The organism is Micromonospora sp. LOL_024 (genome assembly GCF_048060415.1).
Lineage (GTDB): Bacteria > Actinomycetota > Actinomycetes > Mycobacteriales > Micromonosporaceae > Micromonospora.
In genome coordinates, this window is the sequence record NZ_JBHMIS010000011.1 from 1 (window position 1) to 57,671 (window position 57,671).

At 69.3% G+C, this 57,671-nt stretch carries 48 protein-coding genes, 2 tRNA genes and 2 pseudogenes (1 of these 52 running past the window's edge); 23 read left to right on the forward strand and 29 right to left on the reverse strand.

Going from position 1 to position 57,671, the window contains the following annotated elements; genetic code table 11:
• Positions 1-194: 194 nt before the first annotated feature.
• Positions 195-851, forward strand: a pseudogene (locus ACFHWY_RS14090) (recombinase family protein); the annotation flags it as partial.
• 9 nt (positions 852-860) lie between these two features.
• On the opposite strand, the gene ACFHWY_RS14095 reads toward ACFHWY_RS14090, so the two are convergent.
• The 7 genes from ACFHWY_RS14095 to gyrB form a co-directional block, all read right to left on the reverse strand.
• On the reverse strand, positions 861-1,184 hold the full coding sequence (locus tag ACFHWY_RS14095; RefSeq protein ID WP_416580637.1) for a hypothetical protein: 324 nt from the start codon (positions 1,182-1,184) through the stop codon (positions 861-863).
• A gap of 193 nt (positions 1,185-1,377) precedes the next feature.
• Positions 1,378-1,450, reverse strand: a tRNA-Ala gene (locus ACFHWY_RS14100).
• A gap of 36 nt (positions 1,451-1,486) precedes the next feature.
• Positions 1,487-1,615, reverse strand: a complete 129-nt coding sequence (locus ACFHWY_RS14105) for a DLW-39 family protein (RefSeq protein WP_416580638.1) — start codon at positions 1,613-1,615, stop codon at positions 1,487-1,489.
• A 44-nt stretch (positions 1,616-1,659) separates the two neighbouring features.
• Positions 1,660-1,733: transfer RNA gene (locus ACFHWY_RS14110), tRNA-Ile, on the reverse strand.
• Between the two features lie 183 nt (positions 1,734-1,916).
• Entirely contained in the window at positions 1,917-2,837 is a 921-nt protein-coding gene (locus ACFHWY_RS14115; protein ID WP_416580639.1) for a DUF3566 domain-containing protein, read from the reverse strand.
• A 4-nt stretch (positions 2,838-2,841) separates the two neighbouring features.
• Entirely contained in the window at positions 2,842-6,618 is a 3,777-nt protein-coding gene (gene gyrA, locus ACFHWY_RS14120; RefSeq protein WP_416580640.1) for an intein-containing DNA gyrase subunit A, read from the reverse strand.
• 129 nt (positions 6,619-6,747) lie between these two features.
• Positions 6,748-8,694 (reverse strand): DNA topoisomerase (ATP-hydrolyzing) subunit B, encoded by a 1,947-nt coding sequence (gyrB, locus tag ACFHWY_RS14125; RefSeq protein ID WP_416580641.1) that lies wholly within the window; start codon positions 8,692-8,694, stop codon positions 6,748-6,750.
• 539 nt (positions 8,695-9,233) lie between these two features.
• Between gyrB and ACFHWY_RS14130 the strand changes: the two genes are divergently transcribed.
• Complete coding sequence (locus tag ACFHWY_RS14130; protein ID WP_416580642.1) at positions 9,234-9,815, forward strand: hypothetical protein; 582 nt, start codon at positions 9,234-9,236, stop codon at positions 9,813-9,815.
• An 18-nt stretch (positions 9,816-9,833) separates the two neighbouring features.
• On the opposite strand, the gene ACFHWY_RS14135 is transcribed toward ACFHWY_RS14130, so the two are convergent.
• From ACFHWY_RS14135 to dnaA, 5 genes are all read right to left on the reverse strand, one after another.
• The gene (locus tag ACFHWY_RS14135) at positions 9,834-10,433 is read right to left on the reverse strand and encodes a DUF721 domain-containing protein (RefSeq protein ID WP_416580643.1); all 600 of its coding nucleotides are present in this window, start codon (positions 10,431-10,433) and stop codon (positions 9,834-9,836) included.
• A complete protein-coding gene (gene recF, locus ACFHWY_RS14140; RefSeq protein ID WP_416580644.1) occupies positions 10,423-11,556 on the reverse strand; it encodes a DNA replication/repair protein RecF in 1,134 nt (377 codons plus the stop codon). The genes ACFHWY_RS14135 and recF overlap by 11 nt, the downstream gene beginning before the upstream one ends.
• Before the next feature lie 16 nt (positions 11,557-11,572).
• Positions 11,573-12,445: a phosphogluconate dehydrogenase (NAD(+)-dependent, decarboxylating) gene (gene gnd / locus ACFHWY_RS14145; protein WP_416580645.1), complete on the reverse strand. Its 873-nt coding sequence runs from the start codon at positions 12,443-12,445 to the stop codon at positions 11,573-11,575.
• A 41-nt stretch (positions 12,446-12,486) separates the two neighbouring features.
• Positions 12,487-13,620 carry a DNA polymerase III subunit beta gene (gene dnaN, locus ACFHWY_RS14150; RefSeq protein ID WP_416580646.1) on the reverse strand — a complete coding sequence of 378 codons (1,134 nt, stop codon included), beginning with the start codon at positions 13,618-13,620 and terminating at the stop codon, positions 12,487-12,489.
• Between the two features lie 778 nt (positions 13,621-14,398).
• Positions 14,399-16,228, reverse strand: a complete 1,830-nt coding sequence (dnaA, locus tag ACFHWY_RS14155) for a chromosomal replication initiator protein DnaA (RefSeq protein ID WP_416580647.1) — start codon at positions 16,226-16,228, stop codon at positions 14,399-14,401.
• Between the two features lie 615 nt (positions 16,229-16,843).
• On the opposite strand from dnaA, the gene rpmH reads away from it, so the two are divergent.
• From rpmH to ACFHWY_RS14200, 9 genes and pseudogenes are all read left to right on the forward strand, one after another.
• A complete protein-coding gene (gene rpmH / locus ACFHWY_RS14160; RefSeq protein WP_067300964.1) occupies positions 16,844-16,981 on the forward strand; it encodes a 50S ribosomal protein L34 in 138 nt (45 codons plus the stop codon).
• Between the two features lie 35 nt (positions 16,982-17,016).
• Positions 17,017-17,430 carry a ribonuclease P protein component gene (gene rnpA / locus ACFHWY_RS14165; protein WP_416580648.1) on the forward strand — a complete coding sequence of 138 codons (414 nt, stop codon included), beginning with the start codon at positions 17,017-17,019 and terminating at the stop codon, positions 17,428-17,430.
• Entirely contained in the window at positions 17,427-17,714 is a 288-nt protein-coding gene (gene yidD / locus ACFHWY_RS14170; RefSeq protein ID WP_416580649.1) for a membrane protein insertion efficiency factor YidD, read from the forward strand. The genes rnpA and yidD overlap by 4 nt, the downstream gene beginning before the upstream one ends.
• A 3-nt stretch (positions 17,715-17,717) precedes the next feature.
• Positions 17,718-18,707 carry a membrane protein insertase YidC gene (yidC, locus tag ACFHWY_RS14175; RefSeq protein WP_416580650.1) on the forward strand — a complete coding sequence of 330 codons (990 nt, stop codon included), beginning with the start codon at positions 17,718-17,720 and terminating at the stop codon, positions 18,705-18,707.
• Between the two features lie 218 nt (positions 18,708-18,925).
• Positions 18,926-19,513 (forward strand): protein jag, encoded by a 588-nt coding sequence (locus ACFHWY_RS14180; RefSeq protein WP_416580651.1) that lies wholly within the window; start codon positions 18,926-18,928, stop codon positions 19,511-19,513.
• 22 nt (positions 19,514-19,535) lie between these two features.
• Positions 19,536-20,318, forward strand: a complete 783-nt coding sequence (gene rsmG / locus ACFHWY_RS14185) for a 16S rRNA (guanine(527)-N(7))-methyltransferase RsmG (RefSeq protein WP_416580652.1) — start codon at positions 19,536-19,538, stop codon at positions 20,316-20,318.
• Positions 20,319-20,606: 288 nt separating this feature from the next.
• Positions 20,607-21,896, forward strand: a complete 1,290-nt coding sequence (locus tag ACFHWY_RS14190; RefSeq protein ID WP_416580653.1) for a ParA family protein — start codon at positions 20,607-20,609, stop codon at positions 21,894-21,896.
• Between the two features lie 222 nt (positions 21,897-22,118).
• Positions 22,119-22,952 (forward strand): annotated as a pseudogene (locus tag ACFHWY_RS14195) (ParB/RepB/Spo0J family partition protein); the annotation flags it as partial.
• Positions 22,953-23,536: 584 nt separating this feature from the next.
• On the forward strand, positions 23,537-24,643 hold the full coding sequence (locus ACFHWY_RS14200) for a hypothetical protein (protein WP_416580654.1): 1,107 nt from the start codon (positions 23,537-23,539) through the stop codon (positions 24,641-24,643).
• 133 nt (positions 24,644-24,776) lie between these two features.
• Here the strand turns inward: ACFHWY_RS14200 and ACFHWY_RS14205 are convergent, their stop codons facing one another.
• Positions 24,777-25,766, reverse strand: coding sequence for a D-alanine--D-alanine ligase family protein (locus ACFHWY_RS14205; RefSeq protein WP_416580655.1), 990 nt, complete (start codon positions 25,764-25,766; stop codon positions 24,777-24,779).
• A gap of 8 nt (positions 25,767-25,774) precedes the next feature.
• Complete coding sequence (locus tag ACFHWY_RS14210) at positions 25,775-27,088, reverse strand: PLP-dependent aminotransferase family protein (protein ID WP_416580656.1); 1,314 nt, start codon at positions 27,086-27,088, stop codon at positions 25,775-25,777.
• Between the two features lie 309 nt (positions 27,089-27,397).
• On the opposite strand from ACFHWY_RS14210, the gene ACFHWY_RS14215 reads away from it, so the two are divergent.
• On the forward strand, positions 27,398-28,063 hold the full coding sequence (locus ACFHWY_RS14215; protein ID WP_416580657.1) for a GNAT family N-acetyltransferase: 666 nt from the start codon (positions 27,398-27,400) through the stop codon (positions 28,061-28,063).
• A gap of 15 nt (positions 28,064-28,078) precedes the next feature.
• On the opposite strand, the gene ACFHWY_RS14220 is transcribed toward ACFHWY_RS14215, so the two are convergent.
• The 7 genes from ACFHWY_RS14220 to murJ all read right to left on the reverse strand — a co-directional run bounded on the left by ACFHWY_RS14220 (position 28,079) and on the right by murJ (position 36,621).
• Positions 28,079-29,245 carry an N-acetylmuramoyl-L-alanine amidase gene (locus tag ACFHWY_RS14220; RefSeq protein WP_416580658.1) on the reverse strand — a complete coding sequence of 389 codons (1,167 nt, stop codon included), beginning with the start codon at positions 29,243-29,245 and terminating at the stop codon, positions 28,079-28,081.
• Positions 29,246-29,454: 209 nt separating this feature from the next.
• Positions 29,455-29,778 (reverse strand): thioredoxin, encoded by a 324-nt coding sequence (gene trxA, locus ACFHWY_RS14225; protein ID WP_164448776.1) that lies wholly within the window; start codon positions 29,776-29,778, stop codon positions 29,455-29,457.
• A 29-nt stretch (positions 29,779-29,807) separates the two neighbouring features.
• On the reverse strand, positions 29,808-30,758 hold the full coding sequence (gene trxB, locus ACFHWY_RS14230) for a thioredoxin-disulfide reductase (protein WP_416580765.1): 951 nt from the start codon (positions 30,756-30,758) through the stop codon (positions 29,808-29,810).
• Positions 30,759-30,931: 173 nt separating this feature from the next.
• Positions 30,932-32,035: a hypothetical protein gene (locus ACFHWY_RS14235; RefSeq protein WP_416580659.1), complete on the reverse strand. Its 1,104-nt coding sequence runs from the start codon at positions 32,033-32,035 to the stop codon at positions 30,932-30,934.
• Entirely contained in the window at positions 32,032-32,799 is a 768-nt protein-coding gene (sigM, locus tag ACFHWY_RS14240; protein WP_416580660.1) for an RNA polymerase sigma factor SigM, read from the reverse strand. Before sigM ends, ACFHWY_RS14235 begins: the two co-directional genes overlap by 4 nt.
• Positions 32,800-32,833: 34 nt before the next feature.
• The gene (locus ACFHWY_RS14245; RefSeq protein WP_416580661.1) at positions 32,834-34,426 is read right to left on the reverse strand and encodes a protein kinase family protein; all 1,593 of its coding nucleotides are present in this window, start codon (positions 34,424-34,426) and stop codon (positions 32,834-32,836) included.
• 443 nt (positions 34,427-34,869) lie between these two features.
• Complete coding sequence (murJ, locus tag ACFHWY_RS14250) at positions 34,870-36,621, reverse strand: murein biosynthesis integral membrane protein MurJ (protein ID WP_416580662.1); 1,752 nt, start codon at positions 36,619-36,621, stop codon at positions 34,870-34,872.
• 125 nt (positions 36,622-36,746) lie between these two features.
• On the opposite strand from murJ, the gene ACFHWY_RS14255 reads away from it, so the two are divergent.
• The 3 genes from ACFHWY_RS14255 (at position 36,747) to ACFHWY_RS14265 (ending at position 39,222) form a co-directional block, all read left to right on the forward strand.
• Positions 36,747-38,207 carry a CCA tRNA nucleotidyltransferase gene (locus tag ACFHWY_RS14255; protein WP_416580663.1) on the forward strand — a complete coding sequence of 487 codons (1,461 nt, stop codon included), beginning with the start codon at positions 36,747-36,749 and terminating at the stop codon, positions 38,205-38,207.
• Complete coding sequence (locus ACFHWY_RS14260; protein ID WP_416580664.1) at positions 38,174-38,617, forward strand: S8 family serine peptidase; 444 nt, start codon at positions 38,174-38,176, stop codon at positions 38,615-38,617. The genes ACFHWY_RS14255 and ACFHWY_RS14260 overlap by 34 nt, the downstream gene beginning before the upstream one ends.
• Before the next feature lie 125 nt (positions 38,618-38,742).
• Positions 38,743-39,222, forward strand: a complete 480-nt coding sequence (locus ACFHWY_RS14265) for a methylated-DNA--[protein]-cysteine S-methyltransferase (RefSeq protein ID WP_416580665.1) — start codon at positions 38,743-38,745, stop codon at positions 39,220-39,222.
• A gap of 155 nt (positions 39,223-39,377) precedes the next feature.
• Here the strand turns inward: ACFHWY_RS14265 and ACFHWY_RS14270 are convergent, their stop codons facing one another.
• Positions 39,378-40,457 (reverse strand): inositol-3-phosphate synthase, encoded by a 1,080-nt coding sequence (locus tag ACFHWY_RS14270; RefSeq protein ID WP_416580766.1) that lies wholly within the window; start codon positions 40,455-40,457, stop codon positions 39,378-39,380.
• Positions 40,458-40,480: 23 nt separating this feature from the next.
• On the reverse strand, positions 40,481-41,119 hold the full coding sequence (locus tag ACFHWY_RS14275) for a PadR family transcriptional regulator (protein ID WP_416580666.1): 639 nt from the start codon (positions 41,117-41,119) through the stop codon (positions 40,481-40,483).
• A 174-nt stretch (positions 41,120-41,293) separates the two neighbouring features.
• Between ACFHWY_RS14275 and ACFHWY_RS14280 the strand changes: the two genes are divergently transcribed.
• From ACFHWY_RS14280 to ACFHWY_RS14290, 3 genes are all read left to right on the forward strand, one after another.
• Positions 41,294-41,755, forward strand: coding sequence for a DUF5318 domain-containing protein (locus ACFHWY_RS14280; RefSeq protein ID WP_416580667.1), 462 nt, complete (start codon positions 41,294-41,296; stop codon positions 41,753-41,755).
• 196 nt (positions 41,756-41,951) lie between these two features.
• Entirely contained in the window at positions 41,952-44,777 is a 2,826-nt protein-coding gene (locus ACFHWY_RS14285) for a transglycosylase domain-containing protein (protein ID WP_416580668.1), read from the forward strand.
• A gap of 220 nt (positions 44,778-44,997) precedes the next feature.
• Positions 44,998-46,551, forward strand: a complete 1,554-nt coding sequence (locus tag ACFHWY_RS14290) for a glycosyltransferase family 87 protein (RefSeq protein WP_416580669.1) — start codon at positions 44,998-45,000, stop codon at positions 46,549-46,551.
• Positions 46,552-46,590: 39 nt separating this feature from the next.
• Here ACFHWY_RS14290 and ACFHWY_RS14295 read toward each other — a convergent pair whose 3' ends face one another.
• Together ACFHWY_RS14295 and ACFHWY_RS14300 are read right to left on the reverse strand one after the other, a co-directional pair.
• Positions 46,591-48,690: a hypothetical protein gene (locus tag ACFHWY_RS14295; protein ID WP_416580670.1), complete on the reverse strand. Its 2,100-nt coding sequence runs from the start codon at positions 48,688-48,690 to the stop codon at positions 46,591-46,593.
• Complete coding sequence (locus ACFHWY_RS14300) at positions 48,687-49,478, reverse strand: deoxyribonuclease IV (RefSeq protein ID WP_416580671.1); 792 nt, start codon at positions 49,476-49,478, stop codon at positions 48,687-48,689. The genes ACFHWY_RS14295 and ACFHWY_RS14300 overlap by 4 nt, the downstream gene beginning before the upstream one ends.
• A gap of 509 nt (positions 49,479-49,987) precedes the next feature.
• Between ACFHWY_RS14300 and rpsF the strand changes: the two genes are divergently transcribed.
• The 4 genes from rpsF to rplI all read left to right on the forward strand — a co-directional run bounded on the left by rpsF (position 49,988) and on the right by rplI (position 51,630).
• On the forward strand, positions 49,988-50,278 hold the full coding sequence (gene rpsF, locus ACFHWY_RS14305) for a 30S ribosomal protein S6 (RefSeq protein WP_092381323.1): 291 nt from the start codon (positions 49,988-49,990) through the stop codon (positions 50,276-50,278).
• Positions 50,279-50,357: 79 nt separating this feature from the next.
• Entirely contained in the window at positions 50,358-50,888 is a 531-nt protein-coding gene (locus ACFHWY_RS14310; RefSeq protein WP_416580672.1) for a single-stranded DNA-binding protein, read from the forward strand.
• Positions 50,889-50,929: 41 nt separating this feature from the next.
• Positions 50,930-51,169: a 30S ribosomal protein S18 gene (rpsR, locus tag ACFHWY_RS14315; RefSeq protein WP_007073789.1), complete on the forward strand. Its 240-nt coding sequence runs from the start codon at positions 50,930-50,932 to the stop codon at positions 51,167-51,169.
• Between the two features lie 14 nt (positions 51,170-51,183).
• Positions 51,184-51,630, forward strand: a complete 447-nt coding sequence (gene rplI, locus ACFHWY_RS14320) for a 50S ribosomal protein L9 (RefSeq protein ID WP_416580673.1) — start codon at positions 51,184-51,186, stop codon at positions 51,628-51,630.
• A gap of 95 nt (positions 51,631-51,725) precedes the next feature.
• Here rplI and ACFHWY_RS14325 read toward each other — a convergent pair whose 3' ends face one another.
• Positions 51,726-53,402 (reverse strand): hypothetical protein, encoded by a 1,677-nt coding sequence (locus ACFHWY_RS14325; RefSeq protein ID WP_416580674.1) that lies wholly within the window; start codon positions 53,400-53,402, stop codon positions 51,726-51,728.
• A gap of 398 nt (positions 53,403-53,800) precedes the next feature.
• Between ACFHWY_RS14325 and dnaB the strand changes: the two genes are divergently transcribed.
• Entirely contained in the window at positions 53,801-55,204 is a 1,404-nt protein-coding gene (gene dnaB / locus ACFHWY_RS14330; protein WP_416580675.1) for a replicative DNA helicase, read from the forward strand.
• A gap of 144 nt (positions 55,205-55,348) precedes the next feature.
• On the opposite strand, the gene ACFHWY_RS14335 is transcribed toward dnaB, so the two are convergent.
• The 3 genes in view from ACFHWY_RS14335 to ACFHWY_RS14345 are tightly spaced (at most 19 nt apart) and all read right to left on the reverse strand, a layout consistent with a single transcriptional unit that may run on beyond the window.
• Positions 55,349-55,726, reverse strand: coding sequence for a zf-TFIIB domain-containing protein (locus tag ACFHWY_RS14335; RefSeq protein ID WP_416580676.1), 378 nt, complete (start codon positions 55,724-55,726; stop codon positions 55,349-55,351).
• 19 nt (positions 55,727-55,745) lie between these two features.
• On the reverse strand, positions 55,746-56,378 hold the full coding sequence (locus tag ACFHWY_RS14340) for a phosphoribosyltransferase (RefSeq protein ID WP_416580677.1): 633 nt from the start codon (positions 56,376-56,378) through the stop codon (positions 55,746-55,748).
• Positions 56,375-57,671, reverse strand: the 3' portion of a protein-coding gene (locus ACFHWY_RS14345; RefSeq protein ID WP_416580678.1) for a glycosyltransferase 87 family protein. Its footprint extends 29 nt past the window's final position; the window shows 1,297 of its 1,326 coding nt (coding positions 30-1,326); the start codon falls outside the window, past its right edge; the stop codon is at positions 56,375-56,377. Before ACFHWY_RS14345 ends, ACFHWY_RS14340 begins: the two co-directional genes overlap by 4 nt.

The window sequence follows — 57,671 nt, forward strand, 5'->3', positions numbered from 1 at the left end:
GGCCCTTCCCAGGATCACGAAGTTCTCGACAAACCTCATGATCACCGAAGGGGCCACACCCGTCCTCAGTCGACCCCAATCGACACGTCAGCCCAGCTCACAGCCCCGCACATCGACAACGCAAAGACCCTGCCCTCGACGCCGCCAACGTCCGAGTCGCCTCCGCCACCGAACCCGTCGACACCGGCGGCGCAGTCGGCCGCATGATGCTGCAATTCCTCGCCGTCTTCGCCGAATACGAACGCAACATGATCATCGACCGGGTGAAAAGCGGCATGACCGCGAAAGCCAGCAAAGGCCAATGGGCCGGAGGCAACCGCCCCTACGGCTACCTCGTCAACCGCGACACCCAACGCCTCGTCCCCCACCCCGACGAGGCACCCATCGTGCGGGACATCTTCCGCCTCTACACCCGCGACCGACTCGGCACCCGCGCTATCGCCAGCGACCTCAACGAGCGTGGTATCCCCAACCGGACCGGGAAGAAGTGGTCCGGACACACCATCAACCGGATCCTGGACAACCCCGCCTACACCGGGGACATCGCCTACCGCGACGTCTACGTCCCCGACGCCCACGAGCCGCTCATCGACCGGGACACGTTCCGCCGTGCCCAGGACATCGCCTCCGCGCGAGGCGATGCCCAAACCCAGCGGGCCATGTCCGACTCGGACTACTACCTCACCGGCCTACTGACATGTCCGCGGTGCGGACAGCGCTACATCGGCACGTCCGCCAAAGGCCGCACCCGCCGCTACCGCTACTACACCTGCTTCACCCGCACCCGCTACGGCAAACACGCCACCTGCACCGCACCCCGCCTCCCCGCCGACGACCTCGACCAGATGATCCTCAAAGCCCTACTCGACTTCTACACCACCGCCGAACCCGTCCTCGCCGCCATGATCGACCGCGCCCACGCCCAACACGACACCACCAGCGACGACCGACGGGCCGAACTCACCGCCGTCGCCCACCAGATCACCAGCACCGAGAACGCGATCGACCGGTATCACACGGCGTTCGAGAACGGCACCATGGACGACGCCACCGCCGGCCCACGCATCCGGGAACTCCGCCAACGGCTGGCTCAACTTCAAGCCCGGCACACCGAACTCGACGCCGGCCTGACGGTCCAGCCCGAGCCCCCGCCGCCCGGCACCGTCGCCCGCATCCGCGACCACCTCAGCACCATCATGACCAGCGGCACCGCCACCGAACGCAAAGCCGCCATCGAGACCCTCATCGCCGAAGTCCAAATCACCGACCAGGGAGTCGTCCCCGTGTTCAAGATCCCCACCGACACGACGATGCCCCCGCCCGAAACGGACGGGGGCACTTCAGGAGTACCACCGGTTCGCACAATGGTGCGGTCGGTGGAGCCCAGGGGACTCGAACCCCTAACCCCTGCCTTGCAAAGGCAGTGCTCTGCCAGTTGAGCTAGGGCCCCGTTGGGCAGCAAAACCGCCCGATGCGAAGCAGACTGTCAGCGAAGGTCCGGCGGGGTGGTCGCCTCATGCCAGAGGGCACGCTCGTCGTTCGTTTCCTTGATTTTCTTCGCCACCACGGCGGCCACACCGACGACGCCGGCCAGGATCAACAGCTTCTTGAACATCGGTGCTGCCCCTTACGCTCGACGCCTCGTCGGACAATGTGCGGTGGGGCTAGCTGGAATCGAACCAGCGACCTCAGAGTTATCAGCTCTGCGCTCTAACCGACTGAGCTATAGCCCCGCGTAGCGACGAGCAAGGTTAACCCATCCGCCCAGGTGCCCCCAAATCGGGGAGGGGTGTCGCCCACAGGTCGTCGCCCCTCAAACCTAGCGGAGGACCGGCGGTGGCGCCCATCGGATTAGGCCCGACACGTTCAGGCTCGGCCGCCCCGCGGGAGCGAGCCGGCCGAGCCTGCTCGTCAGGTCAGTCGCGCTCGGCGAGGGTCAGCTCGATGCCGCCCACCAGGTCGGCGCAGACGTTGTAGACGAACGCCCCCAATGTGGCGAGAGCGGTGAACAGCACGACGTTGACCAGCCCGATCAACGCCGATGAGAAGATCACACCACGCGCGGTGATCTGGAACCCGCTGGTGCTCTGCCCGCCGCCCGCGTTGACCAGGTCACCCAGGCTGTCGTTCACGCTGGCGAACACACCCATCGCGTCCAACGCCAGGTAGAGCACCGATGTCGCGACGACGATGACGATGAACAGCACGACCGACACGGCGAACGCGAACTTCATCACGGACCAGGGGTCGATCCGCTTGAGGTTCAGCCGGGCCCGTCGCGGCCCCCGTGAGGCGGCCGAACTGACCGAGGTACGCGCGGCACGCACCGCCTCACCCACCCGGGCGGCACCGACCGCCGGGGTTCCGACTCCCGGCGGCAGCCCGCCGCCATTCGCCGGCCGACCGAAACCGAGTGGGCGGGTGGCATCCGGCCGCACGCCGGCACCGGTCACCCGGGGTTGGGTGCCGGTCGTCCCGGTGCTGGCGCTCGGTAGGAGGCCGGTGGCAGCGACTGAGGACTGGCCGGAACGGGCAGCGGCAGGCTGGGGAGCCGTCGGCTTGCCGGCGGTGAGGTCCGGCGTGGCGTCCGGGATGTTGGGGGCCTCGGCACCGGTTCCCTCATCCCCGGCCTCGGCTGTCTGTCCTTCTGTCGGCTTGTCCGGGGGTGGGGTCATGCCGGGAGCCCGGGTGAATTTCGGGGCAGGCGCGTCGGCGGGGACGGTGGCCCGGCCCACGGCCGCGCGGCCGGTCGGTGGTGTGCCGCTCTTCGCGGCCTCCTCGTCGACCGGGTTGGCCGAGGTCCCCGCGTTCCCCGACTTCGCCTGTGTCTCCGTCATTCAACTAGTCCTGTTCGTCAGGCTCGTCGGCATTGCGAGCAATCGCCACGATAGTCACGCCATCCGGGAGGTCCATCAGCTTGACCCCCATTGTGTTCCGGTCACGCGTGCGGCGTACAGGCTTCACCGGAGTCCGGATGACGCCACCGTTGCTGGTGATGGCAAACAGCTCATCGTCCGGGTCGATCACCACCGCACCCACCAGACCACCCCGCCGCTCGGTGATCTTCGCAGTCAGCACACCCTTACCTCCCCGGCCCTGGACCGGGTATTCCTCGATCGGGGTGCGTTTCGCGTATCCCCCGTTCGTGGCCACCAGAACGTCCAGACCCTCGCGGACGACCTCCATGGCCAGCAGCACGTCCTCCTCGCCGAAGCGCATGCCGATCACGCCCGAAGTCGCCCGGCCCATCGGCCGCAACGCCTCGTCGCTGGCATTGAACCGGATCGCCTGAGCATTCTTGGAGACCAGCAGCAGGTCGTCGGCGGGGCCGGCGAGGGCAGCACCGACCAGCTCGTCCTCATCGCGCAGGTTGATCGCGATGATGCCGCCGGATCGGTTGGAGTCGAACTCCTCAAGCCGCGTCTTCTTCACCAGGCCGTTCTTCGTCGCCAGGACCAGGTAGGGGGCCACCTGGTAATTCGGGATCTCGATGATCTGTGCGATCTGCTCGTCCGGTTGGAAGGCAAGCAGATTGGCCACGTGTTGGCCCTTGGCCACCCTACTGGCCTCCGGAAGCTCGTACGCCTTGGCCCGGTACACCCGCCCCTTGTTCGTGAAGAACAGCATCCAGTCGTGCGTCGAGCAGACGAAGAAGTGGCTGACGATGTCGTCCTGCCGCAGCGTGGCGCCACTGACCCCCTTGCCGCCGCGTCGCTGCGAGCGGTAGAGGTCGACTTTCGTGCGCTTCGCGTACCCGGTGCGGGTGATCGTGACGACCACGTCCTCCCGGGCGATGAGGTCCTCCATCGAGACCTCACCGTCGAATGGAATAATCTTCGTACGCCGTTCGTCGCCCCACTTGGCCACGATCTCGCCGAGTTCCTCGGACACGATCCGACGCTGCCGCTCCGGCTTGGCGAGGATGTCCTTCAGATCGGCGATCTCCACCTCCAACTTGGCCAGGTCGTCGAGGATCCGCTGCCGCTCCAGCGCGGCGAGCCGGCGCAACTGCATGTCCAGGATCGCGGTGGCCTGAATCTCGTCGATGTCCAGCAGCCGGATCAGACCCTGGCGCGCGTCCTCGACGGTGGGCGAGCGCCGGATCAGGGCGATCACCTCGTCCAGCGCGTCCAACGCCTTGGACAGGCCGCGCAGGATGTGCGCCCGCTCCTCCGCCTTCCGCAGCCGGAACGCCGTCCGCCGTCGAATCACCTCGATCTGGTGCTCGACGTAGTAGCGGATGAACTGCGCCAGGTTCAACGTGCGCGGCACTCCGTCGACCAGGGCCAGCATGTTGGCACCGAAGGTCTCCTGGAGTTGGGTGTGCTTGTAGAGGTTGTTCAGCACCACCTTCGCGACCGCGTCGCGCTTGAGCACCAACACGATTCGCATGCCGGTACGCCCGGAGGACTCGTCGCGGATGTCGGCGATGCCGGCGAGCTTGCCCTCCTTGATCAACTCGGCGATCCGCTCGGCCAGGTTGTCCGGGTTCACCTGGTAGGGCAGTTCGCTGACGACCAGTGCCGGCCGACCCCGCTTGTCCTCCTCGACCTCCACCACGGCGCGCATCCGGATCGAGCCGCGTCCGGTGCGGTACGCGTCCTGGATGGCCTGCTGACCCACGATCAGGCCGTAGGTGGGGAAGTCCGGACCCCTGACGATCTCCAGCAGCGCCTCCAGCGTGCTGGCCTCGTCCGCCTCCGGGCGCTCCAGGCACCACTGCACCGCCGCCCCGATCTCGCGCAGGTTGTGCGGTGGGATCTTGGTGGCCATGCCGACCGCGATGCCCTCGGAGCCGTTGATCAGCAGGTTGGGGATTCGGGACGGCAGGATGGTGGGTTCCTTGGCCCGCCCGTCGTAGTTGTCCTGCAGGTCGACGGTGTCCTCGTCGATGTCCCGCAGCATCTCCATGGCCAGCGGGTCGAGCTTGCATTCTGTGTTGTGGCTGACGAAGCCGTCGGAGACGAACGAATGGTCGTCGGTGTCGACCCGGATGCTGTAGACCGGCTGGACGCCCGCGTCCGCGACCTCGGCCACCTCGGCGTAGTAGAAGCGCCCGTCGACCAGAGGCTCGACCACGTCGAGCACCCCGGCGTTGGTGATCCGGGCCGCGATCTCTTCCCGGTGCCGCTCCCAACGCTCGACCCGGTCCACGTTGTGTCGGCGCAGCCAGTCCCGCTCGGTCCAACGGCTCGCGCCGTGCTCGCGGATGAAGTCAGCGACCAGCGGCACGTGGTCGCTGGAAAGCGCGGTGCTACTTGCCGGCACCGACTCCAGCTCCGACTCCAGCTTGGCCTGCTTGCGGCCGAGGAAGCCGACGTGGGCGGCGAAGATCCGCACGTCCCTGCGGTTGGTGATGACGACCTTGATCTCGCCGCTGTCGTACCGGCACTGCCGGCTGATCACGCCGAACTCCAGCAGCAGCTGCTGCACCTCGCGGGCGAGCCGCTCGCTGCTGCTGGAGTACGAGATCTGGATGGTGCTGCGCGGCAGCAGCGACGAGGAGCCGTCCCCCTCGAAGAGGGCCTGGACGAAGGCTCGCTTGATGGCCGCCGGCCCCTGCCAGACGAACTCGGGCACGGAATTCGCCGCACTCCGCGCACCGACCAACTCACCGAGAGCCGTAGTCGCAAGCTGCCGACTACTGACGCGAATACGGTGCAGGGTCTTGCCCGAGGGCATGACCTCCTCGCCGAACCAGCGCCTGCCGCCGACGGCTAGGTCGAAGGCAGCCACGACGCGGGTGAAGAACTGTCGGTCGGTGTTGGTGAACTCGACCCACTCATGCGAGATCCGGCCCCCGCTCACCAGGGCACCGGCGAGAACGGCGGCCTCGACGTGCTCCAGCATCGGGTAGCCGATCTCGTCCGGCACACTGCGCTGGAGCACCACCCGGTCGCCGGGGGAGATCTCGGCGAGCAGCTTCCAGAGCAGGGTCGGCACACCGGCCACGTCCACCAGGCAGAGCACCGGGTGGTTGTGGGTGCCGGTCAGCTCGTATCCCTCGCGGGTGCGCAGCCGCAGCGTCGGGTGCTCGCCGGAGTGGAAGAACTTCGAGGCGCGGACCAGGTCGCCGTTGCGGTCGCGGACCTTCAGGTCGACGTCGGTCTCGCTGCTCGGCGCCGCACCCAGCACCACGTCGCCGATCCGCACGCTTCCCACAGCGGTACGAATCCGGCTGTCAGGTGACAGACAGTAACGCATCGCCGCAGCCGGATCATTTCCGGGTGAACCGAAGTTGCCGTTGCCGTCGACCAGTGGGTAGCGCAGCGACCAGGGTTGCGCCATCCGGACCAGCGCGTCGTAGATGGCCGAGTCGCCGTGCGGGTGGAACTGGCCCATCACGTCACCGACAACCCGGGAGCACTTCACGTAGCCGCGGTCCGGCCGGTAGCCCGAGTCGAACATCGCGTAGAGGATCTTGCGGTGGACCGGCTTGAGCCCGTCCCGGACGTCCGGCAGCGCCCGCCCGACGATGACGCTCATCGCGTAGTCGAGGTAGGAGCGCTGCATCTCCACCTCGAGCCCGACCGGCTCGATCCGGTCGTGCGAGACGACGGCGGCCAGCGCCTCGGGGATCTCGGGCTCGTTGGGTGTGGACTCGGGGGAATCGGTCACTGTTAACCCTTATCAGACTGAAGGTCGTTTTTGCGCTGTGGATAACACCTGTGGATACCGGCCAAGCTGTGGATAACTCTGTGGACCGGCGGACCGGACCGGAGCGGTCTCCGGCCCGGCACCGGTCCATCAGATGTCCAGGAAGCGGACGTCCTTGGCATTGCGCTGGATGAACGAACGGCGGGCCTCGACGTCCTCACCCATCAGAACGCTGAACAGCTCGTCGGCGGTTGCCGCATCGTCCAGGGTGACCTGACGAAGTGTCCGGGTGGCCGGGTTCATCGTGGTCTCCCACAGCTCCGGGTAGTTCATCTCGCCGAGACCCTTGAACCGCTGGATGTCGTCCGGCCTGGCGTTCGGCTTCTTCTGCTGCCGCAGCGCGATCAGCCCGTCGCGCTCCCGGTCGGAGTACGCGTACTGCGCGTCGTCGCCCTTCTTGTTCCACTTGATCTTGTAGAGCGGCGGTGCGGCCAGGTAGACGTGGCCCAGCTCGACCAGGGGGCGCATGAAGCGGAACAGCAGGGTGAGCAGCAACGTCTGGATGTGCTGGCCGTCGACGTCGGCGTCGGCCATCAGCACCACCTTGTGGTAGCGCAGCTTCTCCATGTCGAAGTCGTCGTGGATGCCGGTGCCCAGCGCGGTGATGAGCGCCTGCACCTCGTTGTTCTTCAGCACCCGGTCGATCCGGGCCTTCTCCACGTTCAGGATCTTGCCCCGGATCGGCAGGATCGCCTGGGTACGCGGGTCACGCCCCTGCTTGGCCGAACCGCCCGCCGAGTCGCCCTCGACGATGAACACCTCGGACTCGCGCGGGTCGGTGGACTGGCAGTCGGCCAGCTTGCCCGGCATCGAGCCGGACTCCAGCAGCGACTTGCGCCGGGCCAACTTGCGGGCCTGCTGGGCGGCGATCCGGGCGCGGGCGGCCTGGGACGCCTTGGTGATGATGATCTTCGCCTCGGCCGGGTTACGGTCCATCCAGTCGATGAGCCACTCGTTGCAGACCCGCTGCACGAAGCTCTTCACCGGCGTGTTGCCCAGCTTGGTCTTGGTCTGGCCCTCGAACTGCGGGTTGGTCAGCTTGACCGAGATGATCGAGGCAAGGCCCTCGCGGATGTCCTCGCCGGAGAGTTTCTCGTCGCCCTTGAGGAACTTTTTGTCGGCTCCGTACCGGTTGACCACGCCGGTCAGCGCGGCCCGGAAGCCCTCCTCGTGGGTGCCGCCCTCGTGGGTGTTGATCGTGTTGGCGAAGGTGTAGACCGACTCGCCGTATGACTCGTTCCACTGCATGGCGATCTCGACCGACATGCCCTCCTCCTCGGCGCCGAACTCGACCACCGTCTTGTGGATCGGGTTCTTCGAGGCGTTGAGATGCCGGACGAAGTCGGCAATGCCGCCCTGGTAGCAGAAGGTGACCTCGCGTGGCTTGCCCTCCTCGCCCTCCCGGACCCGCTCGTCGAGCAGGTGGATGGTGAGGCCACGGTTGAGGAAGGCGTACTCCTGGATGCGCCGGTAGATGGTCTGGAAGTCGAAGTCGACGGTCTCGAAGACATCCGGGTCGGGCCAGAAGGCGACCGCCGAGCCCGTCCGGTCCGTCGACTCGCCCTTCTCCAGCGGGGTCGGCTTCGAGTTGTGGTACTGCTGCCGCCAGACGAAGCCGTCCTTGTGGATCTCCACCTCCATCTTCGTGGAGAGGGCGTTCACCACGCTGACGCCGACGCCGTGTAGGCCGCCGGAGACCGCGTACGCCTTGCCGTCGAACTTGCCGCCCGCGTGCAGCACGGTCAGCGCCACCTCGACGCCCGGCTTCTTGAGCTTGGGATGCAGGTCGACCGGGAAGCCCCGGCCGTTGTCGGTGACCCGGACGCCGCCGTCGGCGAGCAGCACCACGTCGATCGTGTCGCAGTGACCGGCCAACGCCTCATCCACGGCGTTGTCGACGACCTCCCACACCAGGTGGTGCAGGCCCCGTTCGCCGGTCGACCCGATGTACATGCCGGGCCGCTTGCGGACCGCCTCCAGCCCTTCGAGGACAGTGATCGATTCTGCGCCGTACTGCTGATTGTCCTGCGCTGCCACCCTCGGCCACTTTCTCGCGCCGACCGCGCCGTAGGGCACGGCCGGGCGCGGGTTCGGCGGGACAGGACGCGACGTCGGCACGCAGACCGGCACCGGTGACAATTCCGGGGTACGGGTCGAACGCGCCGGTCGCCGCGGTTGCCCGCGAATCGCGATCGGCTCGACCCGAGTCGGACAATGGTCGTGGGCCCGCACCGGACCCGCGACCCCGCCACTCCGCACCGGGTCTTCGTCTCACGCCAATCTTACTGTGCGCGGGCGACAGAACCACCACTCGGCACCCCTTCGCGGCGGCTCAGATCTACGTAGCGGGCCGAATCGCGCTGTCCACTACTCCCCCTACACAACATGGCATGATCATCAGGTTCGCCGCACGACAGCGTGGCCGACCCAAGGTCCGCCAGCGGGTGTACCGGCCGGTGCCGCACGGGCGTACCGTTCCGCGAGGGTCAGGTTGCCCGCCGGCCTTGATCTTTCACGGTCGGAACCGGACGATCGATCCGATCAACCGCCTGTGTTCGTTGAAAGGGTGACATGAGATGGGGCTGGACAACGTCGCGGTCCAGTGGCCGCGGACCGGCCGCTTCTACGATCCGGCCGCACCGGCCGAGTTCGTCGACTTCGGCGACATCGCCGATGTGCAGGGAATTTCGGCGCCTACCGCCGCGCTCGCCGAACTGATCGCGAAGACGGGCACAATCCGGGCCACCGCCTACACGGAGATCGTGGATCTTGTCCTCGGGCTCGACGGTGTGCTCTACGCCACTGACGCGGCGGCCGAGGACGAGGATCCAGTCATCGATCCCGACGGCTGCGCCTGGATCGCGGCCGGCGTCGAACGCTTCGTCGCCGCGCACCGGCCGCAGGGCGAGGCTGTCACCTTCGAGTCCGTCGGTGCGGTACTACGTTCGTTGCTGTCTGACGGGCGGCTGGCCGAGCAGCAGCTGCGCTGGCTGGACAGCCGGCTCGACGCGCTGCGCGACGACAGCGGAGCCGCGCCGCAGTGGAACTTCACCTGCGCGGAGCTGAGCGTGCTGGCCGCCTTCTACCGGCGCTGCGCCGACCACGGATTCGCCGTGTACGCCGAGTCTGCGGCCCCGCGCCGGGTCGCCCAGCCGTAGCCACCACGCCCGGCCGGGTCAGCCGTAGGTGTCGCGGGGTCCCCGGCCACGTACCCGGCGCGGACCCCGCGACCAGGACGGCGCGGCCGGGCCGTGGATGTGTAGCCTGCGGACCACGTTGTGGCCGACCTCCCGGCCGATCTGCTGCAACAGCGAGCCGGCGAGCAGCCGCAGTTGCGTCGCCCACGCGGTGGAGCGCGCCTCGACGGTCAGCTCCCCGTTCTCCAACTTCACCGGGCGGCTGTGCTGAGCCACCTCTTCACCGACCACCCGCTCCCAGGCACCGAAGACCCTCGCCTCCGCGGCCGGCTGCTGCCAGCCGCGGGCCTTCACCAACCGGTTGAGCACGACACTGAGGGGCTGCGGATCGCGCGGATCCGGACCCGGACCCGAGTAGCCGCGCAGACGACGTTCGCCGCCGGTCCCGCCGGTCGCGCCACGGGACCGGTTCCGTCCGGCCGTCTCCCTTCGGACCTTCGCCGCGTCCAGCACCGCACGCGCCAACTGTGGCCCGGCCACACCCTCGTCGGCCGTCGGGCGCTCGACGCCGTCGCTGCCCGGCTTCCCGCCCGGGCCCGCCTGGGGTCGCTGATCCGCGTGCTGTGGGTCACTCGGCACGACGCACCGTCCCCTCCGCCACCTCGTACCGTACGCCGCGCAGGACGGCCGGCACGTCGTCGGCGACCGCGCAGGTCACCAGCAGCTGACTGGCCCCGCCCACCAGGTCCGCCAGCCGGTCGCGCCGGCCGACATCCAGTTCGGCGAAGACGTCGTCGAGCACCAGCACCGGTTCGATGCCGTCGCTGCGAAGCAGGTCGTACCCGGCCAGCCGGAGCGCCAGCGCATACGACCAAGACTCGCCATGGCTGGCGTACCCTTTGACCGGCAGTGGCCCCAGACTGAGCGTGAGGTCGTCGCGGTGCGGACCGACCAGGGTGGTACCCCGCTCGATCTCGGCGGATCGCAACTCCTCAAGCGCGCCGGCAAGCACCGTGGCGAGGGCCTCCCGGTCGGTGGTGGGCTCGGCCAGCTCCACCGACGGTCGGTAGGCGATCCCCGCCGCACCCCGCCCGGCGGCCACCGCGTCGTACGCCTTGGCCACGTGTGGGGTCAGCGCGGCGACCAGCTCCAGCCGGCCGGCGAGCAGCTCGGCGCCGTTGCGGGCCAGATGGGTGTCCCAGACGGCCAGGGTGCTGAGGTCCCCGCCCCGCGAGCCGCCGGTCTTGCGGGCCAGATATGCGGTACGCAACAGCGCGTTACGTTGTTTGACCACCCGTTCGTAGTCGGCGCGCACGCCGGCGTACCGGGGTTGGCGCAGCACCAGCAGGTCGTCGAGGTAGCGGCGGCGCTCGGCCGGGTCGCCCCGGACCAGTTCGAGATCCTCCGGGGCGAAGAGCACCAGGCGTAGTGCGCCCAGAACGTCGCGGGCCCGACGGGCCGGAGAGCGGCCGAGTCGGGCGCGGTTGGCCCTGCCCGGGACGATTTCCAGCTCGATCAGAAGTTCCCGTCCGTCGTGCACGACCGCGCAGCGGATGACCGCGGCGGAGGCGCCCATCCGCACCAGCGGTGCGTCCGTGGCGACCCGGTGTGAGTCCAGCGTCGCCACGTAACCCAGTGCCTCGACCAGGTTGGTCTTACCGACGCCGTTGGCGCCGATCAGGACGTTCGGCCCCGCCTCGAGGTCGACGTCGACGCGCTCGTACGAGCGGAAGTCGACCAGTTCGAGCCGGCGGACGTACACGGATTCGCGGTGCCGGTCAGCGCTTGCGGACGGCGTGCCCGCCGAACTGCTGGCGCAGCGCGGAGACGGCCTTCAGCGCCGGAGAGTCGTCCTGCCGGGAGCCGAACCGAGCGAACAGCGAGGCGGTGATGACGTTGAGTGGCACAGCGAGCCGGACCGCCTCGTCCACCGTCCACCGCCCCTCGCCGGTGTCCTCGGTGTAGTCGCTGAGCTGGTTCAGCTGCGGATCCTCCTCCAGCGCCCGGTCGAGCAGGTCCAGCAGCCAGGAGCGGACAACGGTGCCCTCGCGCCACGACTTGATCACGCCTGGCACGTTCGTCACCAGTTCCGAGGCGGCCATCAGCTCGTAGCCCTCGGCGTAGGCGTGCATGAGGCCGTACTCGATGCCGTTGTGCACCATCTTGGCGTAGTGGCCGGCACCGACCGGGCCGGCGTGAACGAAGCCGAACTCGCCCTCGGGCTTGAGCGCGTTGAAGATCGGCATGAGGCGTTCGACGTGTTCCTGGGCTCCACCGGCCATCAGGCCGTAGCCGTTCTGCCGCCCCCACACCCCGCCGGACACGCCCACGTCGATGTAGCCGATGCCCCGTTCGTCGAGCCGTTCGGCCCGAAGGGCGTCGTCACTGAATCGCGAGTTGCCACCGTCGATGATGAGGTCTCCCTCGTCGAGCACGGCGGCCAGTTCGTTGATGGTGGTATCGGTGACGGCGGCGGGCACCATCACCCAGACCGCCCGTGGTGCGTCCAGCTTTTCGGCCAGCTCAGCCAGGCTGGCGACGTCACTCAGCTCCGCGTTGTGGTCGAGACCAACCACCTCGTGACCGGCGGTGCGCAACCGCTCGCGCATGTTGCCGCCCATCCGGCCGAGTCCTACCAGGCCGAGCTGCATCTTGGTGACTACCTTTCGTGGGTACGGGTGTGCTCTGCCGATCAGCGGGACACGCGGATCGGCATGATGAGGTACCGGTACCCACCGATGAGCTCGCCATCCTCCCCGGCCGGGGAAATCACCGCGGGTTTGAAGGCGTCGACGAAGTGCAGCACCGCGAACTGGGTGCCGAGATTGGCCAGCCCGTCGATGAGGTACTGGGGGTTGAACCCGATGGTGACCGGCTCCCCGCTGAAGGTCGCCTCCATGGCCTCGCTGGCCCGGGCCTCCTCGGTGCCGCCGGCCTCGACCACCAGGCCGTCGGCGCTGAAGCTGAGCAGCACCGGGGTGGCCCGCTCGGCGACCAGGGCGACCCGCTTGACGACCTCGATGAGGGTGCTGACGGGTACCCGCGCCTCGGCGTTGTGGGTGGCCGGGAAGAGTGACCGCACCGGGGGGTAGTTGGCGCCGTCGAGCAAGCGGCTCGTGGTGCGCCGGGTGCCGCCGGAGAAACCGATCATGCCTTCGCCAGCGGAGCCCTGGGAGAGCGCCAGCACGACCTGGCCGCCCAGCGGGCCGAGGGCCTTGGCGGTGTCGTTGAGCGTGCGGGCCGGCACCAGCGCGTTGAGGCTGATCTTCGGGTCGTCCGGGGTCCACTCCATTTCGCGCAGCGCCAGCCGGTAGCGGTCGGTGGCGAGCATGGCCAGGCTGTTGCCGGAGATCTCGACGCGCACGCCGGTCATCATCGGCAGTGTCTCGTCCCGGCTGGCGGCGATCGCGACCTGGGCTACTGCGGCGGCGAAGGCGGCGGCGTCGATCGTGCCGGCGCTGGCTGGCATCTCGGGCAGCGTGGGGTAGTCCTCCACCGGCATTGTGGGCAGGGTGAACCGGGCGCTGCCGCAGACCAGCTCGAGGTGCGCGCCCACGGCGGCGATGTCCACCGGTTTGGCGGGCAGCGCCTTGGTGATCTCGGCGAGCAGCCGCCCGGATACCAGCGCGGCACCGTCGGCATCGCCCTGCACCTCGACGGCGACCTGGCTGGAGACCTCGTAGTCGAAGCCGGACACCTGCAGGCTGCCGTCGGTGACGCGGAGCATCACACCGGCCAGCACCGGCACAGAAGGCCGGTTGGGCAGGCTCTTCGCGGTCCAGGCCACGGCTTCGGCGAGCGCGTCGCGCTCTACTCGGAATTTCATCAATGCCTCCGCGTCGACGTCGTCAACTCTCTCATGCCGGACGCTGCCCACCGACCCGCCTGGCGTGCCGGTGCCCATCGAACCTTAGGGCGCGATGGTATCGGCTGTGTGCCCGACCCCATGGATCGTGTCGCTCTGGCGGGTCTGCCCAGCGGCAGCGACACGATCCACAGAAAGCCCAACGGTGATGATTGGTTTTTCGTTCTTTTAGAAGAGATAACCCATCGTCTTCATCGCACCTGTGCAAACTGTGGAAAACCCCTGTCTGGGCAGGTCACAGGGTTATCCACCGGTGGGTTGACTGTGGAGAAGTAGGGGTACAACCCGGCCCGTGGTCCACAGGCGGCTCTCGTGGACGACGTTGTCCACCGTTGTCCACCGGTTGTCCACCGGTAATCCACCGACTTTCTCCCCAGTCCTGTGGATCGTCGCGGGCGTCTCGGACGCCGTCATCCCCAGAACCTTCAACAGGTTGTCCACAGGTGGGTCGTCGACGGTGGACAGGGCGACCGGTTGTCCCCAGCCGTCCCCAGCCGTCCACAACGTTGTCCCCAGGGTTTCTCCACAGGCTGTGGGTAACTGGATGTTGACGGCGAGTGGCTTATCCACAGGAGGTGGACAACGAGCTGTGGACAACGAGCGGAAGCCGGAGCGGACATGCCTCCGATGGTGTCGTCTACACCTCGTCGAGTGTCAACAGGTGGACACGAAGAAGGTCCGGCCGACTTCCGGCCGGACCTCGGTGACGACGCAGGTGGCGTCGGACGAGACGTACGCCTCAGGTGTTCTGTTTGATCCGGTTGGTCAACTCGGCGATCTGGTTGTAGAGCGAGCGCCGCTCGGCCATCTGTTGGCGGATCTTACGGTCGGCGTGCATGACGGTGGTGTGGTCCCGTCCACCGAATGCCTGACCGATCCGGGGCAGTGACAGGTCGGTCAGTTCCCGACACAGGTACATGGCGACCTGGCGGGCGTTGACCAGGACCCGCGAGCGGGAGTGCCCGCGCAGATCCTCCAGGCTGACCCCGAAGTAGTCGGCGGTGGAGACCATGATCTGGTCGGCGGTGATCTCCGGCCCGGTGCCGTCGGGGATGAAGTCCCGCAGCACCTCCTCGGCCAGTGACAGCTCCACGTTCGAGCGGGTGAGGCTGGCGAAGGCGGTGACCCGGATCAGCGCACCTTCCAGTTCCCGAATCGAGTTCGACACCCGGGAGGCGATGAACTCGAGTACGTCCGGCGGGGCGTACAGGCGCTCCTGGGCGGCCTTCTTCTGCAGGATCGCGATGCGGGTCTCCAGGTCCGGCGGCTGGATGTCGGCGAGCAGGCCCCACTCGAAGCGGGTCCGCAGCCGGTCCTCCAGCGTCGCCAGCTGCTTGGGCGACCGGTCGGAGGTGATCACGATCTGCTTGTTGGCGTTGTGCAGGGTGTTGAAGGTGTGGAAGAACTCCTCCTGGGTCCGCTCGCGGTTCTCCAGGAACTGGATGTCGTCGATGAGAAGGATGTCGACGTCGCGGTAGCGGCGCTGGAACGCGCTGGTCTTGTCGTCCCGCAGCGAGTTGATGAAGTCGTTGGTGAACTCCTCGGTCGAGACGTACCGGACCGAGCGGGCGTTGCCCAGCGTCGTGGCGTAATGCCCGATGGCGTGCAGCAGGTGGGTCTTACCCAGCCCGGAGCTGCCGTAGATGAACAGGGGGTTGTACGCCTTCGCCGGCGACTCGGCCACGGCGACCGAGGCTGCGTGCGCGAACCGGTTGGACGAGCCGATGACGAACGTCTCGAACATGTACTTGGGGTTGAGCCGGTTCCCGCCGCTGTCCGCGCCAGCCGGCAGCCGCCGGTCGTCCCGCCCGACCGGGCGGTGGTCGCTGCCACTACGGCCGGGGCCGCTGTCGGTGCCCCCGTCGTTGGGCAGGCCCCGGATCACGTGCTGGTCGCGGGGGGAGCCGCCGGGCTCCTCGCCGTACCGGGCGCCGAATCCCCGTGGGCCGTGAGCCGGGGGCTCCGGGCGCCCGGACTGTTCGGTGAAGCCGTGCTGTTCCACTGTTCGTCGGTTGGCGTCGGCCGGTCGCGGCGGTGGCGCGCCGAACGCGGAGCCGAAGAGGGGTTCCTGGCCGTCGGTCATGCCGGGGCCGGTACGGGGCCCACCGTCGATCGGCGGCATGTTCGGCGCCGGCCGGTCGAACCGGTCCGGGTGCGACTGCTCGGGGATGAGCGGGAGTTGCCGGCCGGCGTCGGATCCCGGGCCGAGGTCCGCGGCGTGGCCGTCGAAGCCCCGCGGCCCGCCGTCCTGGTCGGCGGGGTTCGCCTCCGGCGCGCTGCGGTAGACCGTGCCCGTGGCCTGGCCGCCTTCCGGCGCCCGGACGGTCACCGCGACCTGGATCGGCCGGCCCAGCCGGCGGGTGAGCGCCTCGGTGATCGCCGGCCGCAGCCGGGACTCGATCACGTCCCGGGTGAAGGCGTCCGGCACGGACAGCAGGGCGGTGTCGTCGACGATCGCCCGTAACCGGGTCAGCCGAAGATACGCTCGCTGCTGCGCGGAGATGATCTCGTCGGCGAGTTCGTCAGTCGTCGCCGTCCACACCGCGGCAAGGTCGGTCGTACCGGCCACCGTCGTGCCACCCCCTCGCCTCTGCTCCCGGACGCCGCCGTCCCCTTGGCCGTCCGGAGGCCTTGTGCCCGAGCGGACGTGACCTCGTCACCAACCCGGACGCCGCACCGGTCGTCCTCCACAAGTTATCCACAGCCTGTGTACCGACCGATTGTGGCCGCCCGCCGGGCGCGGGTCGGACCTGCCCCCTGCCGTGGCCGGGCACTGAAGCGGGTTCACCGTGCCGAACGATTCACCACCGTGTCCGGTCTTGCCTGCCGGCGACATCGGCGGAACTCCGACGCTGACCGCAATCGGGCACGGTAACAGCGTTGTCGCCGCATCATCAACCGTCGACGCGCCCGCCCCCTGTCGGCATCAGTGAAAACGGCCCCTTCGATCGCCCTCCGGCGCAGGTGGGAGGTTTGACGGTGATTGCCCCCCGACCTAGGCTGGAGGGGCTGCTCTCCCGCCCTCTGCTAGGGTGATGGGTGCTCGCTGCCCACGGTCGCTACCCGCATCGGCGAGGTAACGCACCACCCGGGCAGCGCCGATCGGGGCCACCACAGTGGCGGCCTGGACCACCACGACCCGGCGATCCCCTCGCCCGGGGCGTCCGACAACGGAGATCCTGACGTGAGCAAGCGCACCTACCAGCCGAACAACCGCCGGCGCGCGAAGACCCACGGCTTCCGGCTGCGCATGCGCACCCGGGCCGGTCGCGCCATCCTCTCGACCCGTCGCGCCAAGGGCCGCACCCGCCTGTCGGCCTGAGGCCGACCGGGTCCGTTCCGGAAGGAAGTGGCGTCGTGCTGGCGGCCGCGCAAAGACTGCGGCGCAGCAGTGAATTCGCCGCAGCGGTTCGTGGTGGCCGTCGAGCCGGCCGGGGCAACCTGGTCGTCCATCTGACCCTGCCGGAGACAACCGGGTCCGAAGACATAGCGCCGAAGCCGGCGCGGGACGGTGCGGAAGCAGAAAGCGCGCCGGTGTCCCGTGCCGGCTTCGTCGTTTCCAAGGCCGTCGGGCCCGCGGTGGTCCGGAACAAGGTCCGTCGCCGGTTGCGGCACCTGACCCGGGAACGGCTCGCCGGCCTGCCGACGGGAAGCAGCCTGGTGGTACGCGCGCTGCCGGCCGCCGCTACCAGCACCTACCAGCGGCTCGGCGTGGACCTGGACGCGGCGCTCGCCGCCGCCCGGTCTGGCCGGGGGCGGCGGCATCGATGAGCAGAGAGCCGACGCCGTCCCGCCCGAATACAGCGGGTGCCCGGGTGCTGACCCTACCTATAGTCGCGTACCGTCGGTGGATAAGTCCGGCCCTGCCGGCCCGCTGTCGGTTCTACCCGTCGTGCAGTGCGTACGCCTTGGATGCAGTTGCCCGGCACGGCGCGCTCCGGGGAGCCGGTCTGACGGTCCGGCGGCTGTCACGCTGCCACCCATTCCATCCTGGTGGATACGATCCGGTGCCGGAGCCGGGCGGCCGCCGATCTGCCGACGTGACTGGAGCCTGAGAATTGAGTCTCGACTGGATCTACTACGCGATCTCGTGGATCCTGCTGGCCTGGCATTCGGCCTGGGAGGCCATCGGGATTCCGGACGCCGCAGTCCTCGGCACCAACTGGGCGTGGATCCTCGCGATCGTCTTCCTGGTGGTCACCGTTCGGGTGATCCTGTTTCCGGTCTTCGTCAAGCAGATTAAGTCGCAGCGGGCGATGCAGGCGCTCCAACCGCAGGTGAAGGCCCTGCAGGAGAAGCACAAGGGTGACCGGGAGACGCTCCAGAAAGAGACGATGGAGCTCTACCGGAAGGAGAAGGCCAACCCGCTCATGGGTTGCCTTCCGATGTTCCTCCAGATCCCGGTCTTCCTCGGCCTCTTCCACGTGCTGCGTCGCCTCAACCCGGATCCGGCCAAGACCAACAAGGACATCTACGGCTGGACCCTCGACCAGTTCGACAGCGCGTCCGACGCGACCCTCTTCACCGCACCGATCGCCAGCAAGTTCGGCTCCACCGCCGCGGAGTTGGCCCAGCTCGGCGCCAACGGCACCGTCGTCAAGATCATGGCTGGCGTCCTGGTGCTGGTGATGATGGGTACCACGTACCTCACCAGTCGTCAGATGATCCTCAAGACCGGCTGGGCGGAGGACCCGCAGCAGCGCATGATCCAGCGCTTGATGCTCTACGGCATCCCCGCGTCGCTGCTGGTCTCCGGCGCGATCTTCCCGATCGGTGTGATCATTTACTGGGTGACCAACAACCTCTTCACCCTCGGCCAGCAGCAGTGGGTGCTGCGTAAGTTTCCGCCGCCGGTCACCGCGACCAGCAGCAAGGCGACCCCTGCGGGACGCAACGGGACGCAGCCGGCCAAGGCCGGTGGCCTGTTCGGCCGGAGCAAGCCCGCTGCCGTGCCGCCGCCCCCGGCCGCGCCCAAGGTCGCCGGTCCGAAGCCCGGCGCGAAGCCGGCCAACCCGAAGAAGGGCCGCCCCGCCAAGCGGCAGGGCTGAGTACGTCCGGGCCGCAGCCGTTTCTCCCGGCTGCGGCCCGCTGCGCGCCGTGCAGCCGCCGGGAGGCTGGCGCCGGTACGCAAAGCGCCGCGCGTGACGCGGCGGTCGGGCGAGACTGCCCTACAGACGTGCCCGCGGGCACCGGCGACGTCCCGCCGGCCGCGCGGGAAACCAGAGCGGACCCAGTGGTCCGGCCGAGCGAGTACGGAGATGACACCGTGACCGACACCAGCACCCCCCGCGCCGAACAGCCCCTGGACGACGAGGCGCCGACCGAGGCGGCTCCGGTCGAGGGCGAGCGGGAGGAGAACGGCGCCGAGGCGCCGCCGAGTAAGGCCGCAGGCGAGGGCGACCTGTTTCGGCAGAGTGAGATCGCGGCAGACTACGTCGAGGGGCTGCTCGACATCCTCGACTACGACGGCGACATCGATGAACTGGTGTCAGGTGGCCGGCCGGTGGTAGAGGTGGTCGGCAGCCGGCTGCAGAGCCTCGTCGGTCAGCGCGGTGCCACCCTCGAAGCGCTCCAGGAACTGGCCCGCCTCGCCGTCTTCCGGCAGACCGGCTCGCCCAGCCGGTTGCTGCTCGACGTGGGCGGCTACCGAGCCAACCGTCGCAAGGAACTGGCGGCGGTCGCCCGCAACGCTGTCGAGAAGGTCAAGGAACACGGTGACCTGGTACGCCTGGAGCCGATGTCCGCCTTCGAGCGCAAGTGCGTCCACGACGTGGTCAACGCGATCGACGGCGTCGAGAGCGAGTCCGAGGGTGTCGAGCCCAACCGTCGCATCGCCGTCCGCCCGGCGGACTGATCGGGTGACACCAGACGACGCCGTGAGCGTTGCTTCCGCCGGCCCGGGTGTCACGCCGCCCGGGCCGGCGGCTGTCCCGCCCGGCACCCCGAATCCCGCCGCAGCCTCGCTGCGGCCCGACCTGGCCGGGGCCGCCCGCCGGCTCTTCGGCGACCGCCTCGACCTCGCCGCCGCTTACGCCGAGTTACTGGCGACCGACGGCGTCGTGCGGGGCCTGCTCGGCCCGCGCGAGGCGCCCCGAATCTGGGACCGTCACCTGCTGAACTGTGCGGCGGTCGCCGAGCTGATCCCGCCCGGTGTGACCGTTCTGGACGTGGGTTCTGGAGCGGGACTTCCCGGACTGGTGCTGGCCATCGCCCGCCCGGACATTGCGGTAACGCTGGTTGAGCCACTCGCCCGCCGTACCGCTTTTCTCGAAGAGGCGGTGGATGAACTCATGCTCACCGAATCGGTGCGGGTGTTCCATGGTCGAGCGGAGGAGGCAGTTGCCGGACCGGACCCGCTGCGCGGTGAGGTGGTCACCGCCCGGGCGGTCGCGCCACTGGACCGGCTCGCCGGCTGGTGCCTGCCGCTGACCGGAACCGGCGGGCGGCTACTCGCCCTGAAGGGCGCGTCGGCCGCCGTGGAGGTCACCGAGCATGCCCAGGCGGTGCATCGCCTCGGCGGCGGCACGCCGATTCTGCACAGATGCGGTGCCGGGATCGTGGATCCGCCGGCCACCGTCGTCGAGATCGTCAGTGAGCGGACGATCGGTCCGGTCCGCCGCCGGTCGTCATCGAAGCAGTCCCGCTCGCGGCGGCGGTGAGTCAGGCCACGTCGGCGGGCCTGATCGACCTGCGCGTGGCCAACCTGCGCTGGAGTGCGGCCCGGCTGTCGGGTCGCGCGATTGGGCCCGGCGGGTTGCGAACCCGACGTGGACCGGTAGCGCCCGTGCGCCGTAGGCTGACCGCGCGTCGATAGTGTGGAGCGGGCGGCGGTGGATCTCCCTCCGGGACCCGGCCGCTCCCGCCGGGCGGTACCTCTGCGGACAGTGCGCGCGAGTGGCCCGGTTGACAGGTGCGGACCGACCATCCGAAGCGGGCAGGGATGACAGGTGCATGACGACGGCAGGTACGACGATTCGCACGCGAGCGGGTCAGCAGGTGACCCTGTTTCACGTGAAACCGACCATCCGAACTGGCGGCCGTCCGAGGAGCCGCAGAGGCCGCTGAAACCCGGCCGGAATGCGCCGACGTCGGGTGCACCCTGGTCGCCCACCTCGGAAGGGGTGGAAGCGGCCGGCCGGCCGGCCAACGCCTCGCCCGAAGCTCGGGTGATCCCGTTTCGGCGGAACACGTCCGCCTCGGCACGGTTCGAAGCGGCACCGCCGGAGCCACCGACACCGGCGGCCGGTACGGTGCCGGATCCCCGGACGGCGTCCGACACGCCCGTCCCACCGGCGGGCTCCTACCCGCCGGCCACTACTGAGGCCGCGTACGTTTCACGTGAAACCTCAACGCACGAAGAGGATGACCCACCGTTGGCAATGGAGGCGATGCGCGCCGTGCAGATCCTGAATCCAAGTGGCGAGGTGACTATGCCTCGGCCGGAGCGGACCCGGGTCATGTGCGTCGCGAACCAGAAGGGCGGCGTGGGTAAGACCACGACCACCGTGAACCTGGCGGTGGCGCTGGCGTTGCACGGCAACCGGGTGCTGGTGGTCGATCTGGACCCGCAGGGCAATGCTTCTACCGGGCTGAACGTCCCGCACCATACGGGCGTGCCGGACGTCTACGACTGTCTGATCAACAGCGTTCCCCTGGAGGACGTGACTCAGGCGGTGGAGGGCATCCCGAACCTGTGGTGCGTGCCGGCCACCATCGACCTGGCAGGCGCGGAGATTGAACTGGTTTCCGTGGTGGCCCGGGAATCGCGGTTGGAACGGGCCATCACCGCCTACCCCGGGCACTTCGACTACGTCTTCATCGATTGCCCGCCGTCACTCGGCCTGCTGACCGTCAATGCGTTGGTGGCGGCGCAGGAGGTGCTGATCCCCATTCAGTGTGAGTACTACGCCCTCGAGGGGCTCAACCAGCTCATCAGCAACATCAACCTGGTCCGCCAGCATCTCAACCCGCGGCTCGACGTCTCCACCATCTTGCTCACCATGTACGACCGGCGTACGCGGCTCGCTGACGCGGTCGAGCAGGACGTCCGGAACCACTTTGGAGACAAGGTGCTCCAGGCGGTGATTCCGCGCAACGTGCGGGTCTCGGAGGCGCCCAGCTACGGCCAGTCGGTGATGACCTACGATCCCGGTTCGAGGGGGGCTACGAGCTACTTCGAGGCCGCCCAGGAGATCGCCGAGCGGGGCGTCAAGGAGCCGGTGAGCCGGAATGCGTAATGCGGAAGAGGCGCTGGGAGGCGTGGCATGAAGAACCGTCCTCGGGGCGGTCTGGGACGGGGTCTGGGCGCGCTGATCCCTACCGGACCGGTGCAGGTTGCCGGCGCTGGCGACACGGCGGTAGCGGATGAGATGGCGGCGGCGGGCGAGCTGGGCGGAACGCCGCTTGCCGCCGGACCGCCGGCAGTGACGGTATCGGCCTCGATGACTGAGACTGATCCGGTTCTCAGCCCGGTGCCCGGCGCGCGTTTCGCGGAGATTCCGGTCGACTCGATCGTGCCGAATCCGAAGCAGCCCCGGCAGGTCTTCGACGATGAAGCCCTGGAGGAGCTGAAGACCTCCATCCAGGAGGTGGGGTTTCTCCAGCCGATCGTGGTGCGGCAGCTCGACGACGAGAAGTTCGAACTCGTTATGGGCGAGCGGCGGTGGCGAGCCGCGCAGGCGGTCGGCCGGGAGAGTATCCCGGCGATTGTCCGCGACACCCGTGACGACGCCATGCTGCGGGACGCCCTGTTGGAGAACATCCACCGGGCGAACCTGAACCCCCTGGAGGAGGCCGCCGCCTACCAGCAGCTGCTGGAGGAGTTCGGGGCCACCCACGAGGAGTTGGCCCGGCGGATCGGCCGCAGCCGGCCGCAGATCTCCAACACCATCAGGCTGCTGAACCTACCGGCGCAGGTGCAGCGGCGGGTGGCGGCCGGGGTGCTCTCCGCCGGACATGCCCGGGCGCTGCTGAGTCTGGAGGAGCCGGAGACCCAGGATCAGCTTGCCCTGCGGATCGTCGCCGAGGGCCTGTCGGTGCGGGCGACCGAAGAGATCGTCGCGCTCGCCCTGAGCGAGGGACCGAGTAAAAAAGAGTCCGCGAAGCGTCGCCCGAAGCCGCACGCGCCGGCACTGAACGACTTGGCCGACCGGCTCGCGGACCGGTTCGACACCCGGGTGAAGGTTGACATCGGACGGAGCAAGGGCAAGATCACTATCGAGTTCGCTACGGTCGACGACCTGGAGCGGATCGTGGGCATCATCGGTGTCGAGAACGAGGAACAGCAGGACTGACACGCCGAGGACAGACGGCCGTCCCATCGTTCTCGACGGGACGGCCGTTCCGTCTCTCTGGGGCCCTGTGGAGCCGGAGCAGGCCACCGCCGGCTCCACAGGCCGCCGACATCCCCGCATGTCGAGTCCTGTTTCACGTGAAACAGGACGAAGGTCTGTCGGCTCTCTTGGTGTCGGTGCGGGTGATCCCGCCGTTCTGCCTCAGGCATCCCTGGTGGTGCTCGGACCGGGGCGCCCGACTGCCGGGATGGTCGGCGGGAGGATAGCGTCCTCGATCCCGTCCGAGGGTGGGCTCAGCGGGACCGCACTCTGGGCGGCGCAAGCCACGGTTTCACGTGAAACGGTTCCCGTGGAGCTGACGTTATCCACAGGTGTTATCCACAGGCTCGGTCCGTTTCACGTGAAACAGGAGAGTGAAACCCCTTGTCGAGCCTTGGATTGCGTCGGTGCTCAACAACCGCCAGCCTGTGGATAACTCTGGGGAGGGTGGTGGACACTGTTCCCGCCCGCGGTGCGCGGCGTTCCGGTGCCGAAGCTGATTCGGGTAGGGACAGGAGTGTGTTGACTCGGCTAGGGTCAGCGTCGTGCAAGACACCCCTCCCTCAATTCCGGACTTCACCCAGTGGCCGTCGTTTCCCTTCGAGGGCGACCTGCGGGTCAAGCCGCTCGCCGATCCGGTACCGGTCGAACCGCCCCGCAAGGGCGAGGCAGACCGGGAATGTACCGCCTGTCAGGCGCCCGACGAGGCCTACATCTGGGTCGGCGAGCGGTGGCGGGTACGAGCCATGGACCGGCCCACCGGCCTACCGATGGTCCTCATCCTGGAGTCTCGATCGCACCTGGATCTCGGCGACCTGCCGAACCTGCTCGCCGCCGAGCTGGGTGTGATGACGGTCCGGCTCGAACGGGCCATCCGCTCGCTGGACGGAGTGGCCCGAGTGCACGTCAACCGTTGGGGCGACGGGTCGGCCCATCTCCACATGTGGTTCCTCGCCCGCCCGTACGGGCGGCTTCAACTGCGGGGGACCTTCCTGTCCCTCTGGGACTCGATCCTGCCGCCGATCTCTGAGGTCGCGTGGCGGGAGAACCTCGCCCACGTTGCGGCCTGGCTGGCCGAATTCGGCGGGCGGCCACTGGCCGAACCGCCCCGCATCCAGTGGCAGGCGCCGTCCAGCCTCGCCGCGCAGTCGGCGTCGCCGGCAAAGAACAGGCCGGCCGAGGGCGGATCACTGCTGGACGTCATCGGTGAGACAGCCGAGCCTCCCGACGCCTCGGCAAGCCTGGTGGACTCTGAGCAGGAGGCCGAAGCGCCGCCAGTCCCGCAGGACGCATCTGGACCGGCAGGCGACGCCGGACGTCAGGAGGCTACCGAAGCGGAGCCGATCCGATCCGCGACGACAATCCAGACGGTCCCCGGCGTGATGATGGTTAATCCGGAGTCCATGGCCGGCGAACACCAGCCGAAAAGGCCGGAAGCGCCGGGACCGGGCGGAGCGCCCGAGCCGGCGGAGGCATCGGAGGTCGTACAGGAGGCGGCTGCTGGCGAGGTGCGGGACTCGGGCAAGGCCCGCCCGACGTCATCCGGGCCCGGCCAGCAGAGCGGTGGAGTCGACTCCGTCTCGGTCGCCGATTCGCCGCCGGATCAGCCGGGAAACGCTGCCACCCAGCCTGGCCGGCCGAAATCTGCCTGAACGTCGGCTGCCCGCTCGGGTCGGACCGGCCGAGCGGGCAGCCGACGACGTCGCCGCGAACTGCCAGCGGGCTCGCCGATCGTCGTCAGGTCGGTCGTTGGCCTGAATGCAGCCCTCGACCACCCGGAGAGGTTCAGCGAGCAGCGGCGCGGGCGACCAGGTCGCCGATCACGCGCCCGAAGTCGAAACCGGCTGCCTGCACGGCGAGCGGTAGCAGCGACGTCTCGGTCATGCCCGGTGAGACATTGGCCTCCAGCACGTGCGGTTGGCCGCCCGAGTCGACGATCAGGTCGACTCGGCTGAGATCGCGCAGACCGAGTGCGCTGTGGGCGGCGAGCGCGACCTGCGACACCGCTTCGGCCACCGAGGGCCGTAGGCGGGCCGGCGTGTGCCAGGTGGTGCGGCCTGCCGTGTAGCGGGCTGCGTAGTCGTAGAGCCCGTTACGGGGCACGATCTCAACCGCCGGTAGCGCCTGCGGGCCGCCCCCCAGGTCGATGACGGAGACCGCCACGTCCACGCCGGGCACGTGGCGCTCGACGAGCGCAGTTGAGTCGTACGCGAAACAACCGACCATCGCGGCCGGCAGTGACGCCGCGTCCCGGACCACGGCGGCGCCCAGGCCAGAGCCGCCCTGCGCGGGCTTCACCATCAGGGGCAACCCGAGCCGATCGACGATGCGGTCGAGCACGGCCACCGCGCCCAACTCGCTGAACCGGTCATGTGGGAGCGCCACCCAGTCAGGGGTGGTGATGCCGGCCTCCCGCAGCACGGCCTTCGCCGACGGCTTGTCCCACGCCAGGCGGGAGGCCCTAGCGTCGCAACCGACGTACGGGATGCCGCAAAGGTCGAGCACCCCGCGCAACGACCCGTCCTCACCGGTCGCGCCGTGCAGGGCGATGACCACGGCGTCGGGCGGATCCGCGGCCAGCGCCGGTAGCAGGGCGACGTCTGCATCGCGCAGCGCGGCCTCCATCCCCACGGCCCGCAGCGCGTCGAGCACCCGGCGTCCGGAGCGGAGCGACACATCTCGTTCGTACGACAGCCCACCGGCGAGCACGAGCACGTGCAGATCGGTGGCGGCGGGACCGGACACGACGGGTTCTTCGGCAGCGGTGACACCCATGCCGGGCATCATGCCAAGTCGGGACCCGGGACATCCGAGCCGGCCCCGCTGCGCCGGCTACCCGGCCCGCCGACCGCGCCGAACACGCGTCGCATGGCGATGTCCTGCTCCATCACGCTGGCGAGCCGGCGGACGCCCTCCCGGATCCGCTCGGGCGGCGGGAACGAGAAGTTGAGCCGCATGTGGCCGTTGCCGGTGCCGTCGGCGTAGAAGCCGGTGCCGGGCACGTAAGCCACCCGCGCGGCGATGGCGCGCGGCATCATCGCCTTCGCGTCCAGCCCGTCCGGCAGCGTCGCCCAGACGAACAGCCCACCGCCGGGAGTGGTCCACCTGGTGCCGGCCGGCATCAGGTCCTCCAGGGCGGTGAACATCGCGTCCCGCCGCTCGCGATAGACCTCCCGGTAGACCTTCAGCTGCTCGCGCCACGGCATCGTGCTGAGGTACGTGGCCACGGCGGCCTGGGCGTACGCGCTGGGGCAGAGGATCTGCGCCTCGCTGGCGATCACCAACTTGTCGCGCACGGCGTGCGGCGCGAGGATCCAACCCACGCGCAACCCGGGGGCGAAGGTCTTGGAGAAGGTGCTCAGGTAGAAGACGCCGTCCCGACGCCGCGCCCGCAGCGGCGCGGGGGCCTCGCTCTCGAAGCTCAGCTGGCCGTACGGGTCGTCCTCGACCACCAGGAGTCCGGCCCGCTCGCAGATGTCGAGAACCCGCTGCCTCCGCTCCTCCGTCATGGTCACGCCGGTGGGATTCTGAAAGGTGGGGATGGTGTAGAGGAACTTGACTCGCCGTCCGGTTCGGGCCTGATCGGCGACAGCGATCTCCAGCGCCTCCGGAATCAGTCCGTCGTCGTCCATCGGCACGTGCACGACCTGCGCCTGGGCGGCCTGGAACACCCCGAGTGCGCCGACGTAGGTCGGCCCCTCGGCGAGCACCACGTCACCCGGGTCAAGAAAGAGCCTGGCCACCAGGTCGAGCGCCTGCTGCCCGCCGACGGTCACCACCACGTCCTCGGGCGAGGCGCCGCAGGCGGCGTCGATTCCGGAGAGCGCCATCACCTCGCAGATCCGCTCGCGTAGTTCGAGGGTGCCCTGACCGATGCCGTACTGCAGTGTGGTGGTTCCGTGTTCGGCACCGAGCCGGCCGAGCATCTCGCCCACGGCGTCCAAAGGCAGCGCTGCGATGTACGGGGCGCCGCCGGCGAGCGACACCACCTCCGGGCGGCTGGCGACCGCGAACAGCGCCCTGATCTCCGAGACGGTCATCCCCCGTACCCGGCGGGCGTACCGATCGGTGTAGTCGTCGAGTGTCGTGCCGGTCATCACATCACCCCGATGGCTGCTCGGACGGCCCCCGCCCCGGTTACCCGGGACACCGGCGACCATGGCGGCACGGCGCGCCGATTGTCGATCCTATCCGCCACACGCCGCCCGACGCCCCCTCGATTTTCCGCAGGTCCACATCGCGGACCCGGAACAGGTGGACGTTCACGCGTCCTCTCCCGTGTTCCGGTTCGGCGGCGTACGATCGCTCGTCGGGGGCGGAAGTGTGGCGGCACCGGTCGGGCCGCTGCTGGCGGCGGTTGCCGTCCGGGCCGGTCCCACTTCCGAGCCTAGTGTGGGGAAGCGCCAATGTCGCGACGTCTGGTCAGCCTGACCCTGGACACCCTGGAGGACCTGCCCCGTCCGTGCCGGCAGTGCGTCTACTGGGAGCTTGATCCGGTTTCCGCCGATCGTGCCTGCGCTGCGGGTGACCCTGGCCTGGAGAAGGAGGCGTGGGTCTCGCAGACTCTGCTGGAGTGGGGCTCCTGCGGCAAGCTGATCTACGTCGACGGGATGCCGGCCGGCTTCGTCATGTACGCCCCGCCGGCCTATGTGCCTCGCTCGATGGCGTTCCCGACCTCTCCGGTCTCCGCCGACGCCGCGCTGCTGACGACCGCCAACGTGGTTCCCGCGTTCGTCGGTGGCGGGCTCGGCCGGATGCTGGTGCAGGGGGTGGCCCGCGATCTGACCAGGCGCGGGATCAAGGCGATCGAGGCATTCGGGGACGCGAAGTTCGGCGACGCCGCCGATCCTGCCGGCGCCTGCGTGGCTCCCGCCGACTTCTTCCTGTCGGTGGGCTTCAAGACCGTGCGCCCGCATCCGCGTTTCCCTCGGCTCCGTCTGGAGCTACGGACGGCGTTGAGCTGGAAGTCGGACGTCGAGTACGCGTTGGAGAAGCTGCTCGGCTCGATGAGCCCGGAGTCGTTGTTACGACCGGTCCGCCCCAGCCCGGTGACCCGCTCCACCGCCAGCTGAGGCCGTGCCGTGGGATCAGTCGACCACGGTACCCGCGGCGACCGCCGCCCGCAGTTCGCTAACGTCGATCGAACCGGTGGGCACGTCGCGCTCGATGGGCAGGTACATCCGCTGCACGGCGGCCACGATCGCCTCCACCAGTTTGTCCCGGAAGCGGGGATCGACCAGCCGCTGCCGGTCGGTCGCCGAGGTGAGGTAGCCGACCTCGACACGTACCGCCGGCATCCGGGTGATCCGGAGCAGGTCCCACGCCTTGGCATGGGTACGGCAGTCGCGCAGGCCGGTACGCGCGACGATCTCCCGCTGGACCAGCCCGGCCAGCCGCTCGCCGGTGGCCGAGGTGACCCCGTTGTCGGTGCCGTAGTGGTAGGTGGCGACTCCCTCTGCGGCCGGATTGGCGTGGCGGTCGATGTGCAGCGAGATGAACACGTCGGCACCGAGAGAGTTGGCCAACTGGGCCCGGTCGATGTCGGGAAGGCAGGTTTCCGGTGCTGGGCCGCGGGTGAGCTGTACCCGTACGCCGGACGCGGCCAGCCGCCCCTCCAGCCGGCTGGCCAAGTCGTGCACCAGGTCCGCCTCCGTCCAGCGCAGCGGGCCGTCGGGCACCACCACGCCTGGGTCGGTGCCGCCGTGGCCCGGGTCGATGACCACTGTCCGGCCCACCAGTGTCGGCCCGGACTGCCGGATGGCGTCGGACTCGCGTAGCCACTGCGGTCGGCCGCCGACCACCTTGCGGCCCAGCCTGCGCAGCGCGTTCATGGTGTGCGGGCCGCAGGTGCCGTCGGGGGCGAGCCCCACCTCCCGCTGGAACTGAGCCACCGCGCGGGACGTGCGGATGCCGTAGATGGCGTCGGCCCGGCCGGTGTCGTACCCCATCTCCAACAGTCGTTCCTGCAGCGATCGGACGTCCTCACCGGTGAGTGGGACCGGCACCGCGTGGTAGAGGGTGCGGGCGCCGAGCCGCCAGCGGGCGGCGTCGAGCGCCCGCCAGGTCTCGGCGCCGACCCGGCCGTCGACGCTGAGCCCGCGGGACTGCTGGAACGCGCGGACGGCGAGTTCGGTGGCGGTGTCGAACTCGTCGCTGTGCGGACCGGTCGCCTTGGACAGGAGGTCGAGGCCGGTGAGCACGGTACGGATCTCGGCTACTGCGGGTCCCCGGTCACCGGAACGTATCGGCTGCACGCAGGACCCCCTCTGCACGGTCAGTGGCTGGCCGGGCCCGGCGGCGGTGGCCAGCACCGCCCGACGGGGACCAGGTGGTCACCGGCGTACGGCGGCCCCCGGTTCGAGGTTATGTGCTGGGCGGTCCGCAGGGGCGGCGGGCGGAGAAATAGGCGCGACCCCGTGCCGGTGGTCCTGGCACGGGGTCGGTGGCGACGACGTCGCTGGGGTCAGAGCGCCGATTCGATCAGCTTGACCAGTTCGCCCTTTGGCTTGGCACCGGCAATCGACTGCACTGGCTCACCGTTCTTGAACACAGTGAGGGTCGGCACCGACATGACGCGGTATGTGCGGGCGGTCTCCGGGTTTTCGTCGATGTTGAGCTTGACGATGCTGACCTGGTCACCCATCTCGCCGGCGATCTCCTCCAGCAACGGTGACACCTTGCGGCACGGTCCGCACCATTCCGCCCAGAAATCCACCAGGACCGGCTTGTCGGACTTCAGCACGTCGGCGGCGAAACTCGCGTCGGTGACCGACTTGGTTGCTCCCACTGTTGACCCTCCTCCTCCGATGTGTCTGTTCAGCCCTTGGGCAGGGTCGCGATGAAGCGCTCCGCGTCCAGGGCAGCCGCGCAGCCGGTGCCGGCCGCGGTGATGGCCTGCCGGTACGTGTGGTCGACCAGATCTCCGACGGCGAAGACCCCGGGGATGCTGGTCCGGGTGCTGGGCGCCTCGACCTTCACGTAGCCCTCGTCGTCCATCTCGACCTGCCCACGGAACAGTTCGCTGCGCGGGTCGTGGCCGATCGCCACGAACACACCGGTGATGTCGAGCACCTTGGCCGCACCGGTGTGGGTGTTGCGTACCCGCACGCCGGACACCTTGCCGTCCGCGCCGAGCACCTCCTCGACCACGGTGTTCCACTCAACTTTGATCTTGTCGTTGCCCAACGCCCGCTCAGCCATGATCTTGCTCGCTCGGAACGAGTCCCGGCGGTGAAGAATGGTCACCGAGTCGGCGAAGCGGGTCAGGAAGCTGGCCTCCTCCATCGCCGAGTCACCGCCACCGACGACCACGATGTGCTGGTTGCGGAAGAAGAAGCCGTCACAGGTGGCACAGGAGGAGACACCGTGGCCGAGGTACTCCTGCTCGCCCGGTACGCCAAGCGGACGCCAGGCGGAACCGGTCGCCAGGATCACAGCACGAGCCCGGTGGGCGGTCTCGCCGACCCAGACGGTGCTGACCGTGCCCGGGTGACCGGTGTCGGTCAACTCGACCCGGGTGACGTCGTCGGTCAGGAACTCGGCACCGAACCGCTCGGCCTGCTTGCGCATGTTGTCCATGAGTTCCGGGCCGAGGATGCCGTCCGCGAAGCCGGGGAAGTTCTCCACCTCGGTGGTGGTCATCAGCGCGCCGCCGGACTGCACGCCCTCGATGACCAGCGGCTTGAGGTTGGCACGCGCCGCATAGACCGCGGCGGTGTAGCCGGCCGGCCCGGAGCCGATGATGACCAGGTTGCGGACCTCGTCCACTGCCGTCTCCCAATCGTGTTGACTGTCGTCACCGGCGCAGGGGCCGATGGCGATCCCGAGTGCCGACGCGGCGGCACTGATGTGCAGAACGTCATCGTACGAAGCGGGGATTCCCCAGCCGGTCATCCGGTGGGTCACGTCACGTGAACGGTCAAATGACGGTGACCGCGGACTTACCCTACCCGCGTGTGGTAGCGGGCGTCCGCGCCGGACCCGGGGACACCACACTCCGGTCCGCTGACCCAGGCCCACTGCCCGCCGGAGACGTCGGTGAAGCGTACGACCAGCGCCGGCAGGCCCTCGAAGTGGGCGTAGTCGACGACGTCGACAACCAGTGGCGTTCCGCCGTGCTCGACGCTGATCTCGGTGAGGCAGGCGCTCAACGCCGGCCGGTCACCGAGCCGGGCAAGGTCTCCCTGGCCGGGCAGGCGCTCCTCGCTCTGCCCGCCGAGCGTCGGCTCGCTCCTGGTGGAGAACTGCCTGATCGCCGGGCTGAGCCCCGCCAGGGTCTCCGGCGTGTAGTCGTTACCGCTGCTCTCCGCCTCACCGACGATCTGGAAGGGAGCGCTGGCCGCATCGGCGGTGCCACGCTCCGGCGCCGCGTCGGTGGCGGCATCCGGCGGGTACGCGTGCGGGACCACCGGACTGGCCCCCGGATCGCGGTAGGCGGTGACGCTCGCCGAGTCGTCGCCGTGACTCGACCGGGACAGTTGGAGGGCGCCCAACCCGACCACCGTGGCTGCGGCCAGCGCGACCGGGCCGGCCACTCGAGCCCAGCGACGCCTCCGCCGGCCAGGCCGGGAAGGGAGGCTCCGCTCCTGCCCGGGACGCGGGGTACCACCGGGCCGCCGGGAGCCGCCGGGCGGTTGGACCGGCACGACTGCTGTTCTTCCGCCCGTCGACTCAGCCTCGCCGGCCACGTCGGGCGCCCCGCCGGCATCCGGTGATGGCACCACCGGCCGCAATGAGGCCGCCACGGTAGGTTCGTCGCCGACTGGCGTGGGATGGTCCGGCTCGACGTGCTCGGCGACGGTCAGCGCGGTGCGGATCCGGTCGGCGATCTCCGGCGGGAGTTCCGGCGCCGGCTCGCCCCAGCCGGCCAACTCGGCACGAACGCGGTCGAGGGCCGGTGCGAGCGTGGCGTGTGCCTGTGCCCAGCCCGGGTCCTGCGCGACGAGCCGGGCGATCTCGGCCTGCTCCAGGGTGCCGTCCAGCGCGCCGCCGAGGTAGTCGGCGAGGAGGTCGTGATCGACCTCGCTGAACTCCCCGGTACTCACGGTTCCTCCTCCTGCTTCTCGACTGACGCCGGTCGGGACGGCATCGACCTCGATCGGACGGCCGGTGGCGCTACCTGGTTCCCCTGGGTGACGCCCGGCACGTTCGGCTCGCCGCCGCCGGACACTGTCCCGTCGCCCGGTGCCGACCCGCTGCCGGGCCGCAGATGCCCGAGGGCGACCGCCAGGCGGGCTCGGCCGCGGGAGCACCGGCTCTTGATCGTCCCTTCGGCCACCGCGAGGATCCGTGCGACCTCGGCGACCGGATAGCCCTGCACGTCCACCAGGACGAGCGCGGCCCGCTGCTCCGGCGGAAGCGCGGCGAGGGCGTCCCGGACGACCATCGCGGTGTCGTGGTCGCGCACCGGGGCCGCCGGTTCGACCCCACCGCTGCCGGCACCATCCTCCGGGCCACGGATCCCGTCGGGCAGCGGCACCGTCGGGTGGGCCTGACGGCGACGGATCCGGTCGAGGCAGGCGTTCACCACGATCCGGTGCAGCCAGGTGGTGACGGCCGAGTCGCCCCGGAATCGGCCAGCGGCTCGGTGGGCGGAGAGCATCGCGTCCTGGAGGGCGTCCGCGGCCTCCTCACGGTCGCCGATCGTACGCAGGGCGACCGCCCAGAGCCGATCCCGGTGGCGGTGGAACAACTCGCCGAACGCATCCCGGTCGCCGGCGACATGGGCGCGCAGCAGGTCGAAGTCGCTGACCGGTTCGCCCGCCGGCGCCTCGCCGGTAAGGTTCCGCCCGGCGTCGCGTACCTCCATCACCGGCTCCGGTGGGTGCCGCCGGGCTGACGCGTCATGACCCCTTGACCGAGATCTCCTGCACCCCGACCTTGAAGCCGCCTCCGTTCGGGGGCAGCTCGGTGATCCAGAACAGCAGGTAGCGGTACTTCTTGTCGGCGTCGAAGCCGTCGAAGGTCATCGTGGTGCCGTCGTGCGTCTCGAACGGCTGCCCGATCCGACCTTTTTGGTAGGCGGTGAGGACCTGGTCGTCGCCGGCACCCGTCGAGGGCGCGTCGATCGTGCCGGTCAACAGCTCCGCCGAGGCGCCGGTGTCGGAGAGGTTCACCTGCACCGACTTGACCGTGTGCTCGCCACCGAGGTCGACCCAGACCCCCATGCCCCGCTTGAGGTTGCCGAAGTTGCTGCGGTTGTAGGTCTCCGTCGACCAGCCCTCGTCCCGGTCACCGTCGAAGACCTTCTCGGCGTCGCGAACCTCGCTGCGATTGCTGCTGTCCGGGTCGATGATCCGGGCGCCGCTGATCTTGAGGTCCCGGATGGCCGGCGCCGCCGGCTCATCGGTGACCGGGGCGCTGGAACTCGGCGCGGCAACCGGGTTGGTCTGCGGATCGTCGTCACCCAAGGTGGTGATGCCAATGAGGAGTCCCACCAGGGCCACCGCGAGCAGACCGGCGATGCCCAGGGCAACCTTGCGTCCGCCCGCCGCCGCCAGCGGCGACGGCTCCTCGCCCGTCTCGCCGGCGAAGCGCAGCGGGCCAGTGTTGTCGAGATAGTCGTCGTCGGGCACGTCGAGCCGGGCCAACTCTGCTGCGAGGACATCCGACGACGGCGGGGCGATCCCGCCGTCGATCAGGTCCATCGTGAGGTCGTCCAGGTAGGCCGGCACCCCGGCCCGGACCTGGCGTGGCGCCGCCACCGCGCCATTGGCGTCGCGTACCGCGTCGGGAATGGCGGCTCGGCCGTGCCCGGCGGTGGCCCCCCGCAGGGGCGCCTCGGTGTGCGGCCAGTAGCCGGTCATCGCGAAGTAGAGGACCCCACCGACCGCCCGGACGTCACTCTCCTGGGAGTCCGCGCCGTCGGTACGCGCGTCCGCCAGGACCACCCGGCCGTCGTCACTGATCATCACCGTGCCCGGATGCACATTGCCGTGCACCATGCCGGTGGCGTGCACGGCGGCCAGCGCGCTGGCGACCGAGCTGCCGACAGCAGTGGCCCGGGTCGCGTCGAACGGCCCCGTAGCGACTAGTTCCCGCAGCGACTGCCCGTCGACCCACTCGCGCACCACGTAGGCACGGTCGGCCTCGTCGATGGCGTCGTAGACGCCGACCAGGTTGGGGTGGATGACCCGGCTGGCCGCGACAGCGGCCTGGAGCATCTCGGTGGCGGAGCCGCCTCCCGGGTAGCGCATGACAACCGCGACGGGCCGGCGTAGCACGACATCGACCCCGCGCCAGACCAGGCGGCCCGCGCTGTCGTTGTTGATGTGCTCGACCAGTTCGTAACGTTCGGCGAGGATCTCACCTGCCGTCGGAGCACCGAAGATCATGACCGACGGAGTGGTCTCGTCCGCGTCCTGACCCTCGCCGACCTGGGTCACCCGTCCTCCCTCGGTGATCGTGCCGATCGATGGACCCGCGCTGCTGGGCATCTGCTTACCGCTCCGCCTTCGTCTGGTACCTGGCCGACCGGTCCCCACTGATGGCGCACCGGTGCCTGCCGTACCCGTCGAGAGCGACCTTACCCGTGTTGCCCGGCTCCTCGACATGTCATCTTCCCGCCGTGACCGACGGGTGACTTCGCAGTCGTGCGGTCTCGTCCGGTTGGCACCGTTGTCAGCCGCGTTGCTGGCACATGTACCAGCCAATCTAGAGGCTGCCCACACCTGGCCGTCGTCGGGGCGGGGCAGGTCGAGGCAGCCGGTCAGGCGTGCGGTGGGTTCCCGTCGGTCGGTCGGGCACACTCAGCCGTCCGGCTGGTTGTCCACAGGCCGACCCGTTCGGCGAGCGGCAGCTCGCGGAGTTATCCACAGGCACGTCCCCAGCCTGGTGATCCGCGGTCACGCTGGGTGCAACCCGTCGCCTCGTCGGGGATCTAGCGTCCGAGGCGGCGGCGGACCATGCCGATCACCTCGGTGATCTCCGAGATCCGAAGCACGACGGCAAGACCCAGATACGTACCGCCGATCACGGCGCCACCGACCAGCAACTGCACGATCGCCTCCGCCTTGGTCGGCGTGTCGTCGCCAGGAAGCAGGAACACCACCAGCAGGCCGGCGAGGGCGGCACCGAGCGCGGCGACCGCCACCCGGCCGAGGGTGCGCAGGATCGCTCCCAGCCCGATCCGGCCCACCCGGGGTCGCAGCAGCCAGGCGGAGACGATCGCGGCGGCCAGATAGGAGACCGTGTTGCCGATCATCATTCCGGCACCGGCGAAGCTCGCCGAGAAGACCGCGAACAGGGCGATCTGCACCCCGATCCGGAGCGCCACGACTGGAATGTTGATCAGTGCCGGAGTACGGGTGTCCGGCAGCGCGTAGAAGGCGAAGGTGAACAGCTGGCTGATCGCGAAGGGCACCAGCGCGAGTGCCGCGGCGAGCAGCACCAGGGACGTCGCGGTCGCGTTGTCCTCGGTGAACGCGCCGAACCGGAACAGCGTGAACGCGATCGGGGTGGCGAGCACGGCGTAGCAGACCGCGATCGGGGCGAGCACGGCCGACACCATGCGGGTGCCCCGGGACAGGTCGGCGACGAGGTCGGCGTACCGGCCGTCGGCGGCGGCGGCGCTCATCCGGGGCATCAGCGCCGTGATGATCGACACGGCGATGATGCCGTGCGCGGTCATCAACAGCAGGAAGACGTTGTTGTAGATCAGCGGACCGGCGGCGTTCTCCTTGCCGGCGCGGTTGAGCAGGTTGAACAGCACGATGAGGCCGATCTGGCTGACCGCGACGTAGCAGATCATCCATGCCCCGAGCCGGCCCAGCTCGGCCAGGCCGAGCTGGCGGAAGTCGAAGCGGAGCTTCCACCGGAAGCCGACCCTGCGCAGCGCCGGCAGCAGGCCGGCGACCTGGATGGCGACGCCGATCAGGGTGCCGCCGCCGATCAGCAGGACCCGCCCGACCGTCATGTCCTCGGGCCCGACGATCTCGGCGCCGAAGATCGCGATGTACATGCCGGCGGTACCGATGACCACCAGGTTGTTGAGGATCGGCGCCCACATCGGGGCGGCGAAGTGGCCACGGGTGTTGAGCACTGCGCTGATCAGTGCGCTCAGGCCGGAGAAGAAGATCATCGGCAGCATGAGCCGAGCCAGCGCGGTGACCAGTTTCGAGTAGCCGGGAGCGGATTCGTTGGCGCCGTACAACCAGGTCAGTGGCACGGCGAGGGCGACCGCGAGCAGGGCGGCGGCGCCCAGCGCGAGCACCGCGAGGGTCAGCAGCCGCTGGGTGTACGCCTGGCCGCCGTCGCTGTCCGTCTTGCGTCGGCGTACCAGCACCGGGATCAACACGCTGGTGAGGATGCCGCCGAGCAGGAACTCGTAGACCATGCCCGGCAGGATCTGCGCGGTGGTGTAGGCGTCGCCCACCAGCGCACCACCCAGGGCGGCGCCGATCACCAGATTGCGCAGGAAACCCGTACCCCGGCTGACCAGGCTGCCGATCGCCATGACCGCGCTGTTGGTCGCGGCGCTGCCCTCCGCCACCTGCTCCTGGGGTGGCGCGACCGACTCCGTCGCGGGCTGGTTCAGCGGCTCGGCCGAGATGAACGTTGCGCCGTCGTCGGGCCGGCCGCCCGGCACGCCGCCCTGCTGGGCGTTCGCGCTGCGGTAGAGCCCGCCGCTCATCTGTGCCTCCAAGGGGTACACCGGAGCCGGCATCGGCCCGCACGTCACAGACCTTAGTCAACCCGAACCCGTTACCCGCGCCCGGCGGACGAGATGGCGATCAGGACCGATAGGCTGCTGATCCGATGTCCGAAGCCGCCGCACCCCAGACCACCGACCGCCGCGAACTCACCGCAGCGCAGCGCAACGCCGTCGCCGAACTGCTCCGGGTCTCCCCGGTCGCCGATGAGCTGGGCCGCCGGTTCGCCGCCGCCGGTCACGAACTGCACCTCGTGGGCGGTTCGGTACGCGACGCCCTGCTCGGCCGGCTCGGCGAGGACCTCGACTTCTGTACCGACGCGCATCCAGACCAGACGCTGGAAGTCCTGCGGGGCTGGGCCGAGGCGATCTGGGAGACCGGCCGGGAGTTCGGCACCATCGGCTGTCAGCGCGACGGCCTGCGACTAGAGATCACCACTTTCCGGGCCGAGTCGTACGACCAGGTCAGCCGGAACCCGGTCGTGGTCTACGGCACCAGTCTGGTCGAGGACCTGCGGCGGCGGGACTTCACCATCAACGCCATGGCGGTGAGCCTGCCCGAGCACCGGTTCGCCGACCCGTACGACGGCCTGGCGGACCTGTCGGCGAAGGTCGTAAGTACGCCGGGTACGCCTGCCGAGTCGTTCGGCGACGATCCGTTGCGGATGCTGCGGGCCGCCCGCTTCGCCGCCCAGCTGCGCTTCGCGGTGCACCCGGACGTCCAGGCGGCGATGACCCGGATGGCGGCCGACCTGGATCGGATCACCGCTGAGCGAATCCGTGACGAGTTCACCAAGCTGCTCTGCGGCGTAGACCCGATCACGGGACTGCGGCTGCTGGTCGACAGCGGGCTGGCCGAGCGTTTCCTGCCCGAGCTGACCGGGCTCAAGCTCGAAATCGACGAGCACGCCCAGCACAAGGACGTCTACGAGCACACCCTCACCGTGGTCCGCAACGCGATCTCGTACGAGGAGGACGGCCCCGACTTCGTCCTCCGGATGGCCGCGCTGATGCACGACGTGGGCAAGCCGGCGACGAAGTCGACCGGCACGGACGGCCGGGTCAGCTTCCACCACCACGAGGTGGTCGGCGCCCGGTTGACCAAGGCCCGGATGAAGGCGCTGCGCTACCCCAAGGACGTCACCGCCAAGGTCACCACGCTGGTCGCGCTGCACCTGCGCTTCTACGGGTACGGCCGGGGTGAGTGGACGGACTCGGCGGTGCGCCGGTACGTGACCGACGCGGGTGACCTGTTGACCTGGCTGCACAAGCTGACCCGGTCGGACTGCACCACCCGTAACCGGCGCAAGGCCGCCCAGTTGGCCGCCGACTACGATGCGTTGGAGGAGCGGATCGCCCGGATCGCCGCCGACGAGGATCTCGCGCGGGTCCGGCCCGATCTCGACGGCAACGCGATCATGGAGCTGCTCGGCGTGCCGCCGGGGCCGATCGTGGGCCGGGCCTGGAAGTATCTCAAGGACCTGCGGCTGGAGCGTGGGCCGTTGGACCGTGACGCTGCCGAGGCAGAGTTGCTGTGCTGGGCCCGCGACGAGGGCATCCGCGACTGACCGTCGATCAGGCCTTCGCCGAAATTGAACAGCACCTACAAATACCCCAACATAGGCGGCGCGGTCACCGCGTACATCTGGACATTGGGATCAACGTCGCCCACCAGGACTTCGGTGGTCGGGCGAGTCACGGCTACGACGCTATCGACTCCGACGACGTCGCAGGAGACTGCAACGGCCACGGCACGCACGTCGCCGGGACCGTCGGCGGCGCGAGGTACGGCGTGGCCAAGGGTGTCACGCTCGTCGGCGTACGGGTGCTCTGTTGCGAGGGCTTCGGCACCACCGAACAGGTCATCGCCGGTGTCGACTGGGTGACCGGGAACGCCCAGAAGCCGGCCGTGGCCAACATGAGCCTCAGTGACGTCGTGGCCATCCCGTCTTTTGACGGGGCGCGGACGAGGCGGTGAATGTCCATCGCGTCCGGTGTCACCTACTCGATCGCGGCCGGCAACGGGTGGACACTCGATGGCCGCCCCGCACGTGGCCGGTGCCGCGCCGCTGGTGCGAGCGCGCCGAGGTGGAGAATGGCGACATGCGTTGGACAGTGATCGACTCGCCGATCGGGGAGTTCTCCGTGGCCACCGCCGACGGCAGCGTCTGCGGCGCACATTTCGGCCCGGTCACGGCGGCCGCCACGGCGCCGGTGGATCTGACGTCCCGGCAGGCGGTCGCGGAGTTGCGGGCGTACTTCGCCGGAGAGCTGACCGATTTCGGGGTGTCGGTGCACGCGACGCGCGGGTCCGAGTTCGAGCGGGCGGTGTGGCGGGAGATGACCCTGATCCCGTACGGCGAGACGTCGACCTACGGCGAGGTGGCCCGGCGGGTGGGCGATCCTGGCGCGGCCCGGGCGGTCGGAGTGGCCTGCAACCGCAACCCGATCCCGGTCATCGTGCCGTGTCACCGCATCATCGGGGCGGGCGGAAAGCTTGTCGGCTTCGGCGGCGGCCTTGACCGCAAGGTCAAGCTGCTGGAGTTGGAGGCCCGGGTCGCGCTGCAACGCGCCTGGTCCTGACTGGCTCGCCAGCGCGACGCGACGGCCATGTACCGCGCCCACCACTGCGCCCTCGCGCCGAGATGGCGCCGATCACCCGGGCCACGGCCTGAGCACAGACGTCGAGGGCCGGGTCCGCACGGACCCGGCCCTCGACGATGCTGCTGGTTGGCGCGTCAGCGCTCGATCTCGCCGACGATGAACTCCTCGACGGCGGCGTGCGCATCGTGGTCGGCGTACTGCACCGGCGGGGACTTCATGAAGTACGACGAGGCCGACAGAATCGGGCCGCCGATCTTCCGGTCCAGGGCGATCTTCGCGGCCCGGACGGCGTCGATGATGACGCCGGCCGAGTTCGGCGAGTCCCACACCTCGAGCTTGAGCTCGGCGTTGAGCGGGGTGTCACCGAACGAGCGGCCCTCCAGGCGGATGTACGCCCACTTGCGGTCGTCCAGCCACGGCACATGGTCGGACGGACCGATGTGCACGTCGCTCTTGCTCATCTCGTGCGGGATCTGCGAGGTGACCGACTGGGTCTTCGAGATCTTCTTCGAGACCAGGCGGTTGCGCTCCAGCATGTTCATGAAGTCCATGTTGCCGCCGAAGTTGAGCTGGTATGTACGTAGCAGCTCGACTCCCCGGTCCTCGAAGAGCTTGGCCAGCGCCCGGTGCACGATGGTCGCGCCGACCTGGCTCTTGATGTCGTCGCCGACGATCGGCAGGCCGGCGTCGGTGAACTTCTGCGCCCACTCCGGGTCGGAGGCGATGAAGACCGGCAGGGCGTTGACGAACGCGCAGCCGGCGTCGATCGCGGCCTGGGCGTAGAACTTGTCGGCCTGCTCCGAGCCCACCGGGAGGTAGGAGACGACGACGTCGACCTGCGCGTCGCGCAGCGCCTTGGCCACGTCGACCGGCTGGGCGTCGGACTCCTCGACGATCTCCCGGTAGTACTGGCCGAGGCCGTCGAAGGTCGGGCCGCGCTGCACGCTGACACCGGTCGGCGGCACGTCGCAGAGCTTGATGGTGTTGTTCTCGCTGGCGACGATCGCCTCCGCGAGGTCCATGCCCACCTTCTTGGCGTCGACATCGAACGCCGCGACGAACTGCACGTCTGAGACGTGGTAGTCGCCGAAGGTGACGTGCATGAGACCCGGGACGCGGTCGTTCGGGTCGGCGTTCCGGTAGTACTCGACGCCCTGTACCAGGGACGAGGCGCAGTTACCCACACCGACGATGGCGACGCGGACGGAGCCCATCGCGTGTGCCTCCTTCTTTTCTGTCACGGCCGCTCTTTCCTGGTCTCGCCAGGCGGAGGCGGGCTGTTGTCTTCTCGTCGGCCGCCGGCCGTCCCGTCCTGCGGGACCGTCGGGGCACGGCCGGAGCGCTCGTTGGCAATGAGCTCCTCCAGCCACCGGACCTCGCGCTCACAGGCATCAAGGCCGTGGCGCTGCAGCTCCAGGGTGTACGCGTCGAGGCGCTCGGCCGCCCGGCCCAGCATGTCGCGAAGGCCCTCGCGACGTTCCTCGATCGTGCGGCGGCGACCTTCCAGGATCCGAAGTCGGGTCGCCCGGTCGGTTCGGGAAAAGAACGCGAAGTGCACACCGAAACCGGTGTCGCCGTATGTCTCCGGCCCGGTCTGGGCGATGAGCTGAGCGAAGCGTTCCTTTCCTTCCGCGGTGATGGTGTAGACCACCCGACCTCGTCGGCTGGTCAGCGCGGGAACCTCCTCGGCGGTGGCGGGTGTCTCGGCGGCTTCGGTGATCCAACCCGCTGCCTGTAGCCGGCGCAGGGTTGGATAGAGCGAGCCGTAGCTGATGGCGGCTCGGATCGCCCCGAGCTTGGCAGTGAGCTCCTTGCGCAGCTCGTAGCCGTGCATCGGGGCCTCCTGCAACAGGCCGAGGATGGCGAGTTCGAGCATTGGCCATCCTTCCGTTACCCTGTGCGTGAAGCGCCAACCGTCGCGATGTATCGGGCCGATACATCGCACCGTAGCGTCTCGTTCCCCTCGGGGCAAACCCCCGCTCCGATGTCCCGTGCTCACGGATCGTCACGGTGGTCGCTTAGCCACACGAGACCGCGTACCCTTTCCCGCATGCGTACGCAGCGCCAGGTCGTCGACTACTCGCTCCGAAAGCGAGTGGTGCTGCGTGAGCTTCTCGCCGGCCGGGTCGGCACCTACGACCTGTGCGACGCATCTCCATACCTGAAGAACGCGGCTCGGTTCCACGGCGAGCCCACCGACCAGCGGTGTCCGATCTGCCGGAGCGAGAACCTCACCCGGGTCCACTACATTTACGGGGACGAACTCAGGCAGTCAGCCGGCCAGGCGCGTACGGTGGCCGAGTTGTCCGTGTTGGCGATGACGCTGCGTGAGTTCCAGGTCTTCGTAGTGGAGGTGTGCCTCGGCTGTGACTGGAACCATCTGGTCGAGCAGTACCTGCTCGGCCGGGACGGCCTGCCCGGCGGCGCGGACGACGGCCAGGAACGCAGTGAGGCAGGCGGCATGACCGCCGACGGAACGGGTGTCCGGCGAAGGCGAGAGGCGCAACGGTGAATCAGGCTCGATCGGCCAGCCCCGGCCGTGGCGTACGTGGCCGGGGCGACCGACAGCTTGTAGGTCTGAATAGTCCGATTGATTCGGATCTGACACCGGTTCCACGGCATCCTTGTGCCGTGCTCTCGGGTGTCACAACTCACGGCAAACCGGTGGCGGTGCGACAGCGCCCCACCGCGACGGCAGGGTGTGAGGAATGAACTCGTACGGCGATCCCAGCTCCCCGCGCGGACGGGCCCGTATTCCGGGCCAGGACGACCCGGGGCAGGCCGACGACGCGTACCGCCGCCAGGGTGGTGAACCGCGCGGCGTCAACTGGTCGACCGGGCCGGAGGGCGTCGGCCCGTCGGCCCGCGCCTCGGTCGGTGGCCGGGCGTCGGTAGGCGGCTCGGCGAGCGTGCCACCGCAGCACGGGTCCACCAGCGCGGCACCGGTCGGCCGGGCCGGACCGGGCCGCGCCTCGGTGCCGGTCTCGCCGGCGGCGCCGGGCCGTGCCTCGGTGCCGGTGTCCCCGGCCCCGAGCCGGGCCGGGCGCGCCTCGGTGCCGGTGTCGCCGGCCGGGCCCGGTCGTGCCTCTGTCGCCGTCGGAGCGGCATCGGCGGGCCGGGCCAGCGTCGGCGCGGCGTCGGTGGGTGGTCCCGGCGGTCGGGCCGCGGTGGCCCGGGCGAGCGTCGGTGGTCCCGGCGGGCCGGGTGGGCCGGGTGGGCCCGGTGGTCGGACCGGACCGGGTCGCGGCGGCCGTGATCCCGGCGGAGTGTCCCGCGCCCGCAAGCGCAAGCGGATCAACATGCTGATCGCCGGCTTCGCGGTGTTCATCATGCTGGCCGGCATCGGGGTGGTCGGGTTCACCTACTACTCGACCAACGTGGTGCTGCCCAAGGAGATCCCGCTGCCGCTCTCCACCGTCGTCTACGCCAAGGACGGCAAGACGCTGGTGGCCAAGCTCGGCAACGAGAACCGCACCTTCGTCACCATCGACGCCATCCCCGAGCACGTGCGACATGCCGTGGCCGCCGCCGAGGACCGTAACTTCTACCGGCACTCGGGCGTCGACTACAAGGGCATCGCCCGGGCCGCCTGGAACAACCTCTCCGGTGGCGACAAGCAGGGCGCCTCGACGATCACCCAGCAGTACGCCCGCAACGCCTACGAGAACCTTCAGGACGACAGCTACGCACGGAAGGTCAAGGAGGCGATCCTCGCCTCGAAGCTGAACGACGAGTTCACCAAAGAACAGATCATGGAGAACTACCTGAACGTGATCTACTTCGGTCGGGGCGCGTACGGCATCGAGGCGGCGGCTCAGACGTACTTCAACACCAGCGCCGAGAAGCTCACCGTGGCCCAGGGGGCGGTGCTCGCCGCGCTGATCAAGCAGCCCGTCGCCAGCGCCACCCACCAGGGGTTCGACCCGGAGATCAACGAGGTTGACGCCAAGTCCCGCTGGGAGTACGTCATCAGCGGGATGGTCGAGGAGGGTTGGCTGGGCGCCCCGGACAGGCCCGAGCGGCCCGCCGAGTATCCGAAGGTGCAGAAGACGAAGAAGGACAATGGTTTCGGCGTCGCGTCCCCCCGCGGCAACGTGATCAACTACGTGCGGCAGGAGATGGAGCAGTGGGGTCTCTGCTCCAACTACGGCGCGACGGACAAGCCCAGCTGCGTCGACGAACTACGTGAGGGTGGCTACCGGATCACCACCACCATCGACCCGAAGATGCAGAAGGCGTTGGAGCAGGCAGCCCAGCCTGACCGCAAGGGCTCGGTGCTCGAACCGCAACCCAACAACCTGATGGCGGCCGCGGTATCCATCGACCCGAAGACCGGCCGGGTACTTGCCTACTACGGCGGCGACAGCGGCGCTGACTTCGACTACGCCGGCCTGAACACCGACCAGAACGGTGACCTCGTCGGCGGGCACCCGCCAGGCTCGTCGTTCAAGGTCTACACGCTGGCGGCGGCCATCGACGCCGAGGTCTCGGTCAAGTCGCACTGGGACGCCACTCCGTTCACCCCCGACGACTACGCCAACAAGATCGTGAACGCCGGCCGGAACGCCAGCTGCGCCAAGTGGTGCACGCTGCAGGAGTCGACGATCCAGTCGTACAACGTGCCGTTCTTCCACGTGACCGAGGAGATCGGTGCCGACAAGGTGGTCGACATGGCCCGCCGGGCCGGCGTCCGCACGATGTGGACCGTCGACCCGCCGAAGGCGTACGACCTGACCAAGAACAAGCCGGAGGAACTCGCGCCGAGCAAGTTCGACCGGGTGGTGGGCTTCGGCCAGTACCCGATCACCGTGCTGGACCACACCAACGGCCTGGCCACCCTCGCCAACAAGGGCAAGTACAACAAGGCGCACTTCGTCCGCATGGTGGAGAAGCAGAACAAGGCAACCGGCAAGTGGGACAAGGTGCCCGGAACCGGCGAAAAGCTACAGAAGGGTGGCGGCCAACAGGTGATCCGGCCGGAGGTCGCCGAGGAGGTGACCGCGGTTCTCAAGGAGATTCCGGGCAAGAGCAACGCCCGGCTGGCCAACAACCGGCAGGCTGCCGGCAAGACCGGTACCTGGGAGCACAGCAACACCGACAAGAACGCGCACGCCTGGATGGTCGGCTACGACGAGAACCTGGCGACCGCGGTCTGGGTCGGCAGCCGCGACCCGAAGAAGCCAGCCATTCTCGACAAGAACGGCGGTAACATCGGCGGTAGCGGCTTCCCGGCCGCGCTGTGGAAGCGGTACATGGACGAGGCGCTGAGCGGCTTCGATCCGTCCAATCTGCCGAACGTCACCGGGGTCGGCGACCAGGACGTCGGCAACGGCGAAGAGCCGGCACCGCCACCGCCACCGCCATCGAACGACGGTCGACGAGACTGCAACCCGTTGGACTTCTTCTGCCAGATCAACGGCGGCGGCAACAACGGCGGCAACAACGGCAACAACGGCAACAACGACGACGGCGACAACGACGGTCCGGGCGGTGGAGGCGGCGGACTGCTGACACCGAGACCCACCCGGGACTGATCCCGTGAATCGTCGAGGGCGGCCGGACACCTGTCCGACCGCCCTCGACGATTCTCCGGAGACCGGTGCCGCCATATGACCAGACGACGGGAGGCGCGGATCCCGTCGCGTCGGCTCACGGCGCTGAGCCGCCACGGGATTTGGTAGGGCCTCGCCAGATTCCGGGAGCAGGCGAGTTTCGACTTCTACCCGGTCAACTGATACGGCAAGATGCACGGTCATGAGCAGCCAGTCGACGCCCGGCATCGATGGACCGGATGTCTCCGATCACCCGTCCCGCTCCGACGGCTTCGTCCGAGGACTCTCCGGATTGATCGGCGGCCCGCTCGGTGACCATGCGGTTGCCCGCGACCGGCCCGCCGGCACGGAGCGTCGGTTCTGGACCGTTGTCCGGATCGTCCTCGCCCTGACCTGTCTGACGCTGGCCCTGCACTGGGTGCAGAAGTCGCCCTGTCAGGACGGCGCGTGGGAGAACAACGAGCAGTACACCCGGTTCTGCTACACCGACGTGCTGGCGCTCTACTACGCCGAGCGGCTCAACGAGGGTGCCGTGCCCTACCTGGACCACCCGGTCGAGTATCCGGTGCTGACCGGGTACTTCATGGGGGTGCTCGGGTTGCCGGTGCACGCGGCCGGCGACGGCAATCCCGGGATGAACCAGGGTCAGTGGTTCTACAACCTGAACGCGCTGGTGCTCGGCGCACTTGCGGTGGCCACCGTGGCGGTGATCCTGGCGCTGCGCCGCCGCCGTCCCTGGGACGCCGCGCTCTTCGCGCTCGCCCCCGCACTGTTGCTCACCGCCACGGTCAACTGGGACCTGCTCGCCATCGGTCTGGCCGCCTTCGGCCTACTGGCCTGGGCGCGCTCCGGTGACGGCCGCCGTGGCGTCCTGCTGGTCGCCCTGTCCGGGGTGCTGCTCGGTTTCGGCGGGGCGGCCAAGATGTGGCCGCTGTTCATCCTGGGGCCGATCCTGGTGCTGGCGATGCGCGCCGGCCGACTCTGGTCCGCGCTGCTGTCCATCCTCACGGCCGCGGTGACGGTGGTGCTGGTGAATCTGCCGGTGGCGTTTCCCGTCGACTCCCGGGAGAACTGGAAGCGCTTCTTCGAACTGAACACCGATCGGCCGATCGACTGGGGGACTATCTGGTACATAACCCGCTACCTGGACGGCAAGTTCGGTGACCCGGCCAGCATCGGACCCTTCCAGTGGCTCGACGCCAACATTCCCACACTCAACTACCTCTCGTACGCCCTGTTCGGCCTGGCCTGCCTCGGCGTCGGCGCGCTCGCGCTGCTGGCGCCGCGCCGGCCCCGACTCGCTCAGCTCGCCTTCCTCGTGGTCGCCGTATTCCTGATCTTCAGTAAGGTCTGGTCGCAGCAGTTCGTGCTCTGGCTGCTGCCGCTGGTGGTGCTCGCCCGGCCCAGGTGGGGAGCCTTCCTCGTCTGGCAGGCGGCCGAGGTCTGCTACTTCGTAGCCTTCTACGGCCAACTGCTCGGTGCGTCGACCGGCCAGCCGGTCTTCCCGGAGGGCGTGTTCGTGCTGGCCGCGAGCCTGCGCATGGCCGCCGTGGTGGCGCTGGTCGTGCTGGTGGTACGGGAGATCCTGCACCCGGAGCGGGACGCGGTACGCCGCACCTACGCCGACGACCCGGATGGAGGTCTACTCAACGGACTCCCGGACGCCCCCTGGCTCGACCGCCTGAGAATCCGCCGGGCGGCGACACCCGCCCCACCCCCCGAACCGACCCCGACACCCGTGTCCGCGGCCACGTGATCCGATCGGAGCCCCCGCCAATCCCAGCCGCGAGGCACCTCAGAGCCGGAACACGACGACCGAATCGATCTCGTCGCGGGTGATGCCCAACCCGTCGACAGGTGCGTCGACGCTGATCTCCCAGGGCGTGCCGGCGATCTGGTCCCGCACCACCAGCACGTTGCGTACACCTAGGGTGCGCAGATAGTCCACGCTGGTCTGGTCGGGGAAGGTCATGGTGACCCGGCGCACGTCTTCCAGCTGGCGGGGTACGAAGCCGCTGCCACCGTTGACGATGTCCTGGAAGCGGGTGGTCGACCAGAGCATCACCGGCTGGTCGTGGTTCTGCCCGCTGGGCAGGACGAGCAGTGGGCCCTCGATGGAACGCATGGCGGCCGGCTGTGGCGGCACCACCGGATGCGGTGTCGTGTTGGTCCCCTCGGCGACGACCAGAACCAGGGGAATCAGGGTGGCCAGCCGCAGCCACGGGCTCGGCCAGGAGGGAATCCGCTCGGCGCAGATGTCCCGGACCCGCTCGGCGAACGCGCTGACCGCTCCCGCCGCGAGCAGTCCGAGCAGCAGCGTGGCCCAGAGCATCAGCCGCCCCGGGGTGCGGATGCCGCTCCAACCCGGCAGGTGTTCGAAGAGCGGTACGTAGGTGAAGCGGCCTTCGAAGAGCTCGGTGCCCATCGACAGGGCCATCGCCACCAGCACCCCGGCGAGCAGCAGCAGGCGTTGGCGCACCGTCCAGATGGAAAGGAAGAGGCCGCCGGCGGCCAGCGCGTACAGCGTGAAGCCGGGCAGCAACGTCATCTCCGGATGCCAGGGCAGGATGGCACGTGCCCCTTCGTGCAGCCCACCCCAAGGGCGGGATTCGGCCGGGGCGGTGACGAAGCCGCTGGCGGGCGGCGAGAAGATGGCGATGTCGGCGATCGTCCGTTCCGCGTACGGGTGCAGCTGGGTGACGGTGAAGTACGGGATGGCCAGCAGGACCCCAACTCCTCCGAAGATCAGCCCGCCGATCAGGTCGGCGACGAACAGGCGCTGGCCGAAGGGACGCCTGACCCGCCAGACAATGCGCTTCGCGAACCAGATGACGGTCGCCATCAGCACGGTGCCGGCGAGCACGTACGCGAACGGCAGGCCGATTCCGAAGCCGAGGCTCAACTGCCAGGCCGCGACCAGCCAGCCGGTGTAAACCCAGCCCTCGTGCCGGCGCTCGGGTCGGTAGCCGTGCCGGAGCGACCAACCGTGCCCACGGGCCAGCATGGCCAGCGCCAACGGGATGCCGCCGTTGGAAACCACGTGCAGGTGACCGGCCTGCGCCAACAGCCATGGCGCGTAGGTGTAGGCGACCCCGGCCACCGCGGATCCGATTCGGCTCGCACCGAGCTGCCGAGCCAGCACGTACGCGCCGAAAGTGGCGAGCGCATGCGCCAGCACGAAGATGATGTTGTACCGGAGCAGAGCGGCCTCGGGGCCGATACCGATCATGCCGGCCGGCGCGTACCCGAGCAGAGTGTCGGAGAAGGCGAAACTCCATCGGTCGGGAAAGAACGTGTTGGCGTGCCACAGTTGGGCCGGATCGGCCAGCAGGATGTGCCCGGACCAGGACATCTGCCAGGCCTGCAGGCTCGGGTCCCAGTAGTCCTGGGGCAGCGTGTGCGCCGGGTAGCGCAGCGTCGGCCAGGTCATCAGCGCGGCCAGCGCCAGCGAGCCGAGCACGGCCAGCGTCCACTCGTGGACCAGCAGCCGGCCAACTCGCCGGCCCAGCCTGCCGTACCAGGTCGGTATCGACTCGGGAGCGGGCCCGAAGGCGGCCCAGCGGTCCGGCTTACGGTCCCCGCTGCCCGCCGTACAGTCCGTGCTCGTGCCGTCCTTGCCGGCTCCGCCGGTCACCTCCTCGCCAACGCTCTCCTCCACCTGGGCAGCCTTGCCGTCGCGGTCCTTCGCCTTGTCGGCGTTCGCCGGGATCGTGCCGGCTCCGACCGGGTCTGGCCCGCCCTGCTGACTGGCCTTGTCCCCACCGGTCCGGTCGGCATCCGGTGCTTCGGCGGCGGCCTGGCCGGCCTTGGCGTCGCCGCGCGTCGCCTCGCCGGTCGTGCGGGTGTCTGGTGAGTTCGACGTCGTGCCGTCGCCTGCGGAGTGCTGCGTGGTCATCGCGACGGGGTTTTCGGACCGAGCCGGCCGCGGAGGAAGGCGATGTCGCCGCTCTGGCCGTCGGTGCCGCCTGGTGTCTCGACTATGACCGGGGCACCTGCCGCTTGGATCACGGCGACGACGAGCTCCGCGTCGATGGTGCCACCGCGCAGGTTGTCGTGGCGGTCTCGACCCGAGCCGAAACGGTCCTTGGAGTTGTTGGCATGGATCAGGTCGATCCGTCCGGTGATCGCCTTCACCCGGTCGACCAGGCCGAGGAGCTCCTCACCGCCGGCGTGGGCGTGGCAGGTGTCGAGGCAGAAGCCGACCTGGTGGTCGCCGATGGCGTCCCAGAGCCGGGCGAGCGCGTCCAGCCGGCGGGCGCAGGCGTGCTCGCCGCCTGCGGTGTTCTCGATCAGCACCGGCAGTCCGAAGCCACCCGCCTCCGCGGCGAATGTCAGGGCCTTGCGCCAGTTGTCGAAGCCGGTAGCCGGATCGTCGCCGGCGTTGATGTGTCCACCGTGTACCACCAGCCCCTTGGCGCCGATCGCCGTGGCCGCCTGGGCGTGGGCGAGCAGCAGCTTTCGGCTGGGAATCCGAATGCGGTTGTTGCTGGTCGCGACATTGATTACGTAGGGCGCGTGCACGTAGACGTCCACTGCGGCGTCGCGCAGCAGATCGGCGTCCGTCCGGGGTTGTGGCGCCTTCCAGCCCTGCGGGTCGGAAAGGAAGAACTGCACGGCGTCTGCCGCTCGGGCGGTCGCCTCCGCCAACGGGTCGGTCGGATCGACGTGGGCTCCGATACGCATGCAGGCGAGCCTACGTCGGACCTCCGACGGGCTGCGTGACGCCCACCGTGCTCGTCGCGTCACCCAGCCCGTCGGGGGTCGTTGAAACCGGTAAATCAGGAGGCCGGGCGTTTCGGGCGGGAGCCCATCCGAAAAATGTCGCTAATTCCGGGATTTGTCTGAGACGCGCCGTCTTCCGCGATAACGTCGGGTAACAACGTGATAAGGCTCCGCGGGGCGTCTCCAGTCCAACCTCATCGGTGTGGTCGTTCCTCCCCAGGTCCCACCCAAGGAATGCGGACGAGGCGCCCTGCGGTCACGTGACCGGGGGTCTGTGCGGACAACGTTGTCGGCGCAGACCCCCGGTTCGCTGTGCCCGGTCACCTCGGTGATGGTGATCGTTCGGGCCGGGTATCCTGGTCAGGTTGTCTGCTCCCGTTCGGGTTCCCCCGGGTCGGGACGGGCAACGACGCACGACCTCCTGCTGCGGAAGGACCGTGGCCGCTTAGCCCATAGGAGGTGAGCACGTCTTGCGTCATTACGAGATCATGGTGATCCTCGACTCCAGCCTCGAGGAACGCACCGTCGCACCGTCGCTCGACACGTACCTGAACGTGATCAGGACCGCGGGTGGCTCGGTGGAGAAGACCGACGTGTGGGGCCGCAGGCGCCTCGCGTACGAGATCAACAAGAAGTCCGAGGGCATCTACGCCGTCATCGACCTTCAGGCGACGCCGGAGGCGGTGGCCGAGCTGGACCGTCAGCTGCGGCTCAACGAGTCCGTGCTGCGTACCAAGGTCATCCGGCCGGAGATGCGCTAACCAATCCACCCAGCCCTACCCGGATGAGCCTCATCGGTGCTGTCACAGGGTTCTGAGAACCTGTAGGACGGACGGATGAGTGCGCGAGGAGTTGGTCATGGCAGGAGACACCACCATCACGGTCATCGGCAACCTGACCGATGACCCCGAGTTGCGATTCACCCCCTCCGGGGCTGCGGTCGCCAAGTTCCGGGTCGCATCGACGCCCCGATTCATGGACAAGGCGTCCGGCGAGTGGAAGGACGGCGAGCCGCTGTTCCTCTCGTGCACCGTCTGGCGACAGGCCGCAGAGCATGTCGCGGAGTCGTTGCAGCGCGGTGCCCGTGTGATCGTCTCGGGCCGGCTGCGTCAGCGGTCCTACGAGACCCGCGAGGGTGAGAAGCGCACCGTCATCGAGCTGGAGGTCGACGAGATCGGCCCATCTCTGCGCTACGCCACGGCGAAGGTGCAGAAGATGTCGCGTTCCGGCGGCAGCGGTGGCGGTTTCGGTAGCGGTGGAGGTGGTGGCCAGGGCGGCGGCGGAGGAAACTTCGACGATCCCTGGGCTTCGGCCGCGCCGGCCCCCACGCGTTCGGGTGGCGGCAACTTTGACGAGGAGCCTCCGTTCTAATGGCGCCGAGCGCGCGTGATCGTAAACCAGGAGCAAGAGCAATGGCGAAGGCTGCGGCACTGCGCAAGCCGAAGAAGAAGGTGAACCCGCTAGACAAGGACGGGATCACCTACATCGATTACAAGGACACCGCGCTGCTGCGCAAGTTCATCTCCGACCGCGGCAAGATCCGCGCTCGGCGGGTCACTGGCGTTACCTCGCAGCAGCAGCGGCAGATCGCCCGTGCGGTCAAGAACGCCCGCGAGATGGCGCTCCTGCCGTACACCGCGACGGCCCGCTGAGAGGGGGCACCGATATGAAGATCATCCTGACTCAGGAGGTGTCCGGCCTCGGTGCCCCGGGCGACATCGTGGAGGTCAAGAACGGCTACGGCCGTAACTACCTGCTTCCGCAGGGCTTCGCGATCGTCTGGACCAAGGGCGCGGAAAAGCAGGTCACGCTGATCAGGCGGGCCCGCTCGGCCCGCGAGATCCGTGACCTCGGCCACGCCAACGAGGTGAAGGCACAGCTTGAGAGCCTGAAGGTGAGCCTGAAGGCTCGTGCCGGCGAAGGCGGCCGGCTCTTCGGCTCGGTCACGCCGGCCGAGATCGTCGACGCTGTGAAGGCGGCCGGCGGTCCGGCGCTCGACCGCCGGCGGCTGGAACTGTCCGGCCACGTCAAGGCGCTCGGCTCGCACCCGGTGCGGGTCAAGCTGCACCCTGAGGTGACTGGCACGTTCAACCTCAACGTCGTGCAGGGCTGAGCCCAGCCGGCAACGCAAAGGGCCCGCACCGTCCACCGGTGCGGGCCCTTTCGTATCCGACCACCACCACCGGCGACGACGGGTGGAAGCCCCCATCAGCCGATGGGCTGGCCGGTCACCGCGCTGATCATGACTGTGGAAAGCCCTCCACCGACTACGGCGGCGGCGAGCGCCACCGTGGTCGAGCGCCAGGTCGTACCCACCCGACGCAGCAGCATCGCGACCGCCAGGCTGCTGACCAGCGCCAGACCGAACCGTGGAATGCCGCCCACCATCGCCCCGAACGCCCGAGCCCTGGACGAGTCGCAGCCGCCGCCGCTGATGTCGGTCACGCAACCTGCAGGCGGTGTGCCGTCGAGAGTCAGCAACCAGACGAAGATCACCATCGCGGGCAAGAGGTAACACGCCGCTGTGTATAGCAGCGGCAGCCACGGTCCACCCGTATCGGGGTCGAGCAGGTCGTCTTCCAGCCGGCGGTTCCAGCTGCCGTTGCCGACCGACTCGATCCGCCGCCGTACCGCCGCGATGCCAACCTGCCGCGCCAGCGGCGCCGCTGCGTGCCGCCGCTGCGGCGCCGAACGCGGTCGAGGCGCCGTGTAGCCGACCACCGGCGACCGGGGCGCCGACGCAGGCGCGTCGACCCAACGCGGATCGTCGCCCGCCAGTCGGGTGCCCGGCCAGAAACCCTCCCGGCGCGGCTCCGACTCGGCTCGCCCGGCCCGCGACCACATCTCGGCACCGGCAGCCGCATCGGAACGAGGTGGCACGGTATGGTCCGACCGGTCCGACTCGGGATGGACGTCCCACCGGTTCGGGTCCCGACGCCGGTCCTGCGGGTCCACCTCGGAGTAGCGGTCCCACTGCCCGGTCGTGTCGGGCTCGAGCCACTGGTCCGGAACGGGACCCTGAAGCCACTGGCTCGTGCTGTCGGTGTCCCACGGGTCAGCCGTGCCGTCCTCGGCCCGACGATCCAGACCTGCGGGTTGCTCCCAGGCGTGCAGGCCGGAGGCGTCCCACGGGTCCTCCGCCGGCTGCCGACTCTCCGGATCCGCCGTCCGCTCCCAGGGCTCTGCCGTCCGCTCCCACGGGTCCACGGCCGGTCCGGGGGCCTCCGCCGCGCGGCGTCGGCGTCGGGTGGTCGGCTCGGCGCTCGGCTCGGCGCTCGGCGTCGGGTCGAGCTTCTGCTGCCCCTCCTCCTCCAGACCTGACCAGGTCACCTGGCGGCGGCGCGACTGTGCTCGGCGGGGCCGACTCTGCGGCGTCACGCCCGAGACCGGATCGTCCTCCTCGGCCCGGCGGCTGCCGACGTAACCGCCCTCGCGGCTGCCGGCATGGCCCTCCTGCGGATGGTCGAAGGTCCACTCCCGAGTGTGATCGGACTCGGTTCTCCTGGTCGACGATGCGGCAGCGGACGACGGGGCTTCCCGCCTCCCTGTCTCGATGGCGCGCCGGCTCTGGGCGGGCTCGATCGCGCGCCGATCGTGGTCGCCGTAGCGTGGCCGCCCGGCGTCGTCATCGTCGTCCGGGGCGGCGTGTCGGCCACCACCATCCACGCTGCTGACGCCCGACTCCAACGCCCAGCGCGGCAGGTAGGGCTCGGCCGGCTCGTCCTGGCCGCGCTCGATGGCACGACGCCGACTCGGAGTGCGGTAGCGCTCGACCGCCGAGTCGTAACGCTCGGCAGGAGCACGCTCGACAGGCTCGGCCCACGAAGCGGCCGACCGCCGCTCGCGCGGGTCGTCCTCCCCGCGTGCCCAGTCCCGGTAACTCACGGCCGGAGCGTGACCCTTCTCAACCGAAAGTGCAATCCGCTGTGCAGGTGTAGCCGTAGGCCACCGATCTTACGGGAGGTTCAGGACAAAGCCCTACCCGGAAATATTTGTCCACAGGCTGTGGACGATCTCTTTCCAGTTCAGCGGCGTATGACAAGGAAGTCCCCACGCGATATCCACACCCTGTGCACACGCTGCGCACATGCTTGCCCCCCGGCGTCCACAGGTTGTCCCAAGGCTCGTCCACCGGTGCGGTTGAGGGGCTGACCTCGCAGTCCGTATGGTTAGCCACCGACCTACCCGCCCGATGGCCCCCGATCGAAGCGGACGGTCGACTTGTCGCACCCAGGCGGTAGGCCTGAAATTGATCCGACGCAGTTGAGGGGGCCCGGGTGTCGGTGACAGATGACAGGCGGACGGAGTCCTTCCCGAGCAGCGGGCAGTCGCCCGGCCCGGCACCCCGCGACGGCCAGTTCGACAAAACGCCGCCCCAGGACGTGGCCGCCGAGCAGTGCGTCCTGGGTGGCATGCTGCTCTCCAAGGACGCCATCGCAGACGTCGTCGAGATCCTCAAGACGAACGACTTCTACCGGCCGATCCACGCCACCATCTTCGACACCGTCCTGGAGATCTACGGGCGGGGTGAACCGGCGGATGCCATCACCGTCGCCGCGGCGCTGGCCGACTCCGGTGATCTGGCCCGGGTCGGCGGTGCCCCCTACCTGCACACCCTGATCGCCAGCGTGCCGACCGCCGCGAACGCGGCCTACTACGCCCGCATCGTCAGTGAGCGGGCGGTGCTGCGGCGGCTGGTCGAGGCCGGAACGAGGATCGTCCAACTCGGATACGGTACCGCCAACGGCGGCAGCAGAGACGTCGACGACATCGTCGACCTGGCCCAGCAGGCCGTCTACGACGTGACCGAACGCCGGGTCAGCGAGGATTTCGCCATCCTTGCCGACATGCTCCAGCCGACGCTGGACGAGATCGAGGCGGTCGGTGCCCACGGTGGCGTGATGACCGGCGTGCCGACCGGCTTCACAGACCTGGACCGGCTGCTCAACGGCCTGCATGCCGGCCAGTTGATCATTGTGGCTGGCCGGCCGGGCTTGGGTAAGTCCACAGCCAGTATGGATTTTGCCAGGAACTCGGCTATCCGGGCGAATCAGGCGGCGGCGATCTTCTCGCTGGAGATGAGCAAGGTCGAAATCGTCATGCGGCTGCTCTCGGCCGAGGCCCGTGTGCCACTGCACGTGCTGCGGAGCGGCCAACTCTCCGACGACGACTGGACGAAGCTCGCCCGCTGCATGGGCGAGATCAGTGAGGCACCGCTCTTCGTGGACGACACACCGAGCATGAACCTGATGGAGATCCGGGCCAAGGCCCGCCGCCTCAAGCAGCGACACGACCTGAAGCTAATCGTGGTCGACTACCTCCAGTTGATGACCTCGCCGAAGCGTACCGAGAGCCGTCAGCAGGAGGTCGCAGACCTTTCTCGGGGCCTGAAGCTGCTGGCGAAGGAGGTCGAGTGCCCGGTCATCGCGGTGAGCCAGCTGAACCGTGGCCCGGAACAGCGCACCGACAAGCGACCACAGTTGTCCGATTTGCGTGAGTCTGGTTCGATTGAGCAGGACGCCGACGTCGTCATACTTCTGCACCGTGACGACTACTACGACAAGGAGTCGCCGCGGGCCGGCGAGGCGGATTTCATCGTCGCCAAGCACCGGAACGGCCCGACCGACACCGTGACGGTCGCCGCCCAGCTGCACTTGTCGCGCTTCGTGGACATGGCCATCGTCTGACCTCGGCGGCGACCTTGAACAGGTATTTGTGGCCGGTCCGGCCGGCCGCGGCCGGGCAGCGGCGTCACCGAAAAGATCGGCGCAGGTGGCCTGGCCGGCGCAGGTGGCCTGGCCGGCCGCGGCCAAGTCACCTGCGCGAGCAGCTCAGCCGAACATGTCGTCCAGAAAGCTCTTCCGCTTCTTGCGTCGGTAGTGCCCGTGGTAGCCGTAGTGCTGCTGTTGCTGAGCGTGGCCGTAGGCCGGAGCCGGGTAGCCGGGCGGCGGCGGTACGGCACCGTAACCCGGCTGGTGCTGCGCGGGGGCGGGTGGTGGCGGTGGCGGGTAGCCGCCCGGCCGAGCGGCGGGCTGGGGCGCGGCGGGGGCCTGCTGTGCGCTCCAGTTGGCCTCCGCCTCGAACAGCTTCTCCAACTCACCGCGGTCGAGAAAAATCCCCCGGCACTCACCACACTGGTCGATGACGACGCCACTGCGTTCGTACTGGCGCATATCTCCATGGCACTTGGGACAGGTCAGACTCATCACCCGACGGTACCTGGTCGCCTCACGACACAGAGGTCAGCGCGTCGGTGACCTCGCCGTCGGAGACCTCTTGGAAATCGTCGTAGTACGCGCCGACGGCCGTGAAGGTGGGCGGTCGCTGGGCACAGATCACCTGGTCGGCCTCGGCGGCCAGCATCTCGTACGCCTCCTGGGAACCGACCGGGACAGCGACCACGACCCGGCGGGCGCCTAGTTGACGGGCGACCTGGACGGCCGCTCGGGCGGTCGCCCCGGTGGCCAGCCCGTCGTCGACGATCAGGGCAGTGCGGCCGGCCAGTTCCAGCGGCGGACGACCGGCCCGGTAGAGCTCCTCGCGCCGGTCCAACTCTGCCTGTTCACGGCGCTGGACCTCGGCGATGTCGTCGGTGCCGAGCTGACCGGCGACTACCTCGTTGACCACGCGTACGCCGCCGGGGCCGAGCGCGCCGAAGGCGACCTCGGGGGCCCAGGGCATGCCGAGTTTGCGGACCACCAGCGCGTCCAGTGGCGCGCCGAGGCGTTCGGCGATGACCCGGGCCACGGGCACACCGCCGCGTACCAGGCCCAGCACAGTGACGTCGGGTTCGCCGATCAGGGCGGTGAGGCGGTCGGCGAGCATCAGCCCCGCGTCGGCGCGGTCTCGGTAGGCGGTCATGCTCTCAGGTCTACGCGGTGCGGGGCGTCTTCGCTCGCCGGTTGCCGGATCCCGGGACGGTCGAGCGCGGTCGCCCAGAGGAGGAACGCGACCGGGTAGAGGAGGTAGCCGAACCGGGTGGTGGGCATCAGCAGGATCGCCACCAACAGGCCGTACCCGCAGGCGAGCGCCGCGGTGCGGGCGGTACGGGGCGGGTGGCGGGCGAGCCGGACGGCGATGGCCACACCGGCGGCGACCAGCAGCGCGGCGGCGACCGCCCGTCCTGCCGGCAGGACGTTCGCGATCAGGTAGCCGGGGAACGGCGACTGTGCGGGGCTGGTTACCAGGCCGTGCCCGAGCGGGAACAGCAGCACGTTCTCCACCAGTGCCGCGCGGTCGACGAGCAGGGTCGGCAGCAGCGCGGCAGCGGGCAGGCCCAGCGCGCCGGCGGTGACCCGCAGGCCGGCCCGCCTGGTCGCCCCCCAGATGATCAGCACCGCGGCGACCGGCCAGGCGAAGAGCTTCAGCGCGCCGGCCAACCCGACGGCGATGCCGGCCCAGCCGGGCCGGGTGGTGGCGGCGAAGGCGAGCGCCAGCAGGCAGAGCGCGAGTACGGGTAGGTCGTCGCCACCGGTGGCCAGAGTCAGCGCGCAGACCGGCAGCACGGTGGTGGCCTGGATCCCGCGCAGCAGGGCGGCGCGGGGTCGGGTCTGTCCGGCTGTGCCCACGGGTTGCCGCAGGACGCGGAGGGCGACGACGAGGGCTAGCGCGGTGCCGACCGCGAACCAGACCCGGGCGTCGGTCCACCAAACATCGAGGGCCGTACGGGGCAGCCCGAACAGTGCCATCCCCGGCTGGTACGGGGCGTAGCCGAGAAGTTGTTCGCCGGCGGGTAGCGCGGCGATCGCGTCCGGTCCCAGGTAGGGGGTGCCGGTCTCCGCCAGGCGTCGTCCGGAATCCTCGACGACGAGCACCTCCTCCTGGGCCCGGTCGGTGCGTCCCGAGGCGCGTTGCACGCTCTGCCAGACCAACGGCAGCAGGGCCACACCGGCCCAGGTGAGGCCGGTGACCAGCCAGCGTGCGGGCAGGCCGACCAGGGGCGAGTCTTCTCGACTGCGGCTGAGCAGGAGCTGACCGGCGGCCAGCAGCGTGACGGTGAGGTAGCCCAGCGCCGCTACTGCGCCCCAGGCGCGGTGCGGAACAAGTGTCGAGGTGGCCGCGGTGACCGCCGCGAAGGCGGCTGAGGCGGCGTAGAGACCGAGGTCGAGGGCGAGGCCGCCGGCGGCGGTGTCGAGCCGGTGCCACCACCCGAGG

Bases quoted from the DNA above. Each gene is read 5' to 3' on its own strand.
- ACFHWY_RS14215 (WP_416580657.1), top strand. From the start codon at position 27,398: ATGTCGCGACGTCTGGTCAGCCTGACCCTGGACACCCTGGAGGACCTG.
- ACFHWY_RS14245 (WP_416580661.1), bottom strand. From the start codon at position 34,426: ATGCCCAGCAGCGCGGGTCCATCGATCGGCACGATCACCGAGGGAGGA.
- ACFHWY_RS14275 (WP_416580666.1), bottom strand. From the start codon at position 41,119: ATGCTCGAACTCGCCATCCTCGGCCTGTTGCAGGAGGCCCCGATGCAC.
- ACFHWY_RS14285 (WP_416580668.1), top strand. From the start codon at position 41,952: ATGAACTCGTACGGCGATCCCAGCTCCCCGCGCGGACGGGCCCGTATT.
- ACFHWY_RS14280 (WP_416580667.1), top strand. From the start codon at position 41,294: ATGCGTACGCAGCGCCAGGTCGTCGACTACTCGCTCCGAAAGCGAGTG.
- yidD (WP_416580649.1), top strand. From the start codon at position 17,427: ATGAGCAGAGAGCCGACGCCGTCCCGCCCGAATACAGCGGGTGCCCGG.
- ACFHWY_RS14300 (WP_416580671.1), bottom strand. From the start codon at position 49,478: ATGCGTATCGGAGCCCACGTCGATCCGACCGACCCGTTGGCGGAGGCG.
- ACFHWY_RS14290 (WP_416580669.1), top strand. From the start codon at position 44,998: ATGAGCAGCCAGTCGACGCCCGGCATCGATGGACCGGATGTCTCCGAT.
- rpsR (WP_007073789.1), top strand. From the start codon at position 50,930: ATGGCGAAGGCTGCGGCACTGCGCAAGCCGAAGAAGAAGGTGAACCCG.
- ACFHWY_RS14255 (WP_416580663.1), top strand. From the start codon at position 36,747: ATGTCCGAAGCCGCCGCACCCCAGACCACCGACCGCCGCGAACTCACC.
- ACFHWY_RS14130 (WP_416580642.1), top strand. From the start codon at position 9,234: ATGGGGCTGGACAACGTCGCGGTCCAGTGGCCGCGGACCGGCCGCTTC.
- dnaN (WP_416580646.1), bottom strand. From the start codon at position 13,620: ATGAAATTCCGAGTAGAGCGCGACGCGCTCGCCGAAGCCGTGGCCTGG.
- ACFHWY_RS14265 (WP_416580665.1), top strand. From the start codon at position 38,743: ATGCGTTGGACAGTGATCGACTCGCCGATCGGGGAGTTCTCCGTGGCC.
- ACFHWY_RS14270 (WP_416580766.1), bottom strand. From the start codon at position 40,457: ATGGGCTCCGTCCGCGTCGCCATCGTCGGTGTGGGTAACTGCGCCTCG.
- ACFHWY_RS14205 (WP_416580655.1), bottom strand. From the start codon at position 25,766: ATGGGTGTCACCGCTGCCGAAGAACCCGTCGTGTCCGGTCCCGCCGCC.
- ACFHWY_RS14295 (WP_416580670.1), bottom strand. From the start codon at position 48,690: ATGACCACGCAGCACTCCGCAGGCGACGGCACGACGTCGAACTCACCA.
- ACFHWY_RS14210 (WP_416580656.1), bottom strand. From the start codon at position 27,088: ATGACCGGCACGACACTCGACGACTACACCGATCGGTACGCCCGCCGG.
- gnd (WP_416580645.1), bottom strand. From the start codon at position 12,445: ATGCAGCTCGGCCTGGTAGGACTCGGCCGGATGGGCGGCAACATGCGC.
- ACFHWY_RS14340 (WP_416580677.1), bottom strand. From the start codon at position 56,378: ATGACCGCCTACCGAGACCGCGCCGACGCGGGGCTGATGCTCGCCGAC.
- sigM (WP_416580660.1), bottom strand. From the start codon at position 32,799: ATGGAGGTACGCGACGCCGGGCGGAACCTTACCGGCGAGGCGCCGGCG.
- rplI (WP_416580673.1), top strand. From the start codon at position 51,184: ATGAAGATCATCCTGACTCAGGAGGTGTCCGGCCTCGGTGCCCCGGGC.
- murJ (WP_416580662.1), bottom strand. From the start codon at position 36,621: ATGAGCGGCGGGCTCTACCGCAGCGCGAACGCCCAGCAGGGCGGCGTG.
- ACFHWY_RS14115 (WP_416580639.1), bottom strand. From the start codon at position 2,837: ATGACGGAGACACAGGCGAAGTCGGGGAACGCGGGGACCTCGGCCAAC.
- ACFHWY_RS14105 (WP_416580638.1), bottom strand. From the start codon at position 1,615: ATGTTCAAGAAGCTGTTGATCCTGGCCGGCGTCGTCGGTGTGGCCGCC.